Here is a 56,376-nt window from a genome sequence, read left to right as displayed (position 1 = left end):
TTCGTGCCCAACCAGCCGCCCGTCGTCATTTCGCGACAAGCCGAGACTCCGGTCGTGCAGCGCGTGCCGGAAGCACCACCGCCGGAGCCCGCCGCACCACCGGTCGAGGCGCAGGTGCCCGCGGCCCCGACGACGGGTGTGACGGCACCGGTCCCGCAGCCGGAGACCGAGGAACTCGTCAAGAAGCTGTTCGACCCGTTGCTCCGGCGGCTGAAGACCGAACTCCGCCTCGACCGTGAGCGCCGCGGCGCGCTCACCGATCGCCCGCACTGAAGGAGAAGCCGATGCCGGACGCGGAAGAAGCCGTCGCCGTTTGCTACGTCGTCAAGCTCGACGACAAGAACCTCGGCAACCTCGGCGCGTTCAGCAGTTGCGACGGGCTGGGCTGCGAGTTCGTCATGGAGCAGCGGGAGGAGGGCGGCAACAACGGTATGGTCTGGCAGCTCCCGACGCGGATCAAGTACTCCAACGTCAAGCTCTCCCGTCCGGTCACCGAAGCCAGCTCGCAGATCACGAAGTGGTTCGCCGCCATGGCGGGCGGTATCGAGCGCAAGACCGCGACCATCGAAGCGCGCACCCTCGAAGGCACCGTGATCGCCAGCTGGTCGCTGGAGGGTGTCGTCCCCGTGCGCTGGAGCGGGCCGCAACTTTCGCCCGACTCGCCGAAGGTCGCCACCGAGACCCTCGAACTTGCCCACCACGGCTTCCTCAGCCCGGCGAAGAAGGGCTAGCCATGTCCTCGCCCGTCACGTTCACCTCCGCCGGTTCCCAGCCGCCCGCGGCGTACGGCTCCGGCGAACCGGCGCCGAACAACCTCCAGCGCGCGCTGCTCGAGGTCCGTAAACCACCGCAGTCCGGTGGCACCGGCCAACCCGGCGCCAAGCTGTTCGAGATCAAGTTCCAGTTCAACCCCAAGGAACTCTCGCTCACGAAGAACGCCAAGTGGGGGCGGGATCCGCAGCGCAACGCGAAGAAGAGCGGACCGCCCGAGTTCAAGGGCTCGGACCCGTGCAAACTCGCGCTGGAGATGTTCCTCGACGCCACCGACAAGATGGACGACGCCGTCGTCAAAAAGGTCGAGCAGCTCTTCACCTGCTGCGTCGCCACCGAGGAAAGCCGCCAGCACGGCAAGGGTTCGCCGCCGTGGGTGATCTTCAAATGGGGCGGGATGACCGGCTTCCCCGCTTACGTCGCCAGTGTGACCGCGAAGTACACCCTGTTCACCCCGTCGGGCACTCCGGTGCGCGCGGTGTGCACGGTGAACCTGGAGGAGATCGCCGGCGAGCTGAGCGGGCAGAACCCGACTTCAGGAGCGCTGGCGGCACGGGACACCCATGTGTTCGTCGCCGGTGATTCCCTGCAGGCGGTGGCGTTCCGGGCGTATGGCGACGCGGCGAAATGGCGCGCGATCGCCGACGCCAACGACATCGACGACCCGATGCGGATGCGGCCAGGCACCCGGTTGCTCGTGCCGGCGCTGGAGGAACTCGATGGCTAACGAGAGTTTCGCGAACAACCTCATCGTCGAGGTCGCCGGCGGTCCGCTGCCCGACGACGTGAAGACACTGCTCTCGTACGCCTATGTCGACGACAGCCGGAACCTGCCGGACATGTTCGTCCTGCGCTTCCGCGATTCCGGGCACGTGGTGCTGGACAAGGGGAAGTTCACCGTCGGCGCGGAGATCAAGCTGAAGGTGCAGACCTCCGATCCCGAAGCACCGCAGGAACTGCTTTCCGGTGAGGTCACCGCGGTCGCGATCGACCTCGACCGGATCGGGACCTTCACCGAGGTACGCGGCTACGACCACGCGCACCGGCTGTTCCGCGGCAGGCGGGTCGCGGTCTACCCGGGGATGAGCGTCGCCGACGTCGTCATGAAGGTGACTCAGCGGGCCGGGCTGAAGGCCGGCAAGATCGACCGGGTCCCCGGTGTCGGCGGCCGCCCGCATTCGCAGTTCAGCCAGGACAACGTCAGCGATTGGGAGTTCCTGTCCCGGCTGGCCGAAGCGGTCGGCGCCCAGATCGCGGTGCGCGATGGCGCGCTGGACTTCAGCCTCGCGGAGAAGCCTTCGGCCGCACCTGCCACCACCGCGAAGGCCCACACCGACCCGCTGGTGCTCGAGGCGCATCGGACCCTGGTCAGCCTGCGCGCCAGCGTCACCGCGGCCGAGCAGGTGCCCGAGGTCGAGGCCCGCGGCTGGGACATCGAAACGAAGAAGGCCGTGGTGGCCGTCGAGAAGCCGAAGAACGCGGGAACCGAGGTCGAGGGCGTCGACCCGGTCGCGCTCGCGAACAAGTTCTCCAGCCCCAAATACGTGTCGGCGGATACGCCGCGCCGGACCCAGGCCGAGGCCAAGGCGGCGGCGGTCGCGCTGTCCGAACGGCTCGGCAGCGCCTGCACCGAGCTCGACGGGGTGGCCAAGGGCAACCCGAAGCTCCGGGCGGGCGCGGCGGTGACGCTGACCGGCGTCGGCAAACCGTTCGCAGGCAAGTACACGCTCACCAGTACCCGGCACCTCTTCACCGCGGAGGTCGGCTACACCACCGAATTCACCGTCTCCGGGCGTCAGGAACGGTCTCTCTACGGGCTGGTCGCCGGTGGCCCCAGGACGTCGACGTGGCCCGGCGTGGTGCCCGCGGTGGTCAGTGACGTGAAGGATCCCGCCGGGCTCGGCCGGGTCAAGCTGACCTTTCCCTGGCTGGATCAGAACTTCACCAGCAACTGGGCACGCACGGTGCAGCCCGGCGCCGGGAACGGGCGGGGCGCGATGGTCATGTCCGAGGTCGGCGACGAGGTGCTCGTGGGCTTCGAACAAGGTGACTTCGAAGCCCCGTACGTCCTCGGCGGGCTCTTCAACGGTGCCGACGCGGTCCCGAAGTTCACCGCGTCGCCGATCGACGGCAACAGCGGTGAGATCGCCGTACGGGGTTTCGTCTCCCGCAAGGGACACAAGCTCGAATTCGCCGAACAGGACGGCGTCATCGTCGCGTCCGGGGACGGGAAGCTGGTGGTCAAGCTCGACCAGAAGAACCAGATGATCGAAGTGACCAGCGGCAAGGGCATCACGGTGAAGGCGCGGAACGGGGTGAGCATCGACGCGGGCAGCGGCCCACTGGAGCTCAAGGGCCAGAAGGTTTCCGTGAACTCGGCGACCGAGGCGACCGTCGAGGCGAGCGCAAGCCTGAAGTTGTCGGGCACGGCGGGCGTGAAGGTCGAAGGCGCGACGGTTTCGGTCAAGGGGCAGGGCCAGGCGGAGCTGAGCGCGAGCGGCGCCGTGACCGTGCGCGGCAGTGTCGTCAAGATCAACTGAGGGGAACAGGCATGCCACCAGCAGCGAGGGTCGGCGATCCGACCGGGCACCCTGGCGTCCTCGCCGGACCAGGGGTACCGACCGTGCTCATCGGCGGGATGCCCGCCGCCACGGTCGGCACCATGCACACCTGCTCGTTCCCGCCGCCCGCGGTGCATCCGCCGACGCCGATAGCGCCGCCGGGCTGCCCGACGGTGCTGATCGGCGGCCTGCCCGCGGCCCGGATGGGTGATCTGGCCGCCTGCGGCGCGCCGATCATCCTGGGCTGCCCGACCGTCCTGATCGGAGGCTGAGGTGGACTTTCTCGGCAGGGGGCTGGCGTTCCCGGTGCGCACCGACGCAACCGGTTCGATCGCCTTGGTCGGCGGAGAGCGCGAGGTCGTCGAGAGTATCCGGCTGATACTGGCCACCGCTCCCGGCGAACGGCCGATGCGCCCGGAGTTCGGCTGCGCGGTGCACGATCTCGTGTTCGCGCCCGCCGACGCGGCCACCGCCGGGCAGATCGCCTACGAGGTGCGCACTTCGCTGGAACGGTGGGAGCCGCGGATCACGCTCACCGATGTCGTAGTCGGGTTCTCCGAGGCCGACCAGGGCACGCTGCTGATCGACATCAAGTACCACCTGCGCGGCACCAACGACCCGCGCAACCTGGTCTTCCCGTTCTACGTCATCCCGGCGCACGAGTCCACTCAGGACGGTGTGTGATGTCGCTGCCGATGCCCAATCTGGACGACCGCCGGTTCCAGGACCTGGTCGACGAGGCGAAGAGCCTCGTCCAGCGCAACTGTCCGGAATGGACGGACCACAACGTCTCCGATCCCGGCGTGACGTTGATCGAAACGTTCGCGCAGATGGTCGACCAGGTGCTCTACCGGCTCAACCGGGTGCCGGACCTGCACTACCTGCGCTTCCTCGACCTCATCGGCGTGCGGCTGTTCCCACCGGCCGCGGCACGCGCCGACGTGACGTTCTGGCTCTCAGCGGCGCGGGACGTCCCCGTCGTCGTCCCCGCGGGCAATCAGGTCGCGAGTGTGCGCGACGAGGTCGAGGACCCCGTCGTGTTCACCGTGGAGCGAACGCTGACGATCGTGCCGTGTTCACTCACCGGTTTGGCGACCGGTGGATCCGACACCGGCGTGCCGCCGGTCGACCGCACCGACGAGCTGCTGGTCGGCGGCGAACCCGCGTGTTTCACCGAAAGTCCCGCGCCCGGCGACTCCGTCTACTTCGGACTGTCGGACGCCGTCCCCGGCTGCGCGGTGCTGCTGCGGGTGGACTGCGAGGTCGAGGGACAGGGCGTCGATCCGCACGACCCGCCGTGGGTGTGGGAGGCATGGGACGGGCACGGCTGGGCCGCCGGTGAGGTCGACCGGGACAGCACCGGCGCCTTCAACCGGTCGGGAGACGTCGTGCTGCACGTGCCGCCGGGACATACGGTGTCGGTGCTCGCCGGCAGGCACGCGGGCTGGATCCGATGCCGCTTGACGGAACCGAACCAGCATCAGCCCTTCTTCCAGCGGTCGCCGCGGCTGCGCTCGGTCGAGGCGTCGACCGTCGGTGGCACGGTCGGCGCGGTGCACGCCGAGGTCGTGCGCGGCGAGGTCGTCGGCACGTCGGACGGCCTGCCAGGACAGCGGTTCCCGCTCGGCAGGCGTCCGGTGGTCGCCGGCGGGGACGAGCTGATCGTGGAGGTGTCCGGTCCGGACGGCTGGCAGGAGTGGACGGAGGTGTCCTCGTTCGCCGAGTCGGGTCCGGAGGACCGGCACGTCCAGGTCGACCGGGTCGCCGGTGAGATCGCGTTCGGCCCGGCCGTGCGCCAGCCCGAGGGCGGCATCCGGTACTACGGCGCCGTTCCGGCCAAGGCCGCCGCGATCAGGGTGCCCGCCTACCGGGCCGGTGGCGGGCGGCGGGGGAACGTCGCCCGTGAAGTACTCGAGGTGCAACGGGATCCGATCCCGTTCGTCAGCGGCGTGGTGAACCGGCGCCCGGCGACCGGCGGGGTGGACGGCGAGTCGGTGGAGGACGCGGCGGTACGCGGACCGCTGCTGCTGCGTACCCGCGACCGCGCCGTCACCGCCGAGGACTACGAACAGCTCGCGCGCGAAGCGGCGCCCGACGCGGCGAGGGTGCGCTGCGTGCCCGCGCACGGCGCCGACGGCCGTGAGACCGGGGCGATCCGCGTCCTCGTCGTGCCCGCCGTTCCCGACACCGGCGAGCTGAAGTTCGCGACGCTGATGCTCGAACCCGGTATGCGCACACGGATCGAGCGGTATCTGGACGAACGCCGCTGTGTCGGCGCCCTGGTGTCCGTGGAAGCGCCGTTCTACCACGGGGTCACGGTCGTCGCCCGGTTGAGGTCGCGCCGCCGGACCAGCCCCGGCGCTCTCGGCCCACGGGCGACACAGGCGCTCTACGACTACTTCAACCCGCTCACGGGCGGGCCGGACGGCGACGGCTGGCCGTTCGGGCGGCCGGTGCACTCGGGCGAGGTCTTCGCGGTGCTGCAACGGCTTCCCGGTGTCGAGCTGGTCGAGGACGTCCGCCTGTTCGCGGCCAATCCGGTTACGCGGGAACGCGGCGAGCAGGTCGACCGGATCGACCTGCCGCCCTACGCGCTCGCGTTCTCGTTCGGGCACCAGGTCCGGGTCCGGGAGAGTGGCGGATGAGAGCGGCCGTGCCTGGGCTGCCGAGCCCGCACCCGATCGGCGAGCAATTGCCCTCGGTCTACGCCGAGGACCGGTTCGTCCAGGGTTTCACCGGTGCGCTCGACGAAGTGCTCGCACCGGTCTTCGCCACGTTGGACAACTTTTCGGGCTATCTCGACCCGCGACTGGCGCCGGAGGACTTCGTCGGCTGGCTGGCGCATTGGGTGGCGTTGCGCGTCGACGAAGGCTGGAATCCGGCCAGGCTGCGCGAACTCGTGGTCCGGTCGGTCGAACTGCATCGGTGGCGCGGCACGCGGCGCGGGCTCGCCGAGCACGTGCGACTGCTGACCGGTGGCGCGGTCGAGGTGACCGACAGCGGCGGTGTCGTGGCGTCGCCGGAGCCGGGAGCACCGCTGCCGGATCCGGGACCGCCGTGGGTCCACGTGCGCGTGCGGGTACCGGACCGGGGCCGGATCGACGAACGACGGCTGATGGCGACGGTCGTGGACGCGGTGCCCGCCCACGTTCGCGTCACGGTCGAAGTGGTGGAGGGGTAGCGGATGGTCATCTACCGGGAGTGCGGGCATCAGGGCCCCGCCGACGTCGAGTTCTGCGGCGAATGCGGACGGTACCTGAAATGGGACGACGAGGAACCCGCCGCGGTGCGCCAACCGGCCGCCCAGCGGCAACTGGTGCAGCCTGCCGAACAGCTCGCTCCGGCGCGGCAGCCTCAGCAGCTGACGGTCGACGAGCAGACGCTCAATCCCGGAGACCTGATCTGCGGCCGATGCGGCAAGGGCAACGTGCCCACCCGCAACTTCTGCGGCCGTTGTGGCGCGTCCCTCGCCGAGTCGGAGGTCGTGAAGACGTCATGGTGGCGACGGTTGTTCGGCCGCCGGTCCCGGGAACACAAGGCGGGGGAGCGGCCGGGTAAGGACGGTGTCCGCCGTCGCGCGGGCCGCGCCGGGGCCGCGCGACGCCGCGTCGGCAAGGCCGTCCGCCGGGTGATCGCCGTGATGCTGGTGCTCTCGGCGCTGATCTACGCGCTGTACCAGCCGTTCCGGGGTGCGATCAACACCGCCGCCCTCGGCCTGTGGAGCCAGGCGACGGGGATCTTCGAAACGAAGCTGAACCCGGTCCGCCCGAGCAAGGTGACCGCGAGCGCGCAGTCGCCCGGCCATCCGGGAAACCTGGTCAGCGACAACGCCAAGAACACCTTCTGGGCGGGCGCGGCGCAGAGCGAACCCGTACTGGTGTTCACCTTCGACCGTCCGGTGGACCTGCGGAAGGCGATCGTGCATTCGGGCAACGGCGCGAACTTCCAGGCCGCGCACCGGCCGAAGACCCTGCATCTCGTGTTCTCCACCGGCAAGACCTACGACATGGTGCTGGCCGACACGCCGGACGCCCAGGAGGTCCCGATCGAGAACAGCGCGGGGGCGACCGGCATCGAGCTGCACGTGGTCGGGCTGCATCGCTCGCTGGACGGCATGGACGTCGCGATCTCCGAGATCGAGCTGTTCGAGGCAGGCTGAGGAAGGACCGGATGACCATGCGCCCGAACCGAGCGGTGGCGGCGATCGCGTTCGTCGCGGTGCTGGGCGGAGCGGCGATCACCGGGGTGTTCGCGCCGACCGCGGCGCAACAGCCCGCGCCGCCCGCCGCGCCCTACCGCGTCGGCTACGTCAGCGCCGCGACCACAGGCCTGTTCCAGGCCACCGGCGAGGGCGCGGTGGCGGCACTGCCGCCGGGCGCCGGGAGCGTCGATTCCGACGCGTCCGCGGGTAAGGGCGGCCTGGTGTGGGTGAGCAAACGGGCCGTCCGCGACGGTGCCGAACGCGACGGCGAGATCTGGTACCTGCGGGACGGCACCCGGGTTCCGGTGCGCCTGACCGACGACGCGACCGCCGACACGCGGCCGGCGTTGTCGCCCGACGGTTCGTCGGTCGCGTTCGTGTCGGAACGCACGGGCAGCAAGGACATCTTCGTGATCGGCGTCGACGGCCGTGGCCTGCGCCAGGTGACCTCCGGACCGGCGGCGGACGATTCGCCGAGCTGGTCGCCCGACGGCGGCCGTCTCGTGTTCAGCGGTACCGGCGAGGACCCGGCCGGTGACCTCTACACCGTGCCGTCGAACGGCGGCGCGCCGACTCGCCTGACCACTGACCCCGGCGCGGACACCCAGCCCGCCTGGTCCCCGACCGGTTCCCGGATCGCGTTCACCACCACCAGATTCGACCCGGCCGGGGATGTCGTGGTCATGGCCGACACCGGTGGCGCGGTCGCGCGGGCGGTGCCGGAGCCCGGTGACTCGTCCGAGCCCGCGTGGTCGCCGGACGGCGCGCGGCTGGCCTTCACCACGCGTCAACCGGATCCGCTCGGTGACGTGAAACAGGTCGCCCCGCCCGGCGGTCAGGTCTCGGTGATCTCCGCGCTGCCCGGGGTCGGCGAGACCGAAGCGACCTTCCGCGCCGATGGGCAGCCGGTGTTCACCCGGCTCAGCGGCGGGGACACCACCGACATCTGGAGTGCCGACGCGCGCGGCGGCGACCGCCGTGACCTCACGAACCGGCCGGACGCCGACGAAGCCGATCCCGCTTTCTCCCCGGACGGGACTTCGCTGGCCTACACGGAGTTCGGCACCGGCGAGTTCCGGAGCAGCCGGATCGTCGTGGCGAACGCCGACGGCGGCGCGCCGAGGCAGCTGACCGGGGCCGAGGAGGGTAAGCGGGAGCGGCACCCGGCATGGTCGCCGGACGCGACGAAGATCGCGTTCACCCGGACCGTGTCGATCGGGGACGGTTCCGACAGTTTCGTGCGGATCGTGCGCGTCGCGGACGGCCGTCTTCTCGGCGACATCCCGATCCCGGCGCATCTGCGCGGTGACGACTCGCAGCCGGTGTGGTCGGCGGACGGAACGAAGATCACGCTCACCCGTGCCGCCACCCGGATCGGGCCGCCGGGACCGTCCAGAGTGGACCCTCCGGTGGTGGACGTGCCGGTCGGGCGCGGCGGTTCGGCACGGATCGCCAAGACGGTGCAGACCGACCGGATCCGGTCGCTGCCGGATGTCGTCCTGCTGATGGACCAGACCGGCTCCATGGGCGGGGTGATCGAGCAGGTCAAGACGAACCTCGGCAAGGTCATCGACAGCGTGCGGGACCAGGAGAAGGAAGCACGGTTCGCCGTCGCGGCCTTCGGGGACGTGGGCGACGACGTGGGCGAACCCGTCCCGCGGTCGTTCTTCGTGCAGCAGCCGCTGACCCCGGCGGGCACCGATGCCGAGCGGAAGTTGCTGTCCGACGCGTTCGCCCGGATCGAGGCGAAGGGCGGCGGAGACACCGCCGAGGACTGGCTCCTGGCCTTGCAGAAGGTCGCGACCGGCGCCATCACCTTCCGCCCCGGCAGCAGCCGGATCCTGGTGCTGGTCGGCGACGCGGCGAGCCATGAAGACCCACCGGACAAGGGGTCGGCGGTCCGGGCGGCGGTGTTCGCCGCGTTGAACGCGGCGAAGATCAGCGTGGTGGCCGTGCCCGCGGTCACCGGAGGGTCGAGCGAGGATCCCGACCGCGGCCTCGACGCGCGGGGACAGGCGACCGCGATCACCAAGGCGACCGATGGCGTCCTCACGCCGGGCACCGACGCCGGCCAGATCGCGCAGGCGATCATCGCGGGCATCGGCGACCTCCCGGTCACCGTCCAGCCGGTGACCTTCTGCGATCCGGGACTCACGATGACGTTCGATCCCGCGGGCCCGCAAAGTGTTCCAGGTGGCACGAACGCGCGATTCGTCGAAACGGCGACGGTGTCCCCGACGGCCGCGCTGGGTTCATTGCCGCGCTGCCGCGTGGAATTCCGGCTGAACGGGGAAACCACCGTGCGGCCGGGTTACACCGAGGACGTCACCGTGCGCGTCAAAGATCCGGCGCTGCCCCTGATCACGCTGCACGACCGGACGGTGACCGGGACCGGCCCCACGGTGATCGAGTATCCCGCGAGCGCGGTGGACGCGGACGGGAGTCCGCTCAGGCCGAGCTGTACGCCCTCGTCCGGCAGCTTGTTCCCGGTCGGGGCCACCACGGTGACGTGCACGGCGACCGGGAGGAACGGCACGGCCGTCGAGACCGCGGTCATGGCCGTCGTCCAGCCGGGGGAGACCCGGCAGAAGATGGTGTGGCAGGTCGCCCTGACCCAGCCTTCGCCGGACGCCGTCGTGCCGGGAGACCAGCGTGACCTTTCATCGCTGTTCGGGCCGGGTTGCGGAGCCGGCGCGGAAGGATCGGCGGATGTCTCGCCGGACGGGGCCACACTGGCGTTCCAGAGCGGCAACGCCTTGGTCTGCGTCGCTCCCGCGGGCGGCGGGCCTGGCCGGATCCTGGTGCAGCGCGCGGGATTCGTCGACGATCCGGCCTGGTCGCCGGACGGCGGGCTCATCGCCTACACGACCTTCCCGGGTGAGGCCCCGCCGCAGGTCGCGGTGGTGCCGTTCACCGGCGGTGACGGCCGGATCCTGATCGACGGCCCCGGCGGGGCGGAACAGCCCGCGTTCCAACGGATTCCCGACCTCGCCGTGAGCGCGAACGCCGTGCCCGCCGCGATCCCCTTCGAGGGGCTCACCACGTTCGAGTTCGTCGTCACCAATCGCGGTGTCACCGCGTCACCCGCGGTGGGTCTGTTCGTCCGGCTGACCGCCGGTCTGCGGCAGGCGGCCGTCCTTCCCACCAAGGGCACCTGCACTCCCGAGCCGGTATGCGCGTTCGGCGCGCTGGTTCCGGGCGAGGAGGTGAGGGTGCGGTTCAGCGCGACCGGTCTGGTCGCCGGAGCCCAGGCGGCGACCGGCACGGTCACCACGACGGGTCCCGACGCGGACCCGCGCGACAACTCCGTGACGGCGGTCGTGACGGTCGGCGAAAAGCCGGCGCCACCGGTGACTCCCGGATCCTTGTCGGTCGGGATGTCGGTCTCGGCGGTCCCGCTGTTCGTCGGCGGCGACGACGTGGTGCTGACCTACTTGGTGCACAACGGTTCCCAGGTCGCGATGCCGGACGTCCGGCTCGTGACCCAGCTGCCACCGGGGCTCCCCGCGACTTCGGCCGCGCCCGGATGTGGGCCGGGCGGCGGAAGTTGCGCGCTCGGGACGGTCGGACCCGGTCAGACGGTCGCGGTCCGGATCTCCTTGGCCGCGAAGGCCGCTTTCGACGCCCCGGTGTCCGGCACGGTGAGCACGACCGGGCCGGACAATAACGCCGGTGACAACACGGCCAACGCGCGTGTCGTGGTCCGGCAGCCGGTGGTCGAGCTGGATTCGAAGGTCGGCACACTCGGCTTCGTCCCGCGGGTGCGGGGAACGGATTTCCCGCCGGGCGCGGTGGTCCGGCCGGCCTGGTCGGCGGGTATCTCCGCACCGGGGCTGGTCACCGTCGGCGCGGACGGAAGATTCGAGGCGCGGTTCCTGATCTTCCACCACGACCTGATCGGGCCGCGCACGGTCAACGTGACGTCCGTGGGTGGCGTGAAATTCGGGGCGGTGCGGTCGGAGCCGATCCTGGTGGTGCTCCGCACCCTGCAACCCCCGTTCATCACCCGCGGCTGACGAGGGTCGTTGCCCCAATGGGCAACGACCGGCGCACGGCCGCACACCCGTCCGCTGGTGCCGGATCCGGTTCCGGACGCGCAGACTTCCGGGTATGGGAGCAACGGCGACGCTGTCCGAGGCCGGCCTGGTCGCGGAACCGGGCCAGGAGATCAGCTGCTCGGTGACCATTCGCAATGCCGGCCGGGTCGTCGATCAGTTCGCGATCGAAGTGGTCGGCGACCCGGGTGCCTGGGCCACCGCGGAACCGGCGACGGTGAACCTGATGCCAGGGGAGGTGGGCACGGTCGTCGTCCGGTTCGCGCCGCCGAGGTCGTCGGACGTCGCCGCCGGCCTGATTCCTTTCGGTGTCAGGGTTTTTTCGAGTGAGGACCCGGCAGGGTCCGTGGTCGAGGAGGGCACCCTCCAGCTCGGCGCGTTCACCGAGGTGACCGCCGAAGTCGTTCCGGCGAAGGTGGAGGCCGGTGCCAAGGCCGATTTCGAAGTCGCCGTCGACAACCGCGGGAACCATCCGGTCGCCGTCGAACTGAGCGCGCTCGACCCCGAGGACGAGCTCGACTTCGAGCTCGAACGGAACCGGGCCGACCTCGCGCCGGGCACGGCGGCGTTCGTCCGCCTGCGGGCCCGGCCGCGGAAACGGTTCCTGCGCGGGCAACCCGTCCGTCACCGCTTCCAGGTGTTCGTCATCGCGGACGGCGCCGAACCGCTCAAAACCGAAGGCACCATGGTGCAGCGGCAGTTGCTGCCGAAGTGGCTGCTGCCGGCGCTGGCCGCGCTGCTGGTGTTGCTGCTGGCCTTGGTGGCGCTGTGGTTCACCGTACTGAGGCCCGCGGTGAAGTCGGCCGCTCGGGAAGCCGCTCAGGAGCAGAACCAGGAGGTGATCAAGGCGGCGCAGGAGGCCGGTGGCGCCGCGGGTGAGGCGAAGAAGGAGGCCGGTCAAGCCAAACAGAACTCCGAGGACGCGATGAAGGCCGTCGGGTTGACCCCACCCGCCGACGGTTCGGCTCCCGGCCCCAGGCCGTCGAACGGCGTCCCCAACCCGGCGGGCAACGCCGCCGGGACACCGACCGACTTCCGTGTGGCGGCGGACGCGGCCGTCGACTCGAACGTCAATCGCTTCGCCGAATTCCCCTACACCTTGCCGGATGCCACGAAAACGCTGGTCATCACCGACCTGATCCTGCAGAACCCGCGTGGTGACAACGGAACCCTGCGGCTGTTGCGGGACGCCGGTGGCACCAAGACGGTCCTGCTGGAAGTCGGCCTCGCGAACTTCCGCGACCTCGACCACCACTGGTTGCAGGCATGGCGGTTCGCGCCGGGGGAGAAGATCGTGCTCGCCGTCAGCTGCCAGGCACCGGGAGGCGGTAGCCGGTGCAGCCCGTCGGTCTCCTTCTCCGGCCGGGTCGAATAGACCGGATCAGATCAAGCCCTCACGCAAGGCGAACGCGACGGCGTGCGCGCGGTTGCGGAGCTGGAAACGGTTGGTGATGTCGTGCAGGATCGACTTCACCGTCCGCTCGGAGTAGCTCAGCCGGTCGGCGATCTCCTTCGTCTCGAAGCCGTCCGCGATCATCCGCAGCACCTTGGTCTCGCGCTGCGACATCCCGGCCAGATCCCAGCCGTTCGGTTGCAGCACGTCCCGCTGCAACCGGGAGACCCGGGACAGCAGCCTGCCGAGCAGATCGGGCGGCAGCGCGCCCTCCCCGGCGGCCGCGGCCTTCACCAGCCGCACCAGGGTGTCGGGGGTGGCGTCGGCCCGGCGGATGATCGCGGAGACACCGTTGCCCACGACGTCCAGCAACTCCGCGTCGTCCACCTCCCCGGCGACCAGGACGATCCCCGCGGGGTTGGCACAGTGGAGGCTGCGGAGCAACTGCCGTGCCTCCTCGTTCAGCCGCTCGACGATGACCAGTACGACGGCCTGCTCATCGGAGTCGCCGGCGAAGCGGATCTCAGGGCGTGCGCGCAGCGCGGCGGTGACACCCGCGTGCGTGATGGTGTCGGTGGCATGGAGCAGCACCGGGATCTGGTCGACGAGCATCGATGAACCCCTCCCCGCGAACGGCGTTTCCTCCTTTCAAGGATCGTGTGGAGCGGGTTCCGCGAATAGGGATCCGGAGTCCCGATATGTCCCGTTTCGCTACTCCGATCGAGCGATGCCCGCCTTCCTGATCTTGGCGATGGCCTGGGCCCGGTCGGTGACGTGCAGCTTGCGGAAGATATGGGACACGTGGTTCCGCACCGTTTTCGGGCTGAGCACCAACCGGTCGGCGATGGAGGCGTTCCCCATGCCCTGCGCGATGAGCCGCACGATCTCCCGTTCGCGCGCGGTCAGCTGCGGGAACGACTCGTCGCGCGGGGTTTCCGTGCCCAGCAGCGAAAGCACCCTGGTCGCGATCGCCGGGCTGAAGATCGCCTCGCCGTCACCGATCACCCGCACCGCGCGGACGACCTGCTCGTTGCGCCCCCCTTTGAGCAGATAGCCGCGCGCGCCCGCGCGCATGGCGGCGAACACCGCGGCTTCGTTCTCGAACATGGTCAGCATGAGCACACCGGTGTGCGGGCTGGCGTGCACGATCCGGCGGGTCGCCTCGACGCCGTCGAGATCCGGGAGGTTCAGGTCCATCAGGACGACGTCGGGCTCCACCCTGCCCGCTTCCGCGACCGCGGTGAGGCCGTCCGGCGCTTGGCCGACGACCGCGATGCCGTCGGTGCCGTCGAGCATCGCGCAGAGGGCCGTCCGGAAGCCGGGATGGTCGTCCACCACGAGGACACGGAGGATCGGGAACATCGCTCACTCCTTGGTGGCGAGCGGCAACCAGGCGGCGATCCGGGTGCCGCCCGAGGGCACCGGCTCGATCACGCAGCCGCCGCCGAGGTCGACGGCGCGTTCCCGCATCGACCGGAGCCCGTTCCCGCCGACCACGGGCAGCGCCCCGCCGCCCGTGCCGACACCGTCGTCGACGATCTCCACGCGCAGATCGCCCGCCAGCGGCCAGAGGCGCACCGTGCACTGCCGGGCACCGGAATGGCGGGCGATGTTCACGAGCGCCTCGCGGATGATCCGGTACGCGGTGACCTCCACCTCGGCCGACAGTGGCGGCAGCTCACCGCGGACCTCGACCGCCACCCCCAGCGGGCCGTGTTCGGCGGGTACCCGGTCGGCGAGCATTCCGGCGTACCGGCGCACGGCCGTGACGAGGCTCGCGTCGTCGAGCGCGGGAGGGCGCGCGTCGGTCACGATGCGGCGCAGTTCGGTGATGGCGCCGTGGAGTTCCTCCTCGAGCCTGGCCAGGAGGCGCTCCGCCCCGGCTCGGTCACGGACGAGCAGTTCCCGGGCCGCGCGCAGCCCGAGCACCGCCACGGCGAGGGTCGGTCCGACGCCGTCGTGGAGATCGTTGAGCACGGTCCTGAGGCGGTTTTCGTACCCGGAGGGATGAACGACGTCGGTGACGACGAATGTCCGGCGCATTTTCTCCCCCGTCCGGCGGCATGACCTGGCCTCGGCGTCTCGAACGTGCGTAGCGTTCTGGTCACTCGCAGTACTAGTCGCGGAACGTCGCCCCGGCGTTTCCCCGCCTGCCGTCAGGTCGGGTAACGGTTTGGGGCCGATACTTACGCCCGCCTGGGTCGGTGCGGCGAGAAGGAGTGAAGAAGATGCGCGTGGTCGTCGTCGGGGGCGGGATCGTCGGTGCCGCGGCCGGATACGAACTGGCCATGGCCGGGGTGGACGTGGTCATGGTGGATTCGTCGGCGCCGGGCCGCGCGACGTCGGCGGGGGCGGGCATCATCTGCCCCTGGTCGTCCCAAGTGGACGATCCGGACTGGTACCGGATCGCCGTGGCGGGCGCCGAGTACTACGAACGGCTGCGGTCGGCGTTGGCCGAGGACGGCGAGACCGAGCTCGGATACCGGCGGGTCGGCTCGCTGAGCCTGGTCACCGAAGCCGAATCCGAAGAGGCCCTGCGGCGCGTGACGAAGCGGGCCGAGGAGTCGCCGTTGGCAGGCGAGGTCGAGCTGATCGACGCTCGCCGGGCACGGGAGTTCTTCCCGCCCCTCGCGCACGACGGTCCGGCGATCCACATTCCGGGCGCGGCGCGGCTGGACGGCCGTTCGGTCCGCGACGCGATGCGCCGGGCGGCGGTGCGGCACGGCGCACGGATCGTCGACGGCACGGCGTCCCTCGTAGCCGACAGCGCGGTTCGGGGAGTGCGGGTGGACGGGGAAGTCGTCGGCGCGGACGCGGTGATCGCGGCGGCCGGTGCCTGGTCGCCGCGGCTGCTGGAGCCGATCGGTGTCGAGGTGCGGGTGGAGCCGCAGCGCGGTCAGATCGTCCATCTCCGGCTGCCGGGGGTGGAAACCGGGCACTGGCCGGTGATCCTGCCACGGTCGCGGCATTACCTGCTGGCCTTCGACGATTCGCGGATCGTGGTCGGCGCGACCCGCGAGGACGGCACCGGCTTCGATCACCGGGTCACCGCCGCCGGGATGGCGGAGGTGCTGGCCGAAGCGCTGTCGGTGGCGCCGGGGCTGGCCGATGCGACGTACGTGGAGACCCGGGTCGGATTCCGCCCCGGCGGACCCGACGTCCTCCCGCTCCTCGGCACCGTCCCGCACGTGGCCGGGCTGGTCGTGGCCAACGGCTTGGGCGCGTCGGGGCTGACGATGGGTCCGTACGTCGGCTCGATCGCGGCTCGCCTGGCCCGTCAGGCCGATCCGGGGATCGACCTGAAGCCTTACGACGCCTTGCGGTGAGGCCGTACCAGGCTCCCGCGTTAACTGGATCGTGACAGACGGGGAAGCCAGGGGTAAAGGAGACGGCAGAAGCTTCCCCCATGAGGGAATCGGAGGCACGGTCGGAGACCGTCAAGGGTGCGAAGACCTCGATGAGCCGCGAGTTGATCGAGCTGGCGGCGCTGTTCATCGCGGCGGGCGCCGCTCATTTGTTCGTCAGCACGTTGTCGCTCGATCGTGTCGGGCCGGCCGTGTTGTTCGGGCTGGGGCTGCTGTTGATCGTGACGGCGACCCTGCGGCGCTGGTGGGTACACCGTCCGCAGGCGTCACGCCGCACGGTGGGAGAACACGAACCGCTGCCGGGTGAGGCGTGGCGGATCCGCGCCACGGTGCGCGACGTGCCAGGGAGTCTCGCGGGGGTGACGGCCGCGTTGGCGGCGCACCGGTACGACATCGTGTCGATGCAGGTTCTCGCCGTGCCGGACGGCGCGGTCGACGAGTTCCTCCTGCGCGCGCCCGCCGGTGCGACGGCGGCGGACATCGCCGCGGTGGCCGAGCTGGGTGGCGGCCGGGACGTGCGTGTCGTCCCGGCGGACGTCCACGAGTTCGTCGACCCGACCACCCGGGTCCTGACGATCGCGGCCGGCCCGCGCGCGGGCTCGGCGCAGCTGCTGCGGGCCGTGCTGGGAGAGTGCGACGTCGCCTGGCAGCAGGCCAGGGGAAGGTTCGCCGAGAACGTCGAGGGAACGTCGATGCGGCTGATCGATCCCGCGGGTGGTCCGATGCTGGTCACGCGCCCGTTGCTGCCGTTCACCCCGGTGGAGTTCGCGAGGGCCAAGGCCGTCCTCGCCCTCGAACGCCGGCTCGCGGGGACACCGGAGCCGACGGCGGACGCGGACGTGGTGATCGAGGAGAGGCACGCTCGGTGCGGACTCGGACCCTCCTCACCGGAACCCGGGCGGGTCTGGTCACCGCGGTGGGGACGCCGCGGAAAGGCGCTCAGGAAGCGCGTTCGGGAACACCGGGACGACGTCGTTCGGTAGCAAACCGTTGGCATGTCGCGAAACGTGTGGCCAGGGCGTCGCAGTAGGGTGTGGAGCTGAATGGGGGGAGGAGGGTTCCGTGGGTTCATGACGATCGAGAGCAGCAGAAGCCGTTGCCGCCGCCGCGACTGCGACGATGTGGAGTTTTGGCTGGGTTTGTGCGTCCAGGACTGGGTGCGGTGGCAGGACGGCTTGGAAGCCCTTGAACTGCCGGACGACAGGAGACCGGCGCCGCCACGCAGCGTGTTCATCGCCCCGGTGCGCTCCGGCAGTGTGTCGCAGCGGGCACTGGCGACAGGGTGACGCTGTCCGAGTCCCCGCGGTCAACCTCGTGGTGAAGTGTCCGGAGCGGACTCTTGGAAGGCTTTCCCGAGGTCGTCGGGTTCGACGCCGAGTTCCGCTCGGGCGACGTCCGGGTCGAGGATCATCTCGGTCGCGTGCAGTCTGCTCCACTGTGCCGGGTGGAAACCTATGACGAACCCTTGGCGGCGTTGGCGGATGCCTTCGAAGCGGATCAGGAGTTCGATGGCGCGTGAGTGAAGCTTCCAGATGCGCTCCGGAGGGCGGCCGATCGCGGTTGCGAGGCGGGTGAAGAGATCGGCCCAGGCGAGGTTCGCGGTGACGATCGGATAGTCGCCATCGGCGCGACGGTCCAGCGCCGCGACGGCGGCTCGCGCGACTTGAGTGACGGTGACGACGGCGGTGGTGCCGGGGTAGGCGAAGATGCCCGCGTTGCCGATGGACATGCTGTGCAGCATGGGCTCGAGAGGTGACTGCCTGCCGGGAGTCGTGCCTGCGACATAGGGGAGTTCGAGGACGGCCACGGAGGTTCCCGTGCCGACCGCGGCGCGTGCGTGCTCGGCTTGTTCGATCCTGCTGGCGATGTACGGGCTGAGTTCCGCCAGACGGAGTGCCGGCTGTTCACGCTGCAGGGTGGCGTAGAAACTGCCGAGGATGACAACGCGGTCGCACTGTGCCCGGCATCCGGCGGCGAGCACTCTGGCGACGGGCGCGACGTTGGTGTCGTGGAAGAACGCGGCGATGTCGGCGCCGCGTGGTGCGGCGACGGCGGCGGCCGATGCGATGACGATGCCCGTGTGGCCGGCGACGATCGTGTCGAGCCGGTCCTCGGACAGATCGGTGAGGTCGCCGAGTCGGACCGTCACCGCGGCGGGGAGATTCGTGGGTGGCGCGCGGACCAGCACCGTGACGTCATGCCCGCGCGCCAGTAGTTCACGCACGATGTGATGTCCGATGAACCCGGTTCCGCCTACTACCAAGACCTTCAACGGGCCTGTCCTTTCCTCGGGGGCGGTTTGACGATCGTCGTTCCGCGGTCGCCGGCCGAGCTGATCACCGCCGGAAGGAGTTGCCGGAGGAGCGCGCCCACCGCAGGATCCACGCCACTGCGGTCGCCAGAAGAGCCAAGCGCAAGATCCGAGAACCGCCAAGCTGTTCCTCGGCGGGCCGGGCGGGCACGGTGGGTGACGCGCGGGTTCCTTCGAGGGTTTGCCTCAGCTCGGCCAAGTGTGCCTGCAGTTCCGCCACCTGTTCTCGTGAAGGCGCGCGGCGGCTGAGAAAGACCTGGAAGAGAACGAAGGTCACCGCCGCCCCGACCAGCCCGGCACCGACGTTGGCGAGCGCGCTCGACAGAAAGGCCGCCCTGGACTGGCCGTCGGCACCGGCGACGAGAAACGCGACGATTCCGACGACGAGCCCTGCCGCGAAAGTCCCAGCCGCGAGAAGGGAGTTCGCCGTTTTCTCCTTCATAGCCGCCCAGGTCTGGCCTCGCCGCCAGCCGGCGAGAGCGAGTATCGCGATTCCGACCAGCACGGCCGCTCCGGAAACCAGGAGTTCGAGCGTCTCTGCCTGCGAGTCCGACTTTTCGGTGACGAAGTACGAGTGCACGTAACGGACTTCGTCGCCGTATCGGACCTCCAGCCAGCGCCGCGAACCATGCGACTCGCCACCGGTGACATCGGCCTTGACGATGATCAGCTGCTGATCCCGGTGGTATGTCGCGGTCGGCTCGCATTCGAGCGACGGGCATCGCCGGAGGTTCGCCTCGTCACCGGAGATGTAGCCGACGTCCTTCCCCGCGACGCTGGTCGCCGGGCCTCCGAAGAACAGCATCAACCCGAGGAGGAGGATGGCCGCGATCGTGATGGCACCGAGCCAGCCGGTGCCTCGCCGAGCCGAACTTGCCACAGGAAGCCCTCCCGCCTTGACCGATCGCGAACGAGACTATTTGAGGGGTAAGGCAAGCATGGCGTTGGTGCCGCGCACTTCACGGGTTTCCGCCAGTCGGACGTGTCGCGAAAGCCACTTTCGGGACATCAGGCGTCGCGAAAGTGGCTTTCGCGACATGGGCGCCGGCGGCGAGGGCCGCGATCACGACACGTTGCCTCTCGGCCCGATCAGCGCCGCAAGGCGACCACCCGGTGACAGCCGGCCAGGGTGGCGGGGCGGTGGGCGATGACGAGGACACCGATGTCGTTCCCGGCCGAAGCGAGCGCCGCGGTGATGGCTTCGTCGGCTTCGGGGTCGAGGTTGGCGGTGGCCTCGTCGAGGATGAGGATCCGGGGATTCATCAGCAGTGCCCTGGCGACGGCGACTCGTGCTCGCTGGCCGCCGGACAGTCCGTCACCGGATTCGCCGACGACGGTGTCGAGTCCGGCGGGGAATCCGGCTCCCGGGTCCAGGATCCCCGCCCGCCGCGCTGCCCGTTCGACTTCGGCGTCGCCGGCTTCCGGGTCGCCGAGCCGGATGTTGGTGGCGACCGTCCCGGTGAGGAGACCGGGTTCCTGGGGAACGGCGCTGATCGCGCGGCGGAGGTCGTCGTCGGCCAGCTCGGTGAGATCGACGCCGTCCAGGGTGATGTGACCGGCGTCGGGGTCCCACATCCGGGTCGCGAGCAACGCGCACGTGGTCTTGCCCGCACCTGACGGCCCGGTGAGGGCGACCCGTTCGCCGGGGCGGACGGTGAACGACACGTCGCGCAGGACCGGCGGGGCGTCGTCGCGGTAACCGAAGGACACCTGATCGAAGACGAGTCCGGTCGCGCGATCGCGGGGCGGAAGGGGCCGAGGTACGCGGGGCTCCTGGACCGCGGGGGCCCGGTCGAGTACTTCGGTGATCCTGGCACCGGCGGCGCGCAACGTGCCGACATTGCGCAGCAGATCCGAAATCTGTGCGATCGGGCCGAGTGCCGCGGTGGCCAGCACCATGGCGACCGGTGCGAGCGCGCGGTCGATCGTGTCGAGATTCGCCGCGCAGACCGCGAGCGCGCCGATCGCGCTGAGCGCCAGAGCCGCGTCCGTGACAGCGCGTTCCCCACCGATCCGTGAGCCGATCCTCGTTTGCACGGCGGTCAGCGCGCTCGTCTGTTCTGCCAGGGCGGCGGTGCGACGCCGCAGGGCTCCCGCGCTGCTGAGTTCGCCGAGTCCACGGACGGTGTCGACGAGTTCGGCGTTGAGGGTCGCGGCGGCCTCGGTGAGTTCGGTGCCCTGTCGCGTTCCCGCTCGGCCGGACAGCCATGGCAGCGCCGCGGTCACGACGACGAACGGTACCCACGCCAGCAACAGCCACGGCGTGACGAGGAGCGACAGGGTCGCGGTGGCGGCGACCATCATGGCCGAGGTGAGTGCTTGGGCCGCGGTGTGGGCGTAGAGCCATTCGAGACGGTCGATGTCGGCGAAGGCGACGGACACCAGATCGCCGCTCCTGCGGGGCTTCCGGCGGTCGGGCAGGCTCACGCGCAGCCGGTCGAACACCCGGGCCCGCAGGGTGCCGATCAGCCGGTAGGCCAGATCGTGGGAGACCCAGGACTCGCGCCAGGTCATCGCAGCGGTCACTACGGCGAGGCCGCACAGGACGGTCGCGACGACGGCCAGTGGCGCGGTGCCGGCCGCCGCGGCCCGCCCGGCCAGCCACGTGCCGAGCACGGTCGCCGTCAGCGCACCGAGCTGGACGGCCGCGTTGCTCACGACCGTCCAGACGAAGGTGGCCCGCTGCTCGCCGACGACCGGCAGGAGCCGCCGGAGCGGCCCGCTCACGTGTGGACCGCCTGCCCGGTGACGCGGCCGGACTCGATCGTGACGATCGCGCCGGCGTCACGCAGGGCGGTCTCGCGGTGGGCGATCACGATCCGGGTGGTGCCGGCGCAGTGCTCCGCCAGCCGGGTGAGGACGCGTTTCTCGGTGTCGACGTCCAGCGCCGAGGTCGCTTCGTCGAGCAGCAGCACCGGAGGCGCGGCGAGCACCGCCCTGGCGATGGCGAGGCGTTGCCGCTGCCCGCCGGACAGCTGGCTCCCGTTCTCGGTGAGGATCGTCGCGAAGCCGTGGGGGAGTGCCTCGACGAACTCGATCGCGTCCGCGACATGGGCGGCGGCGCGGATCTCGTCGTGCGTGGCGCCGGGCCGGGCGAGCCGGAGGTTTTCTTCCACGGTGCCATGGAAAAGATAGGTGTGCTGGCCGACGACGCCGATGCTCGCGCGCAGCGCGGCGAGGGTGTACCCGGTGATCGGGGTTCCGTCGAGTTCGATCGTCCCCTGCTGCGGGTCGGCCTCGCGGACGAGAAGCCGGGCGATCGTGCTCTTCCCGGCGCCGGACGGGCCCACGATCCCGGTCGTTTTCCCTGGCGCGCAGACGAAGCCGATGCCGGAAACGCCCGCGCCGTTCGGGTACCGGTACCCGACGTCCCGCAGCCGCAGCCGTGCCCCGTGCCGAGCGGGTTCGGTGCGGGTGCCGGTATCGGCGACCTGCGGACGCGCCGTCATGATCTCGTCGATGCCCTCGACCGCGCCCAGCCCTTGGTAGCCGACGTGCCAGTGGGCGGACAGGTCGAGTACCGGGCGGAAGCATTCCCTGGCGCACAACAAGAACAGGAACACCGACGCCGCGGGCGCCTGACCGCCGACGACCCCGGCGCACGCGACGACCACCGTGGCCGCGAGGCCGAGGTGCAGTGCCAGGGCGCTGACTCCCGCTTCCACCAGCGACACGCGCAGCTGGGCCATCGTGACCCGGTGCAGGCGGTCGCCGCGGTGGGCGAGTGCCTCGCCCGCCCGGCGGCCCGCGCCGAAGAGCCGGAGGACACCGATCGACTGGGTCGCCTCCAGATAGTCGGCCGCCAGCTTTTCGTAGGCGCTCCACCGGGTTCGGCCCGTCCGGAGCAGCCGGGCGTCCCAGAAACGGGGAATGGCCACGGCGCACAGAACCGCCGTCGCAAGGATCGCGGCGGCGGGGACGGAAACGGTGAACAGCCACCCGGCGACGGCGGCCGGAACCAGACAGGTCACGAGCAGCTGCGGCAGATAGCGGCTGTAGTAGGCGTCGAGGGCTTCGACCCCGTCGACGACCGTGTGTGTGATCGCGCCCGCGCGCTCTCCTCGCGTCCAGGCCGGTCCCAGCAGGGTGACGCGGTGCAGAAGTTCGCCGCGCAGCCTGGTGCGGATGGCGATGCCGAACCGGGCCGCGGCGACCTCCCGCGTCCACAACAGGACCGCGCGCACCCCGACGACGCCGGTCAACGCGGCGATCGCGGGTGCCACGGTCGCGAAGTCGCCGCCGCGGGTGAGATCGGCGAGGACGGACGCCGTCAGGACGGCTCCGCCGACATAGCAGGCCGACACGAGGATCGACAGCACCGCGAGCAGCAGGACGGGGGTGAGGACGACACCCGCCAGCCGCAGGAGCCTGCGATGGATCACCGGGTGAACGCGTCCGCGTGGAGCCGTTGCGCGATCTCCCGCACCACCGAGATGTTCCCGAGGGTGCCCGGATAGGTGTCCGCGGCGTCGATCGCGATCAAACGCTGTTCGCGGACGGCGGTCATGGCGGGGAAGGTGCGGGTGAGGTAGTCGATGCTCGCCTGCTTCTGCTCGGGCCCGTTGACCGCGAACACGATCGCGTCGGGATTCTTCGCGGCGAGCGCCTCGGGGGTGATCTGCGCGGCGAAGAACTTGGCGAACTGCGGGTCCTTCGGCGAGAACACGTTGTTCCCGCCCGCCCTGCGGATGATGTCGTACTCGATGCCGGCGCCGATCGCGGTGACGGTGGTGCCTTCCAGGAAGACCTGGGCGACGGTCGGTTGAGGCCGGCCCGCGATGGCCTTGTCCACGGCGGCCAGATCGGCTCGGCCTTGGTCGACCAACGCCTTCGCCTTGTCCGGCACGGCGAAGATCCGGCCGAGATTCTCCAGATCGGTGAAGAGATCGTCGACCGTGCCGTTCATGCGGCGTTCGGCGCAACCGCCCGCGGCGACATACGCGGCGACGCCGCTTTGCCGCAGTTGCTCCAGGCTGGCGAAGCCCTTCTCCGCGGTGAATTCGTAGGTGGTGGGGGAGAAGACGAAGTCCGGCTTGGCGGACAGGAGCTTCTCCCGGCTCGGCGGTGCCGACTCACTCAGCACCGGGATGGCGGCGGCCTGTCCGGCCACGTCTTCCGGGAGCGGTGCGGTGGCGGTCTGTGCCTGTCCGACGAGCGAACCCGCGAGACCCAGCCGCAGCAACAGTTCCGTCTGCGACGGGCTCAGCCCGACCGCGGCGCGGGGAGCGGCGCCGACGGTGACGTCCCGGCCGCAGTTGGAGACGGTGACCGCCGTGCTCGCGTTGTCCGACGGCGCGGCAGGAGTGACCGAAGAGCCGCACCCCGCGACCAGCGACAAGCTGACACCGAACGCGGCAAGGGACAGGGTTTTACGCATGGTTCTCATTTCCGGGTGTGCCGAGAGGGGAACGGTTCTCCGCGTGACGGCCGAAGACCAGCACCGGCCTGCCGTCGCGTGGATGGGTGAGCTGGTCGACGGCGACTCCGAACACGTCTTCCACGACGCGTGGGGTGAGCGCTTCGTCCGGTGTTCCGGTGGCGACGACGCGGCCGTCGTCGAGCACCGCGATGTCGTCGCAGTAGGTGGCCGCGAGGTTGAGGTCGTGCAGGGCGGCGATGATGGTGCGATCGAGCCCGGCCGCGATCCGCATGAGTTCCAGCTGGAAGGCGATGTCGAGGTGGTTGGTCGGTTCGTCGAGGACGAGGACGGGGGAGTCCGCCGCCAGCGCGCGGGCCAGCATCACCCGCTGCCGCTGTCCGCCCGAGAGCCGTCCGATGGGCCGGTCGGCGATGTCGGTGGCGCCGACCCGGTCGAGCGCGGTCCACGCGAGATCGAGGTCGGCTTCGGTGTCACGGCCGAATCCGCGCTGGAAGGGCACCCGGCCAAGGAGCACGACGTCGAGGACAGTCAGGTCGAACTCGGACGACGTCTCCTGGGTCATCACCGCCACCGCCCTGGCGACGGTCCGCCTGTCGGTGCGCCACACGTCGTGCTCGCCAAGGAGCACCCGGCCCGATGACGGCGCGACGGCGCGGTAAAGCGTGCGCAGCAAGGTCGACTTGCCGCTGCCGTTCGGGCCGACGAGCCCGAGAAACCGGCCGGAGCGGACCTCGAGGTCCACATTCCGCAGAACCTGGTTGCCGCCCAGCGAAGCGCTGACGTCGTGGAAATGGACCTTCACCGGCCGAACCCCGCCCGCGTGGCTGTGTCCCGGCGCATCAGCCACAGGAAGAACGGCGCGCCCACGACCGCGGTGAGGATTCCGATCGGGATTTCGCCAGGCGCCGCGACCGTGCGCGAGAGCAGGTCGGCGACCATGAGGAACAGGGCGCCGCCGAGCACCGCGACCGGCAGCATCCGGCGATGGTCCGAACCGACGAGGATCCGTGCCACATGCGGGATCACGAGACCGACGAAACCGATACCGCCGCTGACCGACACGATCGACCCGGTCAGGAGGGCGGCGGTCACGAGGAGCACGGCACGGAGCCGGTTCACGTCGACTCCGAGCGCGGTCGCGGACTCGTCGCCGCTCAGCAACGCGTTCATGGCCCTGGTCCGCAGTCCCACGACGACACAGGCGGCCACGAACGCGACCGCCGGCACGGCCAAGGAGGCCATCGAGGCGGCGGAAACGCTGCCGAGCAAGAAGAACAGGACGCTGAAGACGTTCTGTGCCTCGGTGGTCAGCGTCAGATAGCTCGTGATCGCGCTGAACAGGGAACCGAGGGCGACACCGGAAAGGATCATCCTGGTCGGCGACAGGATGCCGCGATGCCGGGCGACCAGCGCGACGCACACACTGGCCACCAAGGCCCCGGCGAAGGCCGCCGCGCCGAGGGGAAGCCCGCCCACGGCGGCCGAACCGAAGGTGATCACGAGGACCGCGCCGACACCCGCGCCGGACGACACACCGAGCAGATACGGCTCCGCGAGCGGGTTGCGCACGATCACCTGCATGATCGCCCCGGCCAGTGCCAGTCCGGCCCCGGCGAGCCCGGCCAGCAGCGCGCGCGGGAGCCGGAACTGCCATACCGCCTGGTCCTGCAACACGGTCAGGCTGCCGTCCGACATCCACGGCACGTCCGGCACGAGATGACCCACCACGATCCGCGCCGCGTCCGCGAGCCCGACCTCGACAGTCCCCACCGAACCGGATACGACCAGCATCACGAGGATCGCGACAGCGAGGACCGTGACCGTCCCCCGGTGCAGAAGCCGGGACCGGGCAAGTGCCGCCTGCCGGTCGCGGACGCCTGGAGGCGACGCGGACGGCCGCGAACGAACAACCATGGGGGGACGCCGATCGATCTGTGGTGGAAGGACACCGGAGCCTAACCGCACTCGATAATCGTTATCAACAGATAATCGGTAATGATTGTCATCACAGCTTGGTCGATCGGCTTCGCCGTTTTCGGGCCCTACCGAGGCGGATCGGCCGGATCCGGGGCGTGACCATCGGGTGACTGGTCTGCCTGCAGGTTCTCGAGGATCTTCGTGGCGAGCCCGGCGAACTGGTCGAGTTCTTCGGGTGTGAGGCGGTCGATGACGAGGCGCCGGACCTCCTGGGCGTGGCTGGGCGCGGCTTTCTCGAGCGCGGCGAGGCCTTTCGCCGTGATCACCGCCTCCATACCGCGCGAACCGCATCGTTCCCGTGTGACCAGGCCTCGTTTGCACATCCGGGTGAGCTGGTGGTGCATGCGGCTCTTCTCCCAGGCGGCCTCCCTGCCGAGCTCGTAAGCGCGCATCCGTCCGTCCGGCGCCTCGGACAGCAACGCGAGCACGGTGTAATCGGCGTTGGACAGGCCGCTGTCGGCCTGGAGCTGTTGTTCGATGCGTGTTCGCAGCAGCTCCAGCATCTGAAAGGACACCCGCCACGCGCGGAGCTCGCGTCCGGTCAATCCCTGCCGCTTCATGGCGCCACTATATCCCCGTGAGTTGACAAATCAACTCGCGGGCGTAGCCTCCGGTTGACACATCAACTCGCAGCCCGGTTCACGCAGGAAGGCGCACCATGACCGAACGAAGTGACGACGGTGAGCGGCCGCCGGAGGACACCGGACAGCGGGGACGCCGCTACGTCATCCGTGGCGGCGCGGTGATGTCCATGGACAAGAACGTCGGCAACTTCGCGGACGCCGACGTTCTGGTCGAGGGCAACAAGATCGTCGAGATCCGGCCCGGCATCCACGCCCCTCGCGCCGGCGTGATCGACGCGCGGGGGCGCATCGTGCTGCCGGGTTTCGTCGACACGCACCACCATCTGTTCGAGACCGCGGAGCGCGCGTTTCTCGCCAACGGCCTGCTCCTCGACGATCACTCGGGCTCGCCGAGCGCCTACCCGAACTACGGCGAGCACATCCTGCGGGGTTTCGCGCGGGTCTACCGGCCGGAAGACGTCTACGTCAACTCGTTGTTCGCGGGGCTTTCGCAACTCGACACCGGCGTCACGACGGTGCTGGACGTCTCGCAGATCCACCATTCCCCAGAGCACACCGATGCGGCGATCCAGGCGCTCGTCGACACCGGGCGGCGTTCGGCGTTCGGGTTCTTCGAGGGTGACGGCCGCACGGGAGCCCGGTATCCCCAGGACGCCTATCGCATCAGGGACCGGTGGTTCTCCTCGAACGACCAACTGGTGAGCATGGTCATGGGCGGAGAGCTCCATCTCGGCAGGCAGGTGTACACCCGCGCCTGGGCGATCGCCCGCGAGCTGGGTCTCAAGATCGCCGCGCATTCCGTCGGTTCATGGGGAATGCGGCCGGTCTTCGACGAACTCGCCAAGGGCACCGCCGGGGTCGAGGTGGGGCCGGACAACCTGTTCATCCACATGACCGGCATGTCCGACCCGACCTGGCGCCGGTTGAGGGACGCCGGTGCGCAGGTCTCGCTGGCCTTTCCGATCGAGATGAGCATGCGGCACGGCACGCCGCCCATCCTCAAGATGCGGGAACTCGGCATGGAGCCCTCGCTGAGTTCCGACGTCGAGACGACGATGGCCGCGGACCCGTTCACGCTGATGCGCTCCGCGATGACCACGCAGCGTATGATCGTCAATCAGATGATCTTGGACCAGGGCGACCTCGTACCGCCGGGCAACTGGCCGACGCCTGCTCCGGGCACGCCCGAACTGCTCACCGTCCGAGATGTGCTGCGGTACGCGACCGTCAAGGGCGCCGAGCACCTCGGACTCGACGGCAGGACCGGAACCTTGACGCCCGGCAAGGAGGCCGACATCGTCCTGCTCGACGCCACCGCGCTCAACGTGGCCCCGCTCAACAGCGTGCCGGGAGCGATCGTGTCGCTGATGGACCGCACCAACGTCGAGACGGTGATCGTCGCAGGCAAGGTGCGCAAGTGGAAGGGGCGGCTGCTCGACGCGGACCTGTCCCGGTTGCGCCGGGAACTCGAAGCGTCCCGCGATCATCTCTTCGCGGCGATGGGCCTGACACAGGACCTGTTCGCCTGGAGCTGAGAAGTCGGCGAGGCGAGGACCTGCTCGGAAGTGGCCTAGCGACCGCAGCGGTCCACGCGTTTCCACGGCCATTCCGAGACGAGCCAGCGCGCGACGGTGTCGGCGAGTGCCGCGTCGAGCTCCGCTTTGTCGGCCCGTACCCAGGATTGCACCGTGACGTCCCACTCTTCGGAGTCCGGGGGGTACAGGTACACGCAACCGATGACGACGTCGTCTGCCGGATCGAGGACGGTGAAGGTGAACCCGGTGCGTCGCGCGAAGTCCGAGGCGTGGCGGCGGAGATCAGCGAGGTTCTCTTCGGGGGTCATGCCGTCGCGAGGCGGCCAGTCGCCGTCGGGGTAGCCGGGAGTGGAGCGAATGTGCTCGATACTCGACATCCACGCGGCGTGGTCCGCCGAATTGTGCTGCGGTCCCAGCGGTTCCAGGCGGAACTGTTCCGTCACGAGTGCGGTCGGAGGGACGAAACCTGCCGGCACGAACACTTCCGAGGTCATGGCCAGGACCGTAGTGGCCGTCCGGACTTCTCGCATCTGAGTTTCCCGACGGGGTTCCGCGGCTTTCGCGCCCCGGGTGTCGCGAAAGCCACTTTCGGGACATCAGGCGTCGCGAAAGTGGCTTTCGCGACGCTCCGGCCGCGCGGGCACCCGCGGGGTCGGCCCAACCCCACCGCGCGGCACGTCCGGCGCGGCTATGGGGGACCCCCCGACGCTCCGGCCGCGCGGGCACCCGCGGGGACGCCACCGCCCGATTTCCTTGTCCACAAAGGACTCCAGCCGGGTAACGGTGTCCATTTTGAGTACTTTGTGCGGGGGTCGTGAGTGGCAATGAACGTTCTAACGTCATTGCCACTCACGACCTCCCTTGAAAACCGCGCATTTAGCCATCAATCGGACATTTCATCGCTCGAAAGTGTCCCGTGTGGATGCTGGAAAGGTGAGGACTTTAGGGCGTCGCCTAGGCGGCCACGAACGTTCCGGTCCTGGAGTGGCACGCGCCCGTGCTCCCACGTTGCGGCCGTCCTCGGGCCGCTGCGGCTTTCGCGGGAGGCCGCGCGGTTGACGACGCGATGGTGTCGCGTTTAGAGTGAACTTCTGTTCATTCAACGACCTGAGGAGGGGCACGGTTGCCGAGGACCGGGGCGCAGTACGAGGCCATGCGGGCCGACACTCGGCGCCGGATCGAGATCGCGGCGGTCAGGCTCTTCGCGCGGCAGGGTTTCGCGGCCACCAATGTTCGCGACATCGCGCGGGAGGCGGGGATCAGTACCGGGTTGATGTACCGGCACTATCGGACCAAGGACGATCTGTTCGGTGACCTGGTCGCTCAGGCGGCGGACGGTCTCGGCGCCCTTGCCCGGCGGTTTCGGAGCGACCTGCCGCCGGCGGTGCTGATCGGGGAGTTCACCCGCGAATACGTGCACGATGTCCTGGCCGGTGGCGGGTTCGTCGAGTTTCTCTTGATCATGAACCAGTCGTTCACCATGACGAATCCGCCCGCGCAGGTGCGCACGCTCAAGACGCGGCACACCACGATGATGCGCGGCCTCGTCGAGCTGATCGAGAGAGGACAACGGCTCGGCCAGTTCAACCCGGGGGACGCCGCGGAACTGGCGAGTTGTTACTTCGCCGCGCTCGGCGGGATGGCGATGATGAATTTCACGCTCGGGGAGGCGTTCGTGGCGCCCGGCCCCGAGCTGTTGACGAGCTTCTTGCTCAAGGAGGTTACCGATGCTGGAGGTCCGGCGAGCCGATGAACTCGGCGAGAGCGCGAGGGCCGGGATCTGCGCGGTCTTCGTCGACGGTTTCGGCGAGTACTTCGGCTACTTCGCGAAGGACCGGGCGACGATGGTGGACGCGTTCGCGCACATGCTGGTTCTCGACCTGTTCTACGTCGCCACGATCGACGGGCGGCCGGCGGGCATAGCCGCTTGCACGGACGGGCGGCAGTTGTCGGTCCGGCACGACCGGACGGTACTGCGGCAACGGCTGGGATTCGTCAAGGGGACGGTCGCCGACCTCGTGTTCCGGCGCGAGTTCCAGAAGCCGTGGGCGACGACCACGGACGGGGTGGCGTCCGTCGAGTTCGTCGCGACCGCCGCGGAATACCGGGGCAGAGGCGTCGCGACCGCCGTGCTGAACCACCTGCTCGCGCTGCCGCAGTACCGCGAGTATGTGCTGGAGGACGTCGCCGACACGAACGCGTCCGCGATCGCGCTCTACGAAAAGCTCGGCTTCCGCGAATGCGAGCGGAAGAAGGTGCGACACACCAAGAAGACCGGCATCAACTACTACGTGTCGCTGAAACTCGTTCAGGAGTAGGCCGTCTCAATGGCCTCACGGTCGTCGGCCGCGGAATGCCGCGTGCAGCAGGCCGAGTGCCGCGAAGCAGACGGAAATCAGCAGGGCGGGCCAGTGAAAGCCGGGAGACCAGCTCCAGGATGGTGTGATCCAGCGGGTGAGTTCGCCGAGGATCGGCGAGCCGGGCGCGAAGGCCACCGCGGGTGGGGCCTGGAGCCACGACGAAAGGTCAAGGCGACTTCGCAGAAGCGGGGTCGACCAGCTGGTGAACAGGGCGGTCGTGAGGGTCATGCCCGCTACGGCGACGGCGGTACCGAACGCGGGGGAGCGAATCCCGGCCCAGGCCCGCGCGGTCAGGCCCATGCAGGCCGCGGAGGCCCAGCAGCCGAGGACGAGTACCCCGTCCCAGAGCAGTTCCCAGTGCCAGTCCACCGGCGTCGGGAACAGCGCGAGGTCGGACCGTGCCGGGGTGAGCCAGGTGCCAAGGACGAGACCTCCGGCGAAAGCGAGGCCCAGCAACGTTTCCCGCCGCGGTAGGGCGCCGTGACGGCCGGACCACACGGTGCGCCATACCGCGGATGCGAGGACCAGGCCGGACAGCATGGCGATCAGCGCGAGATGCCAGCCTGCCCTCGTCGCGTCGGCGCCGAACTTCGGCAGGAGGGTGACCTGCTGCAGCGCGCTCGGCCAGGCCAGCCCGACGGCCACGCCGAGCGCGAGCAGGTCACGGTGGTCGGAGAACCACGGTGGTGCTCCGCTCGCGACCGCGGCCCGGCGCTGGGCCGGGCTGGGGTGCAGCCGGAACAGCCGGTCGAGCGGGCGTCGGTGGGCACCGGTGTCGTCTTCGAGCGCTCGCGTCAATCCCGCGGAACTCGCCGACCAGCCGAGCGCGCGGAGGTCCGCGAAGTGCTCGCGTGCCCGCAACACGCTGCTTCGCAGCAAGGACACCATTACCGCGAGCAGGACGAGTTGCAGCGCGGTGAGCCACGGTTCGTGTACCACGACCAGATCCGCGAACAGGAACAGGAGCCCGGCCGGTATCAGCACCCCGAAGAGGAACGATCGCCAGATCGCCTGCGTGACGGCGGTGAGGTCGATGTCGCGATTGCGGACATGGGCCAGCTCGTGCAGCACGATCGCGCGGAACGCGTCCGGATCCTCGCGTGCCAGTGCGATCAGGCCTCGATTGAGTACGACGTAGCGACGCCCCGGATATCCGAAAGCGGTCCCGCCTGCCTGGGGATCGAGCGGATCCAGCAGAAAACGGACGCGCACGCCCGCCACGGCCCGCGACTCTCGCAGCAGGCGGTCCAGCTCGGGATCGGCGGCACGCAGGCGGACGAGCCCGCGTAACCGGATCCGTGCCACTGGACCGAGAACGACCTGCAGCACCGTCAGCAAGGCCAGGACGGTCAAGAAGAACAGCGGCGGGGACAACGGCAGGGGATTCGGCGCTGTCGTGCATTCGGGATGCTGGTTCAGCACCTGAGAGGCCTGGAGGGCGATGTCGCTCGTAAGGCGATCGGACTGCGTGAGTGTGCGGAAGTACCGGGTCCACACCTGGACGCAGCCCGGTGGCCCTTCGAAGGGGTCCAGCCGGCGGCGATCCTGGACGAACTCCTCTCCGAGCCTGGTGGTGACCGGGACGACGCAGGCGATCAGCAGGACGACGCGCGGGTTGAGACCGGTCGGCGGGCCGAACTCCCGCTCATTCCCCGGCATCGGGCAGGCTCAGGCGCCCCACGATCGCGTCGGCCATGATCTCCGCCTTCGCTGGAGGCATTTTGAAGGCCAGCGCCTGCTCGTAGGCCCGTTGCCGGACCGTGGCGAGTTGTTCCGGGGTCAACCGGGGAACCGCGACCGGCGCGGCCTCTTGACGGTCCGACGGCTGAAAACGCGCGAGCAGCCGTTTGACCCAGGCTCGGATGGTCGAGGACGATTCTTCCCGGAGCGCGGATTTGATCTCCGCGCCGAGGAAGATCAGCACGGACTGCGCCGCGCCCAGTGCGGCGATACTCACCACCGGGACCCAGACGTCCACTCCGAAGGTCAGCGGCCCGTCCGCTTTCCCTTCCCTGGTCAGGTGTTCGGGTCCGACCGGGCGACGCAGGAACGCGGCGCTCGTGTCGTCGAACAACGCGAGTTCATCCGGCGCGGTGGCGTCCACCGCGGCACGAGCGAGTTCGACGACGAGATCTTGTTCCGCGGTACGGTTCCCCACTCAGGCCTCCAGATCGGCCAACCGACGAGCCCGCCATTTTACACGCCGCGGCCGCACCGGTTTCGCAGATCGGTTACGGCCGGCCTGGTGATCGCGGGTCGGCGCGGGTGTCCTTGTCGGCGGGGAAGGCGGTGTTGGTGAGTTCCTCGGAGATCCGCCAGATGCGGGCGGCGTCGTCCTCGCCGCGAAGCCGCGAGTAGACGGCCTGTTCGGCGGGTGCGCCCGCCAGGTGCCCGAGTCCGCTGGGGCCGTACAGGCGGCTGCCGCGTGCCTCGGGCGAGATGGCGGCCATCAGGGCGGGGAGCAGTGCGGTCTCGACCGTCCCGAGGAGGATCCCGCGACCGGCGAGGGCGCGGATGACGCGGACACCGACGGTGTCCCGTGCCCGGCCGACCTCGGGGCGAGCGGCCAGGAGATTGGTGGCGGCGACACCGGGGTGGGCGAGGTTGCTGGTGATTCCCCAGCCTCCGGCCTGGCTGCGCCGGTCGAGTTCGAGTCCGAAGAGGCCGAAGGCGATCTTGGACTGGCTGTAGGCGTGGCGGCCGTTGTAGGACCTTTCCCAGTTCAGGTCGTCCCAATTGATGGAGTGCTGGTTCGCGGCGACGCTGATCTGCGAGGTCACCCGCGCGCGTCCCGCGCGCAGCAAAGGCAGCAGGTGGGCGACGAGGGCGAAATGCCCCAGATGGTTGCTGCCGAATTGCAGCTCGAATCCCTCGGTGGTGGTCTGCCGTTCCGGTGGGGTCATCACGCCGGCGTTGGTGACCAGGAGGTGGATCGGCCGGTTCTCCTCGCGCAGCGTGTCGCCCAGTGCGGCGACGGAGCCCAGCGACGACAGGTCGAGGTCCCGCAGGGAGATCTTCGCCTCCGGATGCCGCTGTTTGATCTTCGCGATGGCGGCTTTACCCTTTCGGGGATTGCGGACGGGCATGACGACTTCGGCACCGGCGGCGGCGAGGCGGGTCGTCAGCCCAAGGCCGACCCCGTCGCTGGCGCCGGTGACCACGGCGAGCTTCCCGGACAGATCGGGAACGGTGATGTCCGGTCGAGTGCGTGCCATGTGCTGCTCCTCGTTCGGGGCTGTCGATGTGCTCCCTCACAGGCTGCGCGGGATCGACGGCGGCAACCACGGCCTGTCGATCCCAGGCAAAGGTCCGGCGGCGAAGGCAGACTGAACCGGCACCGGGACCAGGGAGGAAGCAGCCGTGATCGATCGACCCGGGCTCGCCGGGTTCCTGCGCCGTCGCCGCGAGTCACTTCACCCCGAGGACGTCGGGCTGCCGCGCGGGCGGCGGCGCAGAACCGCCGGCCTGCGCCGCGAAGAGGTCGCCATGCTCTGCCATATTTCCACCGACTACTACAGCCGGCTGGAGCGAGAGCGCGGCCCTCGCCCGTCCGAGCAGATGATCGCCTCGATCGCGCAGGGCCTGCACCTGTCACTCGACGAACGAGACCACCTTTTCCGCCTCGCCGGGCACAATCCGCCCGTGAGAGGCACGACCAGCGAACACGTCAGCCCGGGTCTGCTCCGGATCTTCGACCGGCTCACCGACACCCCCGCCGAGATCGTCACCGAGCTGGGCGAGACGCTCCGGCAGACCCCGCTCGGTGTCGCGCTGACCGGCGACACCACCCGGTACACCGGCCCGTCCCGCAGCATCGGCTACCGGTGGTTCACCGACGAGGCCGTCCGGTCCCTCTATCACCCCGACGACCACGAACTGCACAGCCGCGTCTTCGTCGCGGGGCTCCGCAAGATGGTCACCCTCCGCGGACCCGGCTCACGGGCCGCGCGCCTCCTGGATCTCCTGCTCGACCGGAGCGAGGAATTCCGCACCGTGTGGAACGACCACGAGATCGGCGTCCACTACAACGGCGTCAAACGCTTTGTGCACCCCGAGATCGGTGCGCTGGAACTGACCTGTCAGACCCTTCTCGATCCCGACCAGTCCCACATGCTCCTCGTCTACACCGCGGTCCCCGGCAGCGAAAGCCACGAGAAACTGCGGCTTCTCGCCGTCATCGGAGCCGGGCACGGCGTCTCGTAGGAGGTGAGCGATTCGGGACAGCACGCGGGATGGTGCCCACGCGAATCGAACGTGGCCTTGGTACCTGTGGGCTTTATGCTGGGCCCGATGTGGTTCCGCCGTCGAGTACGAGGTCCCGATGCGGTTGGTACTGGCGATGCTCCTCGTCCCCGTGTCCGTGGCGCTCGTCCCGCTCGGCGTCGTGTTCGTGCTGATCGGTGCCGCCGAGCAGCGGCACGCCGAGAACGCCTACGTGGTCGGGTTCGTCCCCGGTGCCGGCTGCGATGACGATCATGAGCTGTACCTCAGCGTCAAGGACGGCGAGCACATGGATTGCGTGCCGGCGGGAGGATTCGCCTCCGGCCGGGTGCACCTTCCCGGCTTCACCGATGCGCAGAACGACCAGGTGGACACGCTGGCCGAAGAGCTCGGCGGTGATGGGTTGTCAGCACCGGACCAGCGCGAAATCCAGAGCCTTGTGGACCGCCTTGCGCCGACCGTGCCACCGGACCGAAGGCTGTACCACGACCAAGCGTTGTGGGGCACCGGCCGCATCCGGCTGGGCGCGGGCATGATCGTCATCGGCGTTCTCGGGGTGCCCGGAGGCTACTGGCTGGGGCGATCCTGGGCGCTGGCCAACCCCACGAAACGGCGAGAGCGACCGGACGGTGAGCCCGTCGGATAGCCGGGTCGCTTCACTCGCGGGCCCGCGAATCAAGCTGTCTCGCGCAGAAGCGTGGCGAGTTCTGCGGGGGTCGTGACCATGCAGTCGTGGCCGGTCCGCAGTGCCCGGATCCGCTCACCCGCGGGGACCGGCCGCCGGGTGATGCCCTCCGGGCCGCCCGCGACGCAGTGGATGTGTGTGCGCGGGATCGTGCGCGCGGCCGGGTTGTCCAACCGGACGGGCTCCGTGAGACATCGGACCGGTTGGTCCGACAGCATCTCGCGCAACCAGGCGATGTCGCCGGGATCGGTGACCCCGAACAAGCCCAGCGGCGGCGGTTGCTCCGGCATCGGCGGAACCCGCCAGCCGTCCACGGCGAGGTCGACGAGCTGCTTGGTGACCGGAAGGACATCGACCGCGGTTTCGCCGTCCTCGGGCACCATCGCGTCGAGGAACACCAGATGCGCGATCCGCTCCGGGAGCCGGTCGGCGGCTCCCGAGATGACCATCCCGGCGTAGCTGTGCCCGACGAGCACGACGTCGTCGAGACGCTCGTGTTCGATCAGGCCGGTGACGTCGTCGATGTGGGTGTGCAGGCCGACTTCGGGGCCCAGCAGGGGTGCCTTGTCGCCGTAGCCCGTCAGGGACGGCGCGAACACCCGGTGGCCGTCCGACTCGAGCAGCGGCGTCACCCGGTCCCAGACCTGTCCGCTGTGCCAGGCGCCGTGTATCAGCAGGAATGTGGCCATGCGCGTGTGGTTCCTCCTCGTGCCTCGGTACCCTTTGGTAACCGGAAGCATCATGATCCCCACGACGCGCACCGGGCAATACGGCACTTCCGGGTGCCCCGGTTCTCTGGAGGTAACCATGCAGGACCCGTGCCAGGCCCGCGAAGTGCTCGGGATCGTCGGGGACAAGTGGGCGCTGCTGATCGTGCGCGTGCTCAAGGACGGGCCGCGACGCTTCACCGAACTCAAACGTGCTGTCGACGGCATCAGCCAGCGCATGCTCACCGTGACGTTGCGCGACCTCGAACGCGACGGGATCCTGACGCGCACGGTGCACAACGTCATGCCGCCACACGTCAGCTACGAGCTGACGACGATGGGGCGGACCCTGTGCGAGGCCACCGCGCCGTTGCTCGATTGGAGCATCACGCATCTGCCGCGGATCGACGCCGCCCGCGCGGCATACGACAACCGCTGACGTGGGCGGGCCTTCAGGAATGCGGATCGGCGAGCTGTCCAAGCGCACGGGCGTGAGCCCGCGTTCACTGCGGTATTACGAAGAGCAGGGCCTGCTGACCAGTACACGCTCCGAGGCGGGGCAGCGGCACTATTCCGATACCGCGGTCCAGCGTGTATCGCTCATCAGGCAGCTGTTCGACGCGGGTATGTCCAGCCGGGTGATCGCGACCGTGCTGCCGTGTGTGGACGTCCCGGATGACCTGGGCGTCGCCGAGGAGACCTTCACGGCGATGACGCGCGAGCGCGACCGGATCGACGCCGAGGTCGCGCACCTGCTCGAGACCCGGGACGCGCTCGACGTGCTGATCAAGGCCAACAGCCGGCACCGGGCGAAGCTGTCCCGTACCTCGCGGCTGTGACCCGCACTTCAGCCGCTTGCCCCTTACACCGGTGTCAGCGGTGAGGATGGCGACAGCGCCCGGAAACACCGGGACGGTCATCCAGGAGGCGGCGGAAAATGGGACAGGCGTGGGGTTTCGGCAAGTATGGCGGGCCCGAGGTGCAGGAGTTCTTCGATCGTCCCGATCCCGTCCCCGGTCGCGGCGAGGTGCTGATCCGGGTCACCGTGGCCGGCGTGAATCCCCTCGACCACCTTGTGCGCTCGGGCCTGGTCGACGGACTCGACGGCGGGCGCCCGTTTCCCCGTGTGCTGGGCGTGGAAGCAGCGGGATTCGTTCTCGCCCTGGGTGAGGATGTCGACGGGCTCGAGATGGGTGACGCGGTCTTCGGTTTCGCACTCACCGGTGGCGGCACCTACGCCGAGACGACGGTGCTGTCCGCGCCGAACACCGCGCGTATCCCGGCGGGCTTGCCCGCGACCGTGGCGGCGACGCTGCCGGTGGCCGGGACGACCGCGGTGGACGTCCTCGATCAGCTCGGCCTCCCGGACGGCGCCACGGTCCTGGTCAACGGGGTCGGAGGCGGCGTCGGCCTCGCCGTCGCCCGGCTGGCCGCCGCGCGCGGACTGCGGGTGATCGGCACCGGGAGTACCGCCAAGCGGGAGCACGCCGAAGCCATCGGGGCGCGGTTCATCGACTACACCGCGGAGGACGTCGCCGCCGCCGCACGCGAGCTCGTTCCGGACGGCTTCGACGGGATCGTCGACCTGGTCGGAGGCGTCTCGCTGCGGACGGTCGCTCCGCTGGCGCGGGATTCCCGCGACGTCATCGCCGTGGGTGACATGTCCGTCCCCGATCTCGGTGGGCGTTTCGTCGAGCGCCGCCTCGACCGTGAGAATCTGGAGCGGTCCGCCCTGCTGGCCCTCGACGGCGTCCTCGCCCCCGTGATCACCGCGGTCCACCCGCTCTCCGACGCCCCGGCCGCCCTCGCCACCGTCGAGAACGGCCACACGCCGGGAAAAGTCGTCATCAAGGTGGCATGAGAAGTGGCAGGGGTAAATGCCAGGTACCTCGTGGCTCGCGGCCGCTGGTGATCCCGGGTCCGGTCCGGCCTGAGGGTTCTGGAGGTGGTGTCGCGAAAGCCACTTTCGGGGCGCCCCCAGTGTCGGAACACGGGGGGGGGCCCCCGGCGCCCCCGCCGGGCCCCCCCCCCACCCCCCCCCGGTTTGGGAACCCCCCCACCACGGGCGGGTGTGCCGCGGGGCGGCGCGGGGCGTTGGGGTTGTGGGTGTGGGTCCACAAAACCCACTTGCGCCCAAAACTTTTTTCAACTTGGGGCCTCCCCCGACACGGTCGCCAGGGCCGGCCCGCCCACGAACACGACACGTTTGCCTTACCCCTCAACAGTCGGCCTACTTGAGCTTGCGCCGCAGTATCTTCCCCGCGGCCGACCGCGGGATCTCGGCCACGAACTCGACGGCGCGTACTTTCTTGTACGGCGCCACCCGGCCTGCCACCCAGGCCATCACCTCGTCCGCGCTCAGCGGTCCGGCCGGGACGACGAAGGCCTTCGGCGCCTCGCCGCCTTCCGCGTGGGGCATGCCGACGACCGCCGCGTCCAGTACCCCTGGATGGGTGAGCAGCACGGATTCGAGTTCGGCGGGGGCGACTTGATACCCCTTGTACTTGATCAGTTCCTTGAGCCGGTCCACCACCCAGAAGACGCCGGACTCGTCCCGCCGGACGATGTCCCCGGTCCGCAGCCAGCCGTCTTCGACCAGGGTGTCCGCGGTCGCGGCGGGGTTGTCCAGATAGCCCGCCATCACCTGCGGGCCGCGGATCCACAGTTCGCCGGCCGGAGCGTCTTCGCCGGTGGCGGGGTCGACCAGGCGTGCCTCGGTGGACGGCAGCAGCCGTCCGATCGAACCGGGCGGGCTGCTCGCGAACTCCGCGTCCGACACCGCGTGCGTGCCGGGGCTCGCCTCGGTCATGCCGTAACCCTGCCGGATCAGGCAGCCGAGCCTGCGCTCCGCCCTCTCGGTCACCTCGACGTCCAGTGGCGCCGCGCCGCAGATCGCCAGCCGCAGCGAGGAAAGGTCGTATCCGGCGCACTCGTCCGAAGTGGACAGACCGAGCACCATCGGTGGCGCGAGGAACGCCCGCGTCACCCGGTGCTCCTGCACCATGCGCAGGAAGCCGTCGAGGCTGTAGCGCGGCGCCGTCACCAACGTCGCACCGGCCAGCAACGCCGAGTTCATGATGATGGTGAAGCCATAGGCGTGGAAGAACGGCAGCACCCCGGCCACGACGTCGTCCTCGGTGACCCGCCAGCCCGCCGCGGTCTGCGCGAGGTTCGCCACCAGATTCCGGTGGGTCAGCCGCACACCCTTCGCCAGCCCGGTGGTGCCGCTGGAGAACGGCAGCGCCGCGATCGCCGAGGCCGGATCGAGGTCGGGCCGGGTCGCGCCGGAAGCGGTCAGTTCGCCGAACGGCCGGAAACCGTCCGCCTCGCCGAGCACGAACCGATGCCCGACGCCCGCCGCGTCGGCGGCCTCGGTGGCCTTCGGTGCCGCCTCCTCGGAGGTGATCACCGCCACCGCTCCCGCCGCCGTGAGCTGCTTCGCCAGCTCGTCGGCGGTCTGCATCGGATTCATCGGGGTCACCGTGGCCCCCGCGGTCAGCACCGCGTGCACCGCGAGCGGGTACCGCGGCTGATTGTGGCTCAGCACCGCCACCACCTGCCCCGGCCGTACCCCGAGCGCGGCCAGCGCGCCGGAGGCGGCGGCCACCCCGTCCGCCAGTTCCCGGTAGGTGAGCCGCTCACCCGAGACGGCGTCGATCAATGCCGCCTTGTCGCCGAGCCCGGACGCCCGCGCGAGCACGTACCGGTCGACCGTGACGTCCGGGATCTCGACATCGGGCTCGTTGCTGCGATAGATCACCACCACGACTCCCAGGATTCAGCGATAGAAGCGGAACACCGGCTGTGCCACGCACGCCGGCTTGCCGGCGCCGCGGATCTCGATCACCACGTCGGCGGTGAGCTGGAGGCCGCCACCGCCCACTTCCTCCACCTTCGCCAGCGAACCGGTCAGGCGGATCGCCGACCCCGCGGGCACCGGCGCCGGGAAACGCACCTTGTTCAGGCCGTAGTTGACCTTCGTGGTCGCGTCCGGCACGTCGAGCGCCTCTGTCCATAGTGGAATGAGCAGGGACAGGGTGAGGTAACCGTGTGCGATGGTGCCGCCGAACGGGCCGTCCTTGGCGCGTTCCGGGTCGACGTGGATCCACTGGTGGTCGTCGGTGGCGTCGGCGAACCGGTCGATGCGGTCCTGCGGGATCTCCACCCAGCCGGTGGGGCCGAGGGAGGTGCCCGCGTGGCCCGGCAGGTCGTCGAACTTGATGGTGGTCATCGGGTCTCCCGCAATCCGAGCGCCTTGACGGCGTTCTCCTTGAGAATCTTGGGTCGAACGTGGTCCTTGATCTCCAGCCGGGCGAAATCGGCCAGCCACCGGTCCGGGGTGATCAGCGGGAAATCCGAGCCGAACAGCACCTTGTCCTGCAGCAACGTGTTCGCGTACCGGACGAGCTGGGGCGGGAAGTACTTCGGTGACCAGCCGGAGAGATCGATGTACACCTTCGGTTTGTGGGTGGCCACCGCGAGCGCCTCGTCCTGCCACGGGAACGACGGATGGGCCATGATGATGGTCAGGTCCGGGAAGTCGACGGCGACGTCGTCGAGCAGCATCGGATTCGACAGGGAAAGCCGGATCCCGCCGCCGCCCGGCAGTCCCGCGCCGATCCCGGTCTGCCCGGTGTGGAACAACGCCGGGACCCCGAGTTCCTGGGCCACTTCCAGCAGGGGGTAGGCACTGTGGTCGTTCGGTGCGAAATCCTGCAGTGACGGATGGAACTTGATACCGCGCATCCCGTGGTCCTCGACCAGGGCACGGAACCGGCGGGCCCCGGCCTTCCCCTTGGCCGGGTCGACGCTGGCGAACGGGATCAGCGCGTCCGGGTGCTCGGCCGCCGCCTCCGCGATGTCCTCATTGGACAGAGTCGGATGCCCGGTCGATGCCTCGATGTCCACGGTGAACACCACCGCGGCCATCCTGCGTTCCCGGTAGTGGGCCGCGATCTCGGCCAGGCCCGGAGTCCGGTGGTCGGCGCCGAAGTACTTCGCCGACGCCTCCACAAGGTCGTCCGGCAGCGAGCGGTGCCCGTGCCCGTCGATCTCCACATGGGCGTGGACGTCGATGGCGGTCAGTTCGTCGACGTTCATCACCGCGATCCCGTTCCCTCGGCGGGCGGCTCGGGCAGGTGCTCCCCGACGCTCTCCTCGTGCGGCGCGAACACCGTCTGCCACGCTTCGGCGATCGCGTCGGCGCCCCACCCGCCATCGGCGTAGGCGGCGACGGTCTGGACCGGGTGGCTCCACAGGCTCAGCCGGTCGCCCCCGACGCCGATCGCCTGCCCGGTGATCGACGCCGACGCGTCCGACGCGAGGAACGCGGCCAGCCCGGCGGCGTCCGCGGGCGCGCCGAAGCCCAGTGCCCGCCGCGCGAACGGCGGCATCGGCTCACCGGCGCGCAGCGCGTCGACATACGGCTTGAGGGCGGGGATCGTCTCGGTCATCGCGGTGGCGGCGACCGGGATCAGCGCGTTCACCGTCACGTTCGCCCGCTTCAGCTCCATCGCCCAGGTCCGCACGAACCCGACGACGCCCGCTTTGGCCGCCGAATAGTTGGTCTGCCCGAAGTTGCCGCGCTGCCCGGCGGGGGAGCCGACGACGATGATCCGCCCGCCGTCACCCTGTTCCCGAAAGCGCACCGCGGCCGCCCGCGCGCAGGTGAAGGTGCCGCGCAGGTGCACGTCGACGACGGTGTCGAAGTCGTCGTCGGTCATCTTCCACAGCACCTTGTCGCGCAGCACGCCCGCGTTGGTGACCAGCACGTCGAGCCGGCCGAAGTCCGACACGGCGCATTCCACCAGGGCGTCGGCCACCTTCGCCGGGCCGACGGCGCCGACCTCGGCCACCGCCCTCCCGCCCGCCGCGGTGATCTCGCCGACCGCGGCCGAGGCCGCGTCCGGGTCCACATCGTTGACCACGACGCTCGCCCCGGCGGCGGCGAGTTCCTTCGCGTACGCGAGGCCCAGACCGCCCCCGCTGCCGGTGACGATCGCGACCTTCCCGGTCAAGTCCATCAGACGACGCCCTCCTCGTGGTGGTTCCGACCGCATGGATTGTTATCCACAATGATTGTGAAAGTCAACGATAGTTCTTGGCCATTAAGATGGCGTCGAGACGATCGGCACAGGCGAAACCCGGGAGGCGTCATCAGTCAGGAACCAGCCGTGGTGACCGGTGACGTGCTGCCGCCCTCACTGGCCGCCGGCGCCGGATACCTGCTCGCCCGCGCGGGCGGGCGGGCGATCAGCGAACTCAACGGCGCGCTGCAGGACCACGGTTTGCGCAGCAGGCACTACACCGTGCTGGTCGTCGCGGCCGAGGACGGCAACCGGTCCCAGCGCGACATCGGCGAACTGCTCGGCATCGACCCGAGCGCCGTGGTGTCCATCGTGGACGACCTGGCGAGGTCCGGGCTCGTCCGCCGTGAACCCCACCCCGCCGACCGGCGCAGCCGTCGCATCGTGGCCACCGAGGCGGGCCATACCCGGCTCGCCGAACTGCGTTCGCTGGCGAAGGCGATCGACGAGGAACTGCTCGGCAACCTCAACGCGGCGGAACGGCGCACCCTGCTCGACCTGCTGCGCCGGGTCGCCCACGACTGAAATCCCCGCGCCGGCGAAGCGACGTGTCGGTAGCGTTGGCGGCATGCGCGCGTTCAGCCAGGTCGACGTGTTCACCGACGAGTTCTTGACCGGTAACCCCGTCGCCGTCGTCCATGACGCCGACGGCCTCACCACCGGGCAGATGGCGGCGTTCGCCCGCTGGACGAACCTGAGCGAGACCACGTTCCTGCTCTCGCCGACCGACCCGGCCGCCGACTACCGGCTGCGGATCTTCACCACCAGCCGCGAGTTGCCTTTCGCGGGCCATCCGACGCTTGGGTCCGCTCGTGCGTGGCTGGAGCGTGGCGGTATCCCGAAAACGGCGGGCCGTCTGGTGCAGGAGTGCGGCGCCGGTCCGGTCGCGGTGCGGCGTGACGGGGAACTGCTCGCCTTCGCGGCCCCGCCGTTGCGCCGAAGTGGTCCAGTACCGGCATCGGCGGTGGGCATCCTGGCCGCTGCGTTGCGGATCGAACCCGGCGACATCGTGGCCGCGCGGTGGGCCGAGAACGGACCGGCTTGGGTCGCGGTGCGACTTGCCTCGGCCGAAGCGGTCTTGGCACTCGAACCCGACCCGACCGCGTTCGGTGAGTATCCGGACGTCGGTGTGTTCGGCCCGCATCCGCCGGGCGGCGAGGCGGATTTCGAGGTGCGGGCGTTCGTCGACGAGGACGGCACGTTCGTGGAGGACCCTGTGACCGGCAGCCTGAACGCCGCGATCGCACAGTGGCTCATCCCCGCCGCCGCGGCCCCGGCTACGTATATCGCGGCTCAGGGCACGAAGCTGCGCCGCCGCGGGCGGGTGCGGATCGAGCGGTCCGACGGCGAGATCTGGGTCGGTGGCGACACGGTCGTGGGTATCACCGGCCACGTCGCACTCTGAACTCGCCGAGGGTGCTTCGCGGATCCCTGCCAGTCGCGCTCAGTTCGGCTGTCGCAGGGTCGGCAACGTGGCATGCTGCGAAAGCCACTTTCGCAACGTTGAAGGTTGTGAAAGTGGCTTTCGCAACGTCGGTCGGGGAGCGATCGTGTGGCGGGAGGTCGACAAAGCGTCCTTTGTGGACATTCGAGGGAGGCGACAGGACGCCGCCTAGCCGCCCGAAGTCCGCGGGGTCACCTACGTCTCCGATGCTTCCTTAACCGGCCGCTCCATCATGGCCGGAGCCAGGGCCCGGTCATCGCGGCGAGAAGGCTGTGCTGCGGATCGTCGGCGCCCAGTTCCCACATCATCATGCCCGCCAGGCGCTGGCGTTTCGCGAACAGCGAGCGGTCCTGGATGGACCGTGGGTTCTCGTAGCTCACCCAGATCTTCTTCTCCGGGTTCCAGAGGTACGGCGAGCGCACGATCGGGTCCCAGCCCTTGCGGAATCCGGGGTCGCCGGCCCACTCCGGGCCCATGAGGACCTTGTAGTCGAGGAACTGCATGGCCGTGTACGGCTGGTAGAGGCCGTCGTTGGCGGTCGAGGTGACGGTGAACGCCCGGCCGTAGAAGGGAACGCCGAGGACGATCTTCTCGCGCGGGACACCGTGGTCGGTCATGTACTTGAGCGCGCCGACGTTGTTGTTGTACTCGTCGTTCGGATCACCGGGCCGTTTGACCAGCGGGTCGTTGAAGCAGGAGAACTTCGAGTACCCCGTGCAGAAGTCGTAGGTCATCAGGTTGAAGATGTCGACGAGTCTGCCGACTTCACGCAGGTCGAAACTGTTGGACGCGTCGTAGGGCGCGCCCCCGGTTCCGGTGCCGTCGTCCTGGACGCGGCCGGCGGGGATGTCCGCGGACAGTTTCATGGCGCGGCCGGGTCTGCCGTGTTCGCGGGCATAGCGCTGCAATTGTGCCCGGAATTCCTTGAGCAGCAAGGTGAAGTTCGCGCGGTCGGCCGGCGAGTTGCCGATACTGGGCAGCCCTCCGGAGACCGGGAACTCCCAGTCGACGTCGAATCCGTCGACCAGCCCGACAGGGAACGCGCTCAACCAGTTGTCCACACAGGACTTGACGAAGGCGCGCCGGGATTCCCCGGTCGCGGCGCCCGCACCGAAACCCGGTGCGGCCCAGCCACCGATGGAGATCAGCACGGTCAGGTCGGGGTGGCCGCGTTTCACCGCCGCGAGGCTTTCGATGTCCTTGCGCTGCTTCGCGTCCGGGATGCTGCACCGGCCGCCCGCCGGTGAGGCGAACCAGTAGCTGATGGTGTTCAGCATTTCCCATGGCACCTGATCGGCGGGCGGCGTACCACCCCAGAACGCCTCCAGTACCGGCCGGTCCGGTGGCGGGGCGGCCTCGATCTCCGGTGCCCCGGAAGCGGGCGAGGCGGGGAGCAGTGCCAGGACCGCGGCGAGGCACAGCCCCAGCCGCAAGGCCAGATTCTTCGGTCGCATGGAAGATCCTTTCTATCGGGGATGGGTACGAGTGGTGGTGGCGACCAGGCCCGCCCGCGCGGCGGCGACGCCCGCCTGGAACCGGCTCTCCGCGGCGAGTTCCTGCATCATCGCCGAAATATGCCTGCGCAACGTCCGTTCGGACAGACCGACCCGGCGCGCGATCACCTCGTCCTTGAGGCCGGCGGCGAGCAGGTCCAGCACCCTGGACTTGACCACGTCGAGGGTGCCGGCGTAGCCCGCCCGTCCGGGATCGAAGTCGGTGCCGGATTCCCAGCCCCGGTCGTGCGTCCCGGCGAGGAACCGCGCGATCACCGGCCCGTGCACCATCGCGACGGCCTGGTCGCCTTCGAGCCCGGCCCGGAGGAACGCGACCTCGCGGTCGAAGACGGCGAACCGGTCGAAGATCTCGTCCGAGGTCCGCACCCGGCCGCCGAGGGAGGCGACGTTGCACAGGAACGACCGGGTCGCCGCGTCCGCGCGGGCCGCGTGCGGATACAGCACCCGCACGCGGATCCCGCGCCGCAGCGCGTCCAGCACGAGCGGCCGCAGATGCCGCGCTTCGGGCGGCTCGTGCGCCACGCAAGACTGCATCATCAGCACTTCGGACTTGCAGCCGTTCGCCGTTTCGGCGAGCCGCAACTCGGTTTCGCGCGGATCGCGCGAGACCTGGATCGGCGAGTGGCGCGGGTTCGCCCGTTCCGCGCGGCCGAAGGCGTCGGCGAACGAACGCAGTTGCCGCCGCCGGGCCTGCAGCAGGCTGCGCTGGTCGTGGATCGCCCGTTCCAGCGGCAGCAGCAGTTCGGTCCGCGCGCTGTCGGGATCGACCGCGACGACCTCGCCGTTCCGGGTCTCCCGGATCAGCCGCAGCCGTCGCAGGAGACCGAACGCGCGGTCCACCTCGGCCGCCGGGACACCGAGCCGGGCCGCGATCTCCGCGGGCCCGTCGCCGTCGAGGATCCGTTCGTAGACCTCGACGGCGAACTCATCGGCTTCGATCCGGTCACTGAGCACTTCGCAGATCCCTGATCGAGCGGACCGCGAGCAGCAGCCCGGTACAGACGAGCCCGAGCAGGGTCGCGAGGATCATCAGTGGCCGCGCGCCGAACAGGCTCGCCATCGGTCCGGCGAGCGACCTGCCCAGCACCAACGCGAGCAGCGACCCCGAGACGTCGTAGGCGTAGACCCGGTTCAGGAGTTCCGCGGGTATCTGGGTCTGGACCGTGGTGGCCCACAGGACACCCCAGTAGGCGAGGCCGAAACCGGCCAGCGCCCAGCCGGCGAAGAGGAAGGCGACCGGAAGTCCCACCGCGGGCGTGATCGGGTACAGCGCGAACAACGCCCAGCCGATCGCGCCGGACAGCAGTGGACGGCCAGGGCGGACGCGCATGGCGATCGCGCCGCCCGCGACCCCGCCCGCGCCGAAGGCGGCCATCCCGATGCCCAGCGCGGTCGAACCGTAGTCCGAGACGACCAGGTCCGCGCCGACCGGCAGGGACACGCCCGCCACGAAGCAGCCGTACACCAGGTGGATCGCGATCACGCCCCAGAGCCAGCCGCGGGCGGCGAACTCCCGCCAGCCTTCGACCAGCTGACGCCAGAACGACGGTTCACTGTCCTCAGTGGACTTCACCGGGGTCAGCCGCAGGGCGAACAGGCAGACGGCGCTGATCCCGTACGTCGCGGCATAGATCCCGAACACGGTCCCGGTGCCGGCGACGGCGACCAGCACACCGGCGAGCGCCGGGCCGAGCACGCCCGAGATCGCTTCGGAAATCCGCAAGATCCCGTTCGCGCCCTGGACGTCCTCCGCGACCTGCGGGACCATGCTCGCCACACCGGGCTGGAACAACGCGGTGGCGGCACCGCTGAGGAACTGCAGGACGACGATCATCGGCAGCGACGGCGTTCCGACGGCGAAGGCGACCGCCATCCCGCCCTGGACGACCAGCCGGACGAGGTCCGCGATGATCATCATCCGGCGCGGCGTGAACCGGTCCGCGAGCACACCGCCGAACAGCATGAACAGCGCGAGCGCGCCCATCCACGCGCCGAGGGCGTAACCGACGCCGTCGATCCCGTGACCCGCCGCCAGCACGGCGATCGAGAGCGCGACGGGCAGCATCGCGTCGCCCAGCATCGACCCGCTGCGCGCGGTGAGATAGAGCTTGAAGTTGCCGGACCAGAGCCGTCCGGCGGCCGGTTTTCCTTCACCGGTCAGGGTTTCCGTGTCATGACTCATACCGGCAGCTCCCGCCCGCTCGCGGAGTCGATGGCCGTGGCCGCCCAGGCGCCCGGATCCAGCGGATCGGCGGGAGGCCCGGCGCAGATCACGTAGTGGTGCGGTGCCAGCGCGGTCGGCCGTCCCGGCAGCGCGGCCAGTACTTCGGCGTGCAGGTCCGCGGGCGTCGCCGGGCCGGTCAGGTGACACACCAGCCGGTGACCCAGGACGTCGTCGGGCTCCGCGGTCACCAGATGCGGCCGGTCGCCGAGGACGGCGGAGACCAGTTCCCGGACGGCGTCCAGCTCGACCCAGCACGAATCCGAGAGGTACCAGCCTTCCCCCCGTTCGATGGGGGCGAGCGTGGTGAGCGAATGCAGTTCCTTCACTGGAAGATCCGCCTCGGCCGCCGCACGCAGCAACGCCAGGAGGCCGCGGCCGAACTCGGTCACCTCGGAGGCGTCGAGACAGCCGGGGTCGACCCACAGCGTCAGATCCAGTTCCGTGTCGAGGCGGTACAGGCAGCCGAAGAAGCGGGTCGGGATGTCCTCCTGGGGCAGTAGCTCCAGCGTGCCACCGATTTCGGGGTCGTCTTCGACGTCCGGACCACCCGGCAGCCACACCGACGGCAGCCTGCTGTACGCGGCGCGAGGAGGCTCGCCGACCGCGGTGTCGCCCAGCGCGCTCATGTCGTTGAACACGAGATCCCTGGCGAAGGAGAAACCCCGTTCGTTGGTGACGCGGGTGATCACTTCCCAGATGGCGTCGGCTTCGAACCAGCTGTGCCGGTACGCGGGCACGGAAGCGGCGCGGACGGCGTGGACCAGTTCGTCGAACGTCTCCGGGATGGTGACCGGGAGCAGCGCGTCCTGCGCCATCGAACCGAAGAAACGGCGCAACTGCTTGAGCACCCGGTTACCCGACAACGACGTCGTCACGCAGGTGGATTGCGCGGTCCGGTGCGCGATCAGCGCGTTGAGCGCGGCGAGGGCGATGGCGGAGGGGCTCGCGCTGGTCCGCTCGGCGATCGCCGCGATATGGCCCATCGCGGCTCGTGAACGGACTCGCAGCCCGGGCCGGAGGAAGTCGGTCCCGGTGGCGGGCATGGGGAACATCGCCTGCGGAACCGTGCGCAGCTTGCTTTCCCAGTACCGCGTCGCCGCTTGTCCCAGCCGCTGCACCGCGGGCGTCTTCTCGAGTTCGACGACGTCGAGAGGCTGTGGCGAGTCGTCCTCGGGCAGCTCGCGTCCTGCGGCCAGCTCGGTCCATTCGCCGAGGAGGAGTTCGCAGGTGGCGACGTCCATCGCGGCGTGGCTCACCACCCAGACGAGCCGGCGCGGGACGGCGTTCTCGGTCACCACGGCGAGCCGCAGCGGCAGCTCCGCGGTCAGATCGAAGACCCGGGATCGCAGGGCGCGCGCGGTGTCCTCGGCCGTCTGGAGGACGTCGCCGCCGCTCTCGACGACTTCGACATCCAGCTTGCTTTCCGCGAGCACGTGCTGGAGCGTCCGGTCGCCGAACGAGTACGTCGTCCGCAGCGACTCGTGGCGTTCGAGCAGCACCCGGATCCAGGTGGCGACCCGCTCAAGCGGCGCGCCGGGCACGTCGAACACCATCGCGAGGTTGAGCCGCGTCGGATCGTCGTCGAGGGTGATGGCGCGGACGATGTTCGCGTGGCCGAACGCCAGCGGACCGGAGCGAGCCGTCTTGCCGGTGAAACGGACCTGGAACCGGGTCATTTCGTCACCTCGTGGGTCGGGCGGGGCAGGGGAGCGGCGGTGGTCTCGAACCGGCAGAAGGCGACTGTCGCGTCGTCGTGGTGTTTCCCGGCGAAGTGGCCCGGCGCGGTACGGAGTTCGGCGCGGCGGGTCTCGCCGACGACGGCTGCCGGGCCGTCGAACTCGGCGACGTCGAGCAGCTGGTGCCAGGTCCACCCGTAGCGTTCGACGAGCCGGTACGCGCCGTCGGTGAGGAGCGCGGCGCGCCGCAGTCGCGAGAGTTCCACGGTGCCGGTGCGGGCCTGATCCGCGGCGGCCGGATCACTGCCCGCGACCCAGAACCCGCCGGGCGCGTTGCGCAAGGGCCGGACCTCCTGCCAGGACAGGTGCAGCAGCCGGTCGATCCGGTCGTCGATGACGGCCTCGACGGTGCCGTCGAGCCCTTCGAGCACCACCGCCGAATCGCTGAGCACCAGGTAGTCGGCGAGTCCGTCCCGTTCGCGCAGGATCGCCACGGTCGCGGTCGGGCCGCAGGGATTGCCGAGATCGCAGGTGCCGGAGTGGGCGTCGCGGACCGACTCGATGGCCGCGCGGAGGACGGCGCGCAGGTCTTCGGCGGGACGTTCGACGAGGAGCCGGTCCAGCGCGGTGCCGAGCCTCGCCACCAGCCAGCGGACGTCGTGCACGCAGCCGGTCTCCGCGCCCGGTTCCGCCGTCGCACCGTCGATGACCAGCGCGTGATACCGGCCCGACAGCACCAGATCCTCGTTGACCAGGCCGTCACCCGGCTGGGAGAGACGATCGACTTTCATGCTTCTTCCTTTTCGTAGGCGAGCCACTGGGCCAGTGCGCGGATGCCTTGCTCGAGTTCCGTCGCCGGTTCGTCGGCGACCAGGGGAGGGGCGGACGGGCCGGGCGGCGAGGCCGGCCAGCTGACCGGAACCCGCCGGACGGCGCGGGCGACCGCGTCGGCCAGTTCCCGGCTGGTCAGCGGGGACGGCGTCGCGACGGTCCGCCGCGGCACCGGCTGGTGCAGCAGGTGGTGCACCGCGAGCGCGATGTCCCGGATGTAGGCGGGCCGGTGGGTCGCCCCCGCCGGAACGTCGGCCAGGATCGGTTGTGCCAGCAGGGCTTGCCGGGTGAACGTCTCCAGGACGGAATAGCCCTCGATACCGGGCCCGTAAGGCGAGCCGGTCCGCAGGACGCTGGTGCCCGGCGTGGCGGCGGGGACGGGTGCGCCGGGAGGACAGACCTGGACCACGTGCCGCGCCGTCACGGGCGGGAGCGTGGAACCGGGTTCGGCGACGTGGACCACGGCGTCGACGTCCGGCCCGTCGCTTCCGCCCAGGACCTCGTATCCGCGATCGGCCAGATGACACGCGATCTCCCGGCCGAGCGGGAGGTGAGTGCCGGTGACGAGGACGCGTTCCCGCCGGCGCGCGGGTGAACGTCGTGCCCTGGTACCGGCTTCGTAGCCGAGACGGGCCAATTCGGACAGAGCGGGCCGCAGCGTCCGGAGCGTGGAAGCGCCGACGGTGGTGCACACACCGCCCGCGCCGATCGTGCCCAGCGCGAGCGAGCCGACCCGGTCGAGCCGGCGGCCGGTCCCGAGCGCGCCGAGGAGGTAGGCGGTGGTCCAGAGCCCTTCGACGGCTTCTTCGTCGAGATGCCGTTCCAGCTCGTCGAGCGCGTCGAACACCGACCCGGTGACGTCGAGCCGTTTCTTCTGGCAGGCGTCGAAATCCAGCCCCGCCCGGCCGAAGTACCGCTCGGCGTCGATGGTCGTCCGTCTTCCGCCGTCACGGACGACGCACTGGGCGATCCCGTGCTTGAAGAACGGGATGACGTCGGGATCGAGCGGGCCCGCGCCGAGCGACCAGTCGTCGCCGGGCGGGACGGCGAAGCAGGCCGACCGCCGCGAGCCGTGGGAGTCGTTGCGGAGGACGCTGGGTTCGTCCGCGTGCTCGACGAGATTCGGCGCGACCAGGAGCACCGGTACCCCGGCCGCGCGCAGGTACCGGGACATGACGACGTCGTCGGGCCAGGTCGAGCCGTGCGCTTCGGCGAAATCCGCGAAACCGGCCGCGATCCCCGCGGGAAGGGCGAGCGCGACGGTCGGGGTGTACTCGTGGGTCGCGGTGACCCATCTCGCCCCGGCCAGCGCGGCGAGCCGCACGGCGGCGCCGTTGCGGGAGTTCCAGTTGGTGTAGAAGGCGATCGCGGCGTCGGGCGCGGCCGCGACGGCGGCCAGGGCGTGGTCGAAGAAGCCCTCGGCGGGAACGGCGTCGTCCTGGAGGACCAGGTGGTGGGTCGTGCCTTCGGCGATCGCGGACCAGGCCCGGATCGCGGTGCGCAGGGCGGTCGGCGGTCCGGCGGGCTCCGGGTCGCCGACCGGTCGCAGCGCCCCGGCGGGCGCGGCGGCCAGCAGACGGCCGGTGAGTCCCGGCCGCCGCGGATGGGTCATGACGGCACCGGTGAGCACTATGTCGTGGCGGGGAGTCGGAGTGGTCACGTGGCAGGTCCAATCAGGACGTGAATTCGAGACGATCCAGAACGGAATCTAGGTCGGTCCCTGCCGGCGCCACCAGAATTTGGCCGAAAGCGGACTCGGTGACCGGCGAAAGAGACATCGATCGGCGACGCCGATAATGATCAATCCATAATGGACGAAGAATGCGGCCGGAACCGGACAGTCGCTTCAGCCGAGTGTGTCGGCGGGAAGCCACCCGCATTCCGCGGCCCGGAATCCGAGTTCGAACCGGCTTCTCGCGCCGACGCGGGCCATGAGGACGTTCACGTACCGCCGAACGGTCCTCGCGGATACGCCCAGCCGGTTCGCGACCGCTTCATCGGTCATTCCGTCGACCAGGCAGCGCAGGATCGCCTGTTCGAACTCGTCCGGCCGAGCGGACGTCATCTCCCAGGGCGTCGCCTCCTCCCAGCGAGGGTCGAAGGCGTCGGCGAGGGCGGTGATCAACGTCGGCGTCGTCACCATGAGCAAACCTCTGGCGTCGTCACCACCCGAAGGGACCAGTGCCAGTCTGCGGTCTATCAAAAGAGATTCTTCGATCGCCCGATCGGTCACCTTGACCCGGAGCCCGTGCCGCACCGCCTCGATGAGCTCGCCGCGCGCGTGCTCCGCCGGTGTCGTGCACAGCAGCCGGACCCGGACGTGCGGCGGGAAGGCGCCGCGGCGCGCGGCCGCGGTGACGGTCCCGCCGAACCACGGCGAACCGCCCGTCGCGGTGGTCAGCACTTCCCGTCTTGCGGTGGAAACCAGATCGAGTACAGTCGACAGGCTCGTTCCAACGGTCGGGTTCGGAGCGGATGACGCAGACACTGACCTTGCCCCCAGGCGTGTTCGTCCTACACGGTCACTCTTTGTTTTCCCGCCAGCTGAATTCTTGTTCCGAAGCATGCGGAGACCCGGTATAAATTTGGTATGGACCACTAATCCGGGAAGGTCGCGAGCACTTCGCGATTATTCCGGCGAGGTGAGTGGGGTGTATATGGAGTTCACGATTCTCGGGTCGCTCGGTGTCCGCGACGGAAATACCGAACTCGATCTTGGCGCCCCGAAAGTCCACCGTCTGCTGGCGCTGCTGCTCCATCGCGCGGGCGAGGTGGTGCCGGTGAGCGCGCTGGTCGACGGCCTGTGGGCGGGCCGCCCGCCACGCACCGCGCTGAAGAACCTCCAGCTCTACGTCCTCCAGCTCCGCCGCGCGCTGGCGGATCCGGATCGCGTGGTGCACCGCAGACCCGGCTATCTGCTGGTGGTCAACCCCGGCGAACTGGACGTGCGGCGGTTCGAGGACCTCGCCGACCAGGCCCGCGCGGCACACGAGCGGCGGAACGCGGTCGTCGCCGGAAGTCTCGCGCGGCAGGCACTCGCGGTCTGGCAGGGACCTCCGTTCAGCGGGCTGGCCGACAGCTGCGCCACCCTCCAGGTCGAGGCGGACCGGCTGCAGGAGCGACGGCTGGTCCTGCTGGGGCAGCGCATCGACGCGGATCTGGCGCTCGGCAGACACGCGGACGTCGTCGCCGAACTCACCGAGCTGGTCTCGGACCATCCGTTGCGGGAACATTTCCAGGCTCAGCTCATGCTCGCGCTCTACCGGTCCCGGCGCCAGGCCGAGGCACTCAAGGTCTACCGCCGGGCACGCGCCCTGCTCACCGGAGAGCTCGGTCTCGAGCCGGGTGCGGAGCTGACCGACCTCGCCCAGGCCATCCTGCGCACCGATCCGGCACTGGACCTGCCCATCGCCGAGCAGCCGGTTTCCGCCGGGCCGAGGCAGCTGCCCGCCGCGGTGCCGACGTTCACCGGCCGCGCCGCCCAGCTGCGCCGGATCGACGCCCTGGTCGCCGGCGGCGCACCGGTGATCATCGTCAGCGGCACCGCGGGGGTGGGCAAGACCGCGCTGGCACTGCAATGGGCGCACGGCGCGCTCGACCGGTTCCCCGACGGCCAGCTCTACCTGAATCTGCACGGCTACGCGCGGTCGGCCACGGTGACCGCGGCCGAGGCGCTGGTCCGGCTCGTGCGCTCGCTGGGTGTCCCGCCCGACCGGATACCGGTGGACCCCGACGAACTGGCCGCGCTCTACCGGTCCGAGCTCGCGGGCAAACGGATGCTCGTGGTGCTCGACAACGCCGGCACGGCCGATCAGGTGCGGCCACTGCTGCCCGGCCGTCCCGGCAGCCTCGTCGTGGTGACCGGCAGGCAGGAACTGCCAGGGCTCGTCGTCCTGCACGACGCGGGTGCCGTCCGGCTCGACCTGCTGACCGAAGAGGACGGGCTCAAGCTGCTCGCCAGGCTCGTCGGCACGCACCGGGTGAAGGAGGAACGCCGGGCGGCGGCGACGCTGGTCCGGTTGTGCGCCGGGCTGCCGCTCGCGTTGCGGATCGCGGCCGCGGACATCGGCATCGGCCGGGACCGGCCGATCGGCGCCGTGGTCGACGGGCTGCTGCGGACCGACCGGCTGGACCGGCTCGGAGTCGACGGCGACCCGTCGACCGCGGTCCGCGCCGCGTTCGCGCTCTCGTACCGGAGGCTCGGACCGGCCGCCCGGCGCTTGTTCCGGATGCTCGGCGTGGTCCAGGTGCCGGACTTCACCGCACGGTCGACAGCCGCGCTCGCCGGGCAGGTCCCCGAGAACACGTCCCAGGCGCTCGCCGAACTGGAGCGCGCACATCTCCTCGCCCGGAGCGACGACGGCCGGTACCAGTGCCATGACCTCCTTCGGCTGTACGCGACCGAACGCGCGCGGGCCGAGGACGGCCCGGCCGAACGCGACGCGGCCAGAATCCGGCTGTTCGGCTGGTATCTCGCGACGGCGACCGTGGCGGTCACGCGGATCACGCCGCAGATCCTCCGGCTTCGTGAAGGAGCCGAATTCGGCGAGACCGACGTCGTCTTCGATGACGAAGCCGAGGCGCTGGAGTGGCTCGAAGCGGAACGCGCCGACCTCGTGGCCATCGTCCACGACGCCGCCGCGCAGGGCCCGCACCGCGTCGTCTGGTTATTGGCGGACGCCCTTCGCGGCTTCTTCTGGCTCAGAAGGCATTCCGTGGACTGGGTCGCCGTCGCGAAGGCCGGGCTGGCCGCGGCGGTCGTGGACGGTGAGCCGCGCGGCCGGATCGCCGCCTTGCAAAGCCTCGCGCAGGTGTATCGCGGGCTTGGCGACTACGCGGCCGCCGTCACGCACTACACCAGGGCGTTGGAGCTGGCGACCGCCGAACGGTGGCCGGAGGCGGAAGCCGCCGCGCGCGGCAATCTCGCCGGAGTCCACTGGGAGCTCGGCGCGCTCGACGAGGCCGTCGCCGAACTCGACCGCGCGATCGAACTGAACAGCCGGATGGGCTGGGAAGCGGGACTTTCGGCCAACCTGCACAACATCGGGACACTGCTGCGGGAGCTGGGCAAACCGCGGGAAGCCATCCGGCGGCTGGCACAGGCCCTTTCACTCATCGAACGCGCCGGCAACCGCGACGGCGCCGCGCACGTGTACACCACGCTCGGCGAGGTCTATCTCGACCTCGGCAGGCTGACCGATGCGCGTGAGTCGCTGTCGAAGGGTGTTTCCCTGCACCGGGAGAACGGCGCTCGTTACGGCGAGACGACCGCGCTCTGCTCGCTGGCGGCGGTATGCGCCGAGACCGGGGAATTCGCCGAAGCGGCCGAGCACGCCGAGGCGATGCTGGAACTGGCCCGGGAGACAGGTGATCGCCGGGCGGAGGCGAACGCGCTCGCGGCGCTGGCCGAATTCGGCGGCCGGACCGAGTTGTCCGTGGCTCCCGAGGTCCTGGCCGGACAGGCGGTCGAACTCGCGCACGAGATCCACTACACCCGCGCGGAGATCGTCAGCCTGCTGGCACTGGCCGAGGTATGTCGTCGTGGCGGGCGGCTCGACGACGCCGTCACGCATGCGGGCACGGCCGCGGAACTGGCCGCACGGCGGGACTTCCGGCTCCTCGCGGCCCGGGCGCAGACGGTGCTGGCCACCACCCGGCGGGACCGCGGCGACCGGGAACAGGCGGTCGAGTGCGCCGAGCGGGCGCTGATACTGCATCGCGGCACCGGCAACCGGATCGGCGAGGGACACGCGCTCGCCGTCCTCGGCGAAGTCACGGTAAAAGGGGATCCCGGTGCCGGGCAGGGAATTCTGCGTAAGGCACACGACATCCTCGCCGACTGTGGTTCGGTCGAGCGATTCCGGGTGGCGGACCTCCTGGCGACCTGAGGTCAGGCCGTCCCCAGCGCGACCGCGATCACGAGCCCCCGCTCACAGGAAATGGAGACGTCGACCCGCTCGACGCCCAGCGCGCGGGCGCGTTCGGACGCCACACCGCGCAACTCCACCGACGTCGCGCCCGCTCCGGAACGCCGGATCACGATTTGGGCGGGTGGAACCGGACCGGACAGGCACGTCCTGAGCACCTTCAGCACCGCCTCCTTCGCGGCGAACCGGCAAGCGAGACAGACACTGTCCTCCGTCGCGAGGTCGTCGAGTTCCTCCTGGGAGAACAGGAACTTCAGGAACCAGCCGCGCCGCGCGAGCAGGTCGAGTTCGGCCACGCGCAGCGCGTCCACTCCGACGAGCGTGGTCATACGTTCCTGGTCCCTTCGCACTTCGCCCCGGTCGCCCGGTCGAGTGGGTCGTGAGTGGCGATTCGTGTTCTCTTGAGTAAGTCAAGTGTGTCGTGGTCGCGGGCGGGTCGATGGTGGGGCGAAGGCTCCCTTCGCCGCGTCTAATGCGGAGAAGGGAGCCGTCGCCCCCGCCCCGCCTCCGCGCCGACGACCGCGCCGCCGGCGTCCGTGTCGCGCAAGCCCCGGTCGCGCCCCCAGAT

53 protein-coding genes (1 of these 53 only partly in view) are annotated in these 56,376 nt (G+C 70.0%); 25 read left to right on the top strand and 28 right to left on the bottom strand.

Annotated features, from left to right (window positions below):
* The 11 genes from ACFVM3_RS18100 to ACFVM3_RS18050 form a co-directional block, all read left to right on the top strand.
* Positions 1–273 carry the 3' end of a hypothetical protein gene (locus ACFVM3_RS18100; RefSeq protein ID WP_378439950.1) on the top strand. 2,082 nt of this gene lie to the left of the window's left edge, so the window shows 273 of its 2,355 coding nt (coding positions 2,083–2,355); its start codon lies beyond the left edge, outside the window; it ends in the stop codon at positions 271–273.
* Between the two features lie 11 nt (positions 274–284).
* Positions 285–731, top strand: coding sequence for a phage tail protein (locus ACFVM3_RS18095; RefSeq protein ID WP_378439948.1), 447 nt, complete (start codon positions 285–287; stop codon positions 729–731).
* A gap of 2 nt (positions 732–733) precedes the next feature.
* Positions 734–1,498, top strand: coding sequence for a peptidase M23 (locus ACFVM3_RS18090; protein ID WP_378439947.1), 765 nt, complete (start codon positions 734–736; stop codon positions 1,496–1,498).
* Positions 1,491–3,311 (top strand): VgrG-related protein, encoded by a 1,821-nt coding sequence (locus ACFVM3_RS18085; protein WP_378439945.1) that lies wholly within the window; start codon positions 1,491–1,493, stop codon positions 3,309–3,311. Before ACFVM3_RS18090 ends, ACFVM3_RS18085 begins: the two co-directional genes overlap by 8 nt.
* 11 nt (positions 3,312–3,322) lie before the next feature.
* The gene (locus tag ACFVM3_RS18080; RefSeq protein WP_378439943.1) at positions 3,323–3,604 is read left to right on the top strand and encodes a PAAR domain-containing protein; all 282 of its coding nucleotides are present in this window, start codon (positions 3,323–3,325) and stop codon (positions 3,602–3,604) included.
* Between the two features lies 1 nt (position 3,605).
* Complete coding sequence (locus tag ACFVM3_RS18075) at positions 3,606–4,016, top strand: GPW/gp25 family protein (RefSeq protein WP_125684703.1); 411 nt, start codon at positions 3,606–3,608, stop codon at positions 4,014–4,016.
* Positions 4,016–5,977 (top strand): putative baseplate assembly protein, encoded by a 1,962-nt coding sequence (locus ACFVM3_RS18070; RefSeq protein WP_378439941.1) that lies wholly within the window; start codon positions 4,016–4,018, stop codon positions 5,975–5,977. The genes ACFVM3_RS18075 and ACFVM3_RS18070 overlap by 1 nt, the downstream gene beginning before the upstream one ends.
* Entirely contained in the window at positions 5,974–6,513 is a 540-nt protein-coding gene (locus tag ACFVM3_RS18065) for a phage tail protein (protein WP_378439939.1), read from the top strand. The genes ACFVM3_RS18070 and ACFVM3_RS18065 overlap by 4 nt, the downstream gene beginning before the upstream one ends.
* Positions 6,514–6,516: 3 nt before the next feature.
* Positions 6,517–7,491, top strand: coding sequence for an NADase-type glycan-binding domain-containing protein (locus ACFVM3_RS18060; protein ID WP_378439937.1), 975 nt, complete (start codon positions 6,517–6,519; stop codon positions 7,489–7,491).
* An 11-nt stretch (positions 7,492–7,502) separates the two neighbouring features.
* A complete protein-coding gene (locus ACFVM3_RS18055; protein WP_378439935.1) occupies positions 7,503–11,549 on the top strand; it encodes a DPP IV N-terminal domain-containing protein in 4,047 nt (1,348 codons plus the stop codon).
* A gap of 94 nt (positions 11,550–11,643) precedes the next feature.
* Positions 11,644–12,963 carry a hypothetical protein gene (locus tag ACFVM3_RS18050; RefSeq protein WP_378439933.1) on the top strand — a complete coding sequence of 440 codons (1,320 nt, stop codon included), beginning with the start codon at positions 11,644–11,646 and terminating at the stop codon, positions 12,961–12,963.
* 6 nt (positions 12,964–12,969) lie between these two features.
* Here the strand turns inward: ACFVM3_RS18050 and ACFVM3_RS18045 are convergent, their stop codons facing one another.
* The 3 genes from ACFVM3_RS18045 to ACFVM3_RS18035 form a co-directional block, all read right to left on the bottom strand.
* Positions 12,970–13,593: a response regulator transcription factor gene (locus ACFVM3_RS18045; protein ID WP_378439931.1), complete on the bottom strand. Its 624-nt coding sequence runs from the start codon at positions 13,591–13,593 to the stop codon at positions 12,970–12,972.
* A 99-nt stretch (positions 13,594–13,692) separates the two neighbouring features.
* A complete protein-coding gene (locus ACFVM3_RS18040) occupies positions 13,693–14,343 on the bottom strand; it encodes a response regulator (protein ID WP_378439929.1) in 651 nt (216 codons plus the stop codon).
* Between the two features lie 3 nt (positions 14,344–14,346).
* Positions 14,347–15,024 carry a sensor histidine kinase gene (locus ACFVM3_RS18035; protein ID WP_378439927.1) on the bottom strand — a complete coding sequence of 226 codons (678 nt, stop codon included), beginning with the start codon at positions 15,022–15,024 and terminating at the stop codon, positions 14,347–14,349.
* 185 nt (positions 15,025–15,209) lie between these two features.
* Here ACFVM3_RS18035 and ACFVM3_RS18030 point away from each other — a divergent pair, with 185 nt between their 5' ends.
* From ACFVM3_RS18030 to ACFVM3_RS18020, 3 genes are all read left to right on the top strand, one after another.
* A complete protein-coding gene (locus ACFVM3_RS18030) occupies positions 15,210–16,307 on the top strand; it encodes an NAD(P)/FAD-dependent oxidoreductase (RefSeq protein ID WP_378439925.1) in 1,098 nt (365 codons plus the stop codon).
* A gap of 80 nt (positions 16,308–16,387) precedes the next feature.
* Positions 16,388–17,329: a hypothetical protein gene (locus tag ACFVM3_RS18025; RefSeq protein WP_378439923.1), complete on the top strand. Its 942-nt coding sequence runs from the start codon at positions 16,388–16,390 to the stop codon at positions 17,327–17,329.
* Positions 17,330–17,416: 87 nt separating this feature from the next.
* A complete protein-coding gene (locus ACFVM3_RS18020) occupies positions 17,417–17,632 on the top strand; it encodes a hypothetical protein (RefSeq protein WP_378439921.1) in 216 nt (71 codons plus the stop codon).
* 20 nt (positions 17,633–17,652) lie between these two features.
* Here the strand turns inward: ACFVM3_RS18020 and ACFVM3_RS18015 are convergent, their stop codons facing one another.
* The 8 genes from ACFVM3_RS18015 to ACFVM3_RS17980 form a co-directional block, all read right to left on the bottom strand.
* On the bottom strand, positions 17,653–18,609 hold the full coding sequence (locus tag ACFVM3_RS18015) for an NAD-dependent epimerase/dehydratase family protein (protein ID WP_378439971.1): 957 nt from the start codon (positions 18,607–18,609) through the stop codon (positions 17,653–17,655).
* Positions 18,610–18,682: 73 nt separating this feature from the next.
* Positions 18,683–19,537 (bottom strand): hypothetical protein, encoded by an 855-nt coding sequence (locus ACFVM3_RS18010; protein ID WP_378439920.1) that lies wholly within the window; start codon positions 19,535–19,537, stop codon positions 18,683–18,685.
* Between the two features lie 209 nt (positions 19,538–19,746).
* Positions 19,747–21,384: an ABC transporter ATP-binding protein gene (locus ACFVM3_RS18005; protein WP_378439918.1), complete on the bottom strand. Its 1,638-nt coding sequence runs from the start codon at positions 21,382–21,384 to the stop codon at positions 19,747–19,749.
* Positions 21,381–23,039, bottom strand: coding sequence for an ABC transporter ATP-binding protein/permease (locus ACFVM3_RS18000; RefSeq protein WP_378439916.1), 1,659 nt, complete (start codon positions 23,037–23,039; stop codon positions 21,381–21,383). Before ACFVM3_RS18000 ends, ACFVM3_RS18005 begins: the two co-directional genes overlap by 4 nt.
* Positions 23,036–24,034: an ABC transporter substrate-binding protein gene (locus ACFVM3_RS17995; RefSeq protein ID WP_378439914.1), complete on the bottom strand. Its 999-nt coding sequence runs from the start codon at positions 24,032–24,034 to the stop codon at positions 23,036–23,038. The genes ACFVM3_RS18000 and ACFVM3_RS17995 overlap by 4 nt, the downstream gene beginning before the upstream one ends.
* The gene (locus tag ACFVM3_RS17990) at positions 24,027–24,839 is read right to left on the bottom strand and encodes an ABC transporter ATP-binding protein (protein ID WP_378439913.1); all 813 of its coding nucleotides are present in this window, start codon (positions 24,837–24,839) and stop codon (positions 24,027–24,029) included. Before ACFVM3_RS17990 ends, ACFVM3_RS17995 begins: the two co-directional genes overlap by 8 nt.
* A complete protein-coding gene (locus tag ACFVM3_RS17985) occupies positions 24,836–25,951 on the bottom strand; it encodes a FecCD family ABC transporter permease (protein WP_378439911.1) in 1,116 nt (371 codons plus the stop codon). The genes ACFVM3_RS17990 and ACFVM3_RS17985 overlap by 4 nt, the downstream gene beginning before the upstream one ends.
* A gap of 128 nt (positions 25,952–26,079) precedes the next feature.
* Positions 26,080–26,574, bottom strand: coding sequence for a MarR family winged helix-turn-helix transcriptional regulator (locus tag ACFVM3_RS17980; protein WP_378439910.1), 495 nt, complete (start codon positions 26,572–26,574; stop codon positions 26,080–26,082).
* A gap of 98 nt (positions 26,575–26,672) precedes the next feature.
* Here ACFVM3_RS17980 and ACFVM3_RS17975 point away from each other — a divergent pair, with 98 nt between their 5' ends.
* Positions 26,673–28,133: an amidohydrolase family protein gene (locus ACFVM3_RS17975; RefSeq protein ID WP_378439908.1), complete on the top strand. Its 1,461-nt coding sequence runs from the start codon at positions 26,673–26,675 to the stop codon at positions 28,131–28,133.
* A 35-nt stretch (positions 28,134–28,168) separates the two neighbouring features.
* On the opposite strand, the gene ACFVM3_RS17970 is transcribed toward ACFVM3_RS17975, so the two are convergent.
* Positions 28,169–28,627 (bottom strand): GNAT family N-acetyltransferase, encoded by a 459-nt coding sequence (locus tag ACFVM3_RS17970; RefSeq protein ID WP_378439905.1) that lies wholly within the window; start codon positions 28,625–28,627, stop codon positions 28,169–28,171.
* Between the two features lie 629 nt (positions 28,628–29,256).
* On the opposite strand from ACFVM3_RS17970, the gene ACFVM3_RS17965 reads away from it, so the two are divergent.
* Both ACFVM3_RS17965 and ACFVM3_RS17960 read left to right on the top strand, forming a co-directional pair.
* On the top strand, positions 29,257–29,886 hold the full coding sequence (locus ACFVM3_RS17965) for a TetR/AcrR family transcriptional regulator (RefSeq protein WP_378439903.1): 630 nt from the start codon (positions 29,257–29,259) through the stop codon (positions 29,884–29,886).
* Positions 29,861–30,451 carry a GNAT family N-acetyltransferase gene (locus ACFVM3_RS17960; RefSeq protein ID WP_378439901.1) on the top strand — a complete coding sequence of 197 codons (591 nt, stop codon included), beginning with the start codon at positions 29,861–29,863 and terminating at the stop codon, positions 30,449–30,451. The genes ACFVM3_RS17965 and ACFVM3_RS17960 overlap by 26 nt, the downstream gene beginning before the upstream one ends.
* Positions 30,452–30,466: 15 nt before the next feature.
* On the opposite strand, the gene ACFVM3_RS17955 is transcribed toward ACFVM3_RS17960, so the two are convergent.
* The 3 genes from ACFVM3_RS17955 to ACFVM3_RS17945 form a co-directional block, all read right to left on the bottom strand.
* Complete coding sequence (locus ACFVM3_RS17955; RefSeq protein WP_378439899.1) at positions 30,467–32,152, bottom strand: M48 family metallopeptidase; 1,686 nt, start codon at positions 32,150–32,152, stop codon at positions 30,467–30,469.
* Positions 32,139–32,651, bottom strand: coding sequence for a hypothetical protein (locus tag ACFVM3_RS17950; RefSeq protein ID WP_378439898.1), 513 nt, complete (start codon positions 32,649–32,651; stop codon positions 32,139–32,141). The genes ACFVM3_RS17955 and ACFVM3_RS17950 overlap by 14 nt, the downstream gene beginning before the upstream one ends.
* A gap of 73 nt (positions 32,652–32,724) precedes the next feature.
* Complete coding sequence (locus ACFVM3_RS17945; RefSeq protein WP_378439896.1) at positions 32,725–33,708, bottom strand: SDR family oxidoreductase; 984 nt, start codon at positions 33,706–33,708, stop codon at positions 32,725–32,727.
* Between the two features lie 145 nt (positions 33,709–33,853).
* Between ACFVM3_RS17945 and ACFVM3_RS17940 the strand changes: the two genes are divergently transcribed.
* Positions 33,854–34,696, top strand: a complete 843-nt coding sequence (locus ACFVM3_RS17940) for a helix-turn-helix transcriptional regulator (protein WP_378439894.1) — start codon at positions 33,854–33,856, stop codon at positions 34,694–34,696.
* A gap of 118 nt (positions 34,697–34,814) precedes the next feature.
* Positions 34,815–35,360: a hypothetical protein gene (locus ACFVM3_RS17935; RefSeq protein ID WP_378439892.1), complete on the top strand. Its 546-nt coding sequence runs from the start codon at positions 34,815–34,817 to the stop codon at positions 35,358–35,360.
* A 29-nt stretch (positions 35,361–35,389) separates the two neighbouring features.
* Here ACFVM3_RS17935 and ACFVM3_RS17930 read toward each other — a convergent pair whose 3' ends face one another.
* On the bottom strand, positions 35,390–36,088 hold the full coding sequence (locus ACFVM3_RS17930; RefSeq protein WP_378439890.1) for an alpha/beta fold hydrolase: 699 nt from the start codon (positions 36,086–36,088) through the stop codon (positions 35,390–35,392).
* Positions 36,089–36,206: 118 nt separating this feature from the next.
* Between ACFVM3_RS17930 and ACFVM3_RS17925 the strand changes: the two genes are divergently transcribed.
* The 3 genes from ACFVM3_RS17925 (at position 36,207) to ACFVM3_RS17915 (ending at position 37,967) form a co-directional block, all read left to right on the top strand.
* A complete protein-coding gene (locus tag ACFVM3_RS17925; protein ID WP_378439888.1) occupies positions 36,207–36,545 on the top strand; it encodes a winged helix-turn-helix transcriptional regulator in 339 nt (112 codons plus the stop codon).
* 19 nt (positions 36,546–36,564) lie between these two features.
* Positions 36,565–36,945: a MerR family transcriptional regulator gene (locus tag ACFVM3_RS17920; protein ID WP_378439886.1), complete on the top strand. Its 381-nt coding sequence runs from the start codon at positions 36,565–36,567 to the stop codon at positions 36,943–36,945.
* A 98-nt stretch (positions 36,946–37,043) separates the two neighbouring features.
* Complete coding sequence (locus ACFVM3_RS17915) at positions 37,044–37,967, top strand: NADP-dependent oxidoreductase (RefSeq protein WP_378439884.1); 924 nt, start codon at positions 37,044–37,046, stop codon at positions 37,965–37,967.
* Positions 37,968–38,336: 369 nt separating this feature from the next.
* On the opposite strand, the gene ACFVM3_RS17910 is transcribed toward ACFVM3_RS17915, so the two are convergent.
* Genes ACFVM3_RS17910 through ACFVM3_RS17895 form a run of 4 tightly spaced genes read right to left on the bottom strand, consistent with a single transcriptional unit; the run spans position 38,337 to position 42,129 of the window.
* Positions 38,337–39,872: an AMP-binding protein gene (locus ACFVM3_RS17910; RefSeq protein ID WP_378439882.1), complete on the bottom strand. Its 1,536-nt coding sequence runs from the start codon at positions 39,870–39,872 to the stop codon at positions 38,337–38,339.
* A 12-nt stretch (positions 39,873–39,884) separates the two neighbouring features.
* On the bottom strand, positions 39,885–40,337 hold the full coding sequence (locus ACFVM3_RS17905) for a MaoC family dehydratase (protein WP_378439880.1): 453 nt from the start codon (positions 40,335–40,337) through the stop codon (positions 39,885–39,887).
* A complete protein-coding gene (locus ACFVM3_RS17900; RefSeq protein ID WP_378439878.1) occupies positions 40,334–41,206 on the bottom strand; it encodes an amidohydrolase family protein in 873 nt (290 codons plus the stop codon). The genes ACFVM3_RS17905 and ACFVM3_RS17900 overlap by 4 nt, the downstream gene beginning before the upstream one ends.
* The gene (locus ACFVM3_RS17895) at positions 41,206–42,129 is read right to left on the bottom strand and encodes an SDR family NAD(P)-dependent oxidoreductase (protein WP_378439876.1); all 924 of its coding nucleotides are present in this window, start codon (positions 42,127–42,129) and stop codon (positions 41,206–41,208) included. Before ACFVM3_RS17895 ends, ACFVM3_RS17900 begins: the two co-directional genes overlap by 1 nt.
* A 150-nt stretch (positions 42,130–42,279) precedes the next feature.
* Between ACFVM3_RS17895 and ACFVM3_RS17890 the strand changes: the two genes are divergently transcribed.
* Together ACFVM3_RS17890 and ACFVM3_RS17885 are read left to right on the top strand one after the other, a co-directional pair.
* Positions 42,280–42,717, top strand: coding sequence for a MarR family winged helix-turn-helix transcriptional regulator (locus tag ACFVM3_RS17890; protein WP_378439875.1), 438 nt, complete (start codon positions 42,280–42,282; stop codon positions 42,715–42,717).
* 43 nt (positions 42,718–42,760) lie between these two features.
* On the top strand, positions 42,761–43,597 hold the full coding sequence (locus tag ACFVM3_RS17885; protein ID WP_378439873.1) for a PhzF family phenazine biosynthesis protein: 837 nt from the start codon (positions 42,761–42,763) through the stop codon (positions 43,595–43,597).
* A 269-nt stretch (positions 43,598–43,866) separates the two neighbouring features.
* Here the strand turns inward: ACFVM3_RS17885 and ACFVM3_RS17880 are convergent, their stop codons facing one another.
* From ACFVM3_RS17880 to ACFVM3_RS17850, 7 genes are all read right to left on the bottom strand, one after another.
* Positions 43,867–45,090, bottom strand: coding sequence for a glycoside hydrolase family 18 protein (locus ACFVM3_RS17880; RefSeq protein WP_378439871.1), 1,224 nt, complete (start codon positions 45,088–45,090; stop codon positions 43,867–43,869).
* Positions 45,091–45,102: 12 nt separating this feature from the next.
* Complete coding sequence (locus ACFVM3_RS17875; RefSeq protein WP_378439869.1) at positions 45,103–46,104, bottom strand: LuxR C-terminal-related transcriptional regulator; 1,002 nt, start codon at positions 46,102–46,104, stop codon at positions 45,103–45,105.
* A complete protein-coding gene (locus ACFVM3_RS17870) occupies positions 46,094–47,332 on the bottom strand; it encodes an MFS transporter (RefSeq protein ID WP_378439868.1) in 1,239 nt (412 codons plus the stop codon). Before ACFVM3_RS17870 ends, ACFVM3_RS17875 begins: the two co-directional genes overlap by 11 nt.
* Positions 47,329–49,050, bottom strand: a complete 1,722-nt coding sequence (locus tag ACFVM3_RS17865; RefSeq protein WP_378439866.1) for a condensation domain-containing protein — start codon at positions 49,048–49,050, stop codon at positions 47,329–47,331. The genes ACFVM3_RS17870 and ACFVM3_RS17865 overlap by 4 nt, the downstream gene beginning before the upstream one ends.
* The gene (locus ACFVM3_RS17860) at positions 49,047–49,841 is read right to left on the bottom strand and encodes a protein phosphatase 2C domain-containing protein (protein ID WP_378439864.1); all 795 of its coding nucleotides are present in this window, start codon (positions 49,839–49,841) and stop codon (positions 49,047–49,049) included. The genes ACFVM3_RS17865 and ACFVM3_RS17860 overlap by 4 nt, the downstream gene beginning before the upstream one ends.
* A complete protein-coding gene (locus ACFVM3_RS17855; RefSeq protein ID WP_378439862.1) occupies positions 49,838–51,541 on the bottom strand; it encodes a hypothetical protein in 1,704 nt (567 codons plus the stop codon). The genes ACFVM3_RS17860 and ACFVM3_RS17855 overlap by 4 nt, the downstream gene beginning before the upstream one ends.
* Positions 51,542–51,727: 186 nt before the next feature.
* On the bottom strand, positions 51,728–52,285 hold the full coding sequence (locus ACFVM3_RS17850) for a LuxR C-terminal-related transcriptional regulator (RefSeq protein WP_378439860.1): 558 nt from the start codon (positions 52,283–52,285) through the stop codon (positions 51,728–51,730).
* Between the two features lie 253 nt (positions 52,286–52,538).
* Between ACFVM3_RS17850 and ACFVM3_RS17845 the strand changes: the two genes are divergently transcribed.
* The gene (locus tag ACFVM3_RS17845) at positions 52,539–55,769 is read left to right on the top strand and encodes a BTAD domain-containing putative transcriptional regulator (protein ID WP_378439859.1); all 3,231 of its coding nucleotides are present in this window, start codon (positions 52,539–52,541) and stop codon (positions 55,767–55,769) included.
* 2 nt (positions 55,770–55,771) lie between these two features.
* On the opposite strand, the gene ACFVM3_RS17840 is transcribed toward ACFVM3_RS17845, so the two are convergent.
* The gene (locus ACFVM3_RS17840) at positions 55,772–56,137 is read right to left on the bottom strand and encodes a holo-ACP synthase (protein WP_378439857.1); all 366 of its coding nucleotides are present in this window, start codon (positions 56,135–56,137) and stop codon (positions 55,772–55,774) included.
* Positions 56,138–56,376 lie beyond the last annotated feature (239 nt).

The sequence above is a fragment of the Amycolatopsis sp. NPDC057786 genome (assembly GCF_042797905.1).
Classification (GTDB): domain Bacteria; phylum Actinomycetota; class Actinomycetes; order Mycobacteriales; family Pseudonocardiaceae; genus Amycolatopsis.
Note: the sequence above shows the minus strand (reverse complement) of the source record. Positions and strands in the feature narration are given on the sequence as shown.

Bases quoted from the DNA above. Each gene is read 5' to 3' on its own strand.
- ACFVM3_RS17870 (WP_378439868.1), bottom strand. From the start codon at position 47,332: ATGAGTCATGACACGGAAACCCTGACCGGTGAAGGAAAACCGGCCGCC.
- ACFVM3_RS17925 (WP_378439888.1), top strand. From the start codon at position 36,207: ATGCAGGACCCGTGCCAGGCCCGCGAAGTGCTCGGGATCGTCGGGGAC.
- ACFVM3_RS17945 (WP_378439896.1), bottom strand. From the start codon at position 33,708: ATGGCACGCACTCGACCGGACATCACCGTTCCCGATCTGTCCGGGAAG.
- ACFVM3_RS17930 (WP_378439890.1), bottom strand. From the start codon at position 36,088: ATGGCCACATTCCTGCTGATACACGGCGCCTGGCACAGCGGACAGGTC.
- ACFVM3_RS17960 (WP_378439901.1), top strand. From the start codon at position 29,861: ATGCTGGAGGTCCGGCGAGCCGATGAACTCGGCGAGAGCGCGAGGGCC.
- ACFVM3_RS18050 (WP_378439933.1), top strand. From the start codon at position 11,644: ATGGGAGCAACGGCGACGCTGTCCGAGGCCGGCCTGGTCGCGGAACCG.
- ACFVM3_RS18020 (WP_378439921.1), top strand. From the start codon at position 17,417: ATGACGATCGAGAGCAGCAGAAGCCGTTGCCGCCGCCGCGACTGCGAC.
- ACFVM3_RS18080 (WP_378439943.1), top strand. From the start codon at position 3,323: ATGCCACCAGCAGCGAGGGTCGGCGATCCGACCGGGCACCCTGGCGTC.
- ACFVM3_RS17885 (WP_378439873.1), top strand. From the start codon at position 42,761: ATGCGCGCGTTCAGCCAGGTCGACGTGTTCACCGACGAGTTCTTGACC.
- ACFVM3_RS18025 (WP_378439923.1), top strand. From the start codon at position 16,388: ATGAGGGAATCGGAGGCACGGTCGGAGACCGTCAAGGGTGCGAAGACC.
- ACFVM3_RS17935 (WP_378439892.1), top strand. From the start codon at position 34,815: ATGCGGTTGGTACTGGCGATGCTCCTCGTCCCCGTGTCCGTGGCGCTC.
- ACFVM3_RS18045 (WP_378439931.1), bottom strand. From the start codon at position 13,593: ATGCTCGTCGACCAGATCCCGGTGCTGCTCCATGCCACCGACACCATC.
- ACFVM3_RS18035 (WP_378439927.1), bottom strand. From the start codon at position 15,024: ATGCGCCGGACATTCGTCGTCACCGACGTCGTTCATCCCTCCGGGTAC.
- ACFVM3_RS17845 (WP_378439859.1), top strand. From the start codon at position 52,539: ATGGAGTTCACGATTCTCGGGTCGCTCGGTGTCCGCGACGGAAATACC.
- ACFVM3_RS17975 (WP_378439908.1), top strand. From the start codon at position 26,673: ATGACCGAACGAAGTGACGACGGTGAGCGGCCGCCGGAGGACACCGGA.
- ACFVM3_RS17980 (WP_378439910.1), bottom strand. From the start codon at position 26,574: ATGAAGCGGCAGGGATTGACCGGACGCGAGCTCCGCGCGTGGCGGGTG.
- ACFVM3_RS18095 (WP_378439948.1), top strand. From the start codon at position 285: ATGCCGGACGCGGAAGAAGCCGTCGCCGTTTGCTACGTCGTCAAGCTC.
- ACFVM3_RS17995 (WP_378439914.1), bottom strand. From the start codon at position 24,034: ATGCGTAAAACCCTGTCCCTTGCCGCGTTCGGTGTCAGCTTGTCGCTG.
- ACFVM3_RS17970 (WP_378439905.1), bottom strand. From the start codon at position 28,627: ATGACCTCGGAAGTGTTCGTGCCGGCAGGTTTCGTCCCTCCGACCGCA.
- ACFVM3_RS17865 (WP_378439866.1), bottom strand. From the start codon at position 49,050: ATGACCCGGTTCCAGGTCCGTTTCACCGGCAAGACGGCTCGCTCCGGT.
- ACFVM3_RS18060 (WP_378439937.1), top strand. From the start codon at position 6,517: ATGGTCATCTACCGGGAGTGCGGGCATCAGGGCCCCGCCGACGTCGAG.
- ACFVM3_RS18030 (WP_378439925.1), top strand. From the start codon at position 15,210: ATGCGCGTGGTCGTCGTCGGGGGCGGGATCGTCGGTGCCGCGGCCGGA.
- ACFVM3_RS17905 (WP_378439880.1), bottom strand. From the start codon at position 40,337: ATGACCACCATCAAGTTCGACGACCTGCCGGGCCACGCGGGCACCTCC.
- ACFVM3_RS17895 (WP_378439876.1), bottom strand. From the start codon at position 42,129: ATGGACTTGACCGGGAAGGTCGCGATCGTCACCGGCAGCGGGGGCGGT.
- ACFVM3_RS18090 (WP_378439947.1), top strand. From the start codon at position 734: ATGTCCTCGCCCGTCACGTTCACCTCCGCCGGTTCCCAGCCGCCCGCG.
- ACFVM3_RS18070 (WP_378439941.1), top strand. From the start codon at position 4,016: ATGTCGCTGCCGATGCCCAATCTGGACGACCGCCGGTTCCAGGACCTG.
- ACFVM3_RS18065 (WP_378439939.1), top strand. From the start codon at position 5,974: ATGAGAGCGGCCGTGCCTGGGCTGCCGAGCCCGCACCCGATCGGCGAG.
- ACFVM3_RS17900 (WP_378439878.1), bottom strand. From the start codon at position 41,206: ATGAACGTCGACGAACTGACCGCCATCGACGTCCACGCCCATGTGGAG.
- ACFVM3_RS17840 (WP_378439857.1), bottom strand. From the start codon at position 56,137: ATGACCACGCTCGTCGGAGTGGACGCGCTGCGCGTGGCCGAACTCGAC.
- ACFVM3_RS17880 (WP_378439871.1), bottom strand. From the start codon at position 45,090: ATGCGACCGAAGAATCTGGCCTTGCGGCTGGGGCTGTGCCTCGCCGCG.
- ACFVM3_RS17915 (WP_378439884.1), top strand. From the start codon at position 37,044: ATGGGACAGGCGTGGGGTTTCGGCAAGTATGGCGGGCCCGAGGTGCAG.
- ACFVM3_RS17985 (WP_378439911.1), bottom strand. From the start codon at position 25,951: ATGGTTGTTCGTTCGCGGCCGTCCGCGTCGCCTCCAGGCGTCCGCGAC.
- ACFVM3_RS18055 (WP_378439935.1), top strand. From the start codon at position 7,503: ATGACCATGCGCCCGAACCGAGCGGTGGCGGCGATCGCGTTCGTCGCG.
- ACFVM3_RS17920 (WP_378439886.1), top strand. From the start codon at position 36,565: ATGCGGATCGGCGAGCTGTCCAAGCGCACGGGCGTGAGCCCGCGTTCA.
- ACFVM3_RS18040 (WP_378439929.1), bottom strand. From the start codon at position 14,343: ATGTTCCCGATCCTCCGTGTCCTCGTGGTGGACGACCATCCCGGCTTC.
- ACFVM3_RS18085 (WP_378439945.1), top strand. From the start codon at position 1,491: ATGGCTAACGAGAGTTTCGCGAACAACCTCATCGTCGAGGTCGCCGGC.
- ACFVM3_RS17860 (WP_378439864.1), bottom strand. From the start codon at position 49,841: ATGAAAGTCGATCGTCTCTCCCAGCCGGGTGACGGCCTGGTCAACGAG.
- ACFVM3_RS17955 (WP_378439899.1), bottom strand. From the start codon at position 32,152: ATGCCGGGGAATGAGCGGGAGTTCGGCCCGCCGACCGGTCTCAACCCG.